Below are 57,671 nucleotides of genomic sequence, written 5' to 3' on the forward strand. Positions count from 1 at the left end.
CGTCGGTTTTAACGAACAGCAGGAGCTTACCCGTGCCGGCGCGCAAAAATAACAGTCTTGCTGCGCTTGTCGAAGCATCTCGCCCGCCCCGTCCCAACCACCTGACGTGGCGGGCGTGATGCTTCGACAAGCTCAGCATAACGGCCTATTTGGGTAGGCTTTAATCAGTTAGTTCCACCTTCACTTTACCTTCGGCCGCCCACCTCGCCCACGGCCGTCAGGTACTGGTCGAGCACCAGCTTTTCGTCGAACTTGGTTTCGGCCAGGCGGCGGCTGGCCCGGCCCATGCGCTGCAAGTCGGCGTCGGGCAGGCGCAGCACCCGGAGCATTTGGGCCGCCAGGTCCGCGCCGCTGCGCACCTGGCAGAGGTAGCCGTTGTGGCCATCCTGCACGGTTTCGCGGCAGCCGGGCACGTCGGTGGTTACCAGGGGCTTGCCCACGGCCGCCGCTTCGAGCAGGGTTTTGGGGGTGCCTTCGCGGTAGCTGGGCAGCACCACGCAGTCGGCGCGGTGCAGGTGGGCGGCCACGTCGTCGGAGCGGCCCAGGTACTCAATGTCGCCGCCGGCCAGCCACTCTTCAAACGTGGCGCGGGGCACGCCCACGCCGCCGGCCTCGTCGAGCCCACCGAGCAGCTGCACGCGCGTGCCGGGCTCGGCGGCCCGGATGATGCGGGCGGCCTCGAAGTATTCCACCACGCCCTTTTCGTAGAGCACCCGCGCCACCATCAGGAATACAAACGGGGTTTGGCGGGTGAACTGCGCGGCGGGCCGGAACCGGTCGGTGTCGACGCCGGAGCCGGGCAGCAGGCCGGTGATTTCCGGGCGCACCAGCCCGTGCCGCAGAAACAGCTGCCGGTCGTCGTCGTTCTGAAAAAACACCTTGCGCGGAAACCGGAAGGCGAAGCGGTAGAGCCCGAGTGCCACCCGGCTCACGAGGTTGCGGACGATGAACACCGTGCCCAGGCCGCTCACGTTGTTGATGCTCGGGATGCCCGCCAGCCGGGCCGCGAGGCTGCCGTAAATATTGGGCTTGATGGTGTAGTGCAGCACCACGTCGGGCCGCTCGCGCCGGTAAATCTGGTAGAAGCGCCGCGTTAGGGCCGCGTCCTGCACCGGGTTGGTGCCCTTGTTGGCCATCAGAATGGGCACGAAGCGGCAGCCCAGCTCGGTTTCGAGGCGCGCCGAGTAGTCGTCGGGCGGGGCAATGGCCAGCACCTCGTGGCCGGCGGCTTGTAAGGCGCGCACGAGGCTGGCGCGGAAATTCCAAATGTTCCAGCTGGTGTTGATGACGAGGGCGACGCGCAAAATGGGGAAGGGGCGAGATGGGAAGCGGGGAAGTGAGAAAGTGGGGCAAAGGTCGGGCCGGCGGCCGGCAATGCGCGGCCATACGGATTCTTTCGGCGCGCGGCCGGTACTTTGTGGCCCGCTTGCGTGTTATGTCCGTCATGAACCTCCGACTTACGGCCCTTTTGCTGCTCTTGCCGCTGCTGCCGCGGCCCGTCCGGGCCAAGCCGCCGGTGCTGGCGGGCCAGCTCCTGTTCCAGAAAAACTGCGCGCGCTGCCACGGCGCCAACGGCAAGCTCGGCCTCAACGGCGCCCACGACCTTACCAAAAGTAACCTCAACGCCTTCGGGCGCACCTACCTCGTCACCAAAGGGCTGGGCAAAATGCCGGCCTTTGGCAAAACCCTCACCCCGGCCCAGGTGCAGCAGGTGGTAGCCTATTCGCTTACCTTGCGATAGTTGCCAGTTGCTCGTTGTCAGTTGTCAGGCCCTGACTTTCATCACTGATTTTGACCACCGACAACGAGCAACTGACAACGAATAACTGACAACTAACATCTTCATGGCCAAAAACCCCTCCGGCGGCCGCAAGCCGGCCGCCAGCACCCGGCACTTCACCACCGACAACGCCAAGGCCGGCTACGTGGCCACCAAAACCGGCGGCGCCTACGCCACGGCCCGCGAGCAGGAAACCGCCGTGCTGGTGGCCGTGCCCCCGCGCCGGCAGTCCGAGCACCAGACCACCGAGTACCTCGACGAGCTGGCATTTCTGATTGAGACGGCCGGGGCCACGGCCACCCAGCGCTTTGTGCAGCGCCTCGAAAAGCCCGACATCCGCACCTACGTGGGCGAGGGCAAGCTGGCCGAAATCAAGGCCTACGTGAAGCACCACGACAGCAGCATGGTCGTGTTCGACGACGACCTGTCGGCCTCGCAGCTGCGCAACCTGGAAGCCGAACTGCTGGTGAAAATCGTGGACCGCTCGCTGCTCATTCTGGACATTTTTGCGCTGCGGGCCAAGTCGGCCACCTCGCGCACCCAGGTCGAGCTGGCCCAGTACCAGTACCTGCTGCCCCGCCTCACCGGCCTGTGGACCCACCTGGACAAGCAGCGGGGCGGCGTGGGCATGAAGGGCCCGGGCGAAACTGAAATCGAAACCGACCGCCGCATCGTGCGCGACCGGATTGCCTTTCTCAAGGACAAGCTCGAAGACCTCGACAAGCAGAGCGTGACCCGGCGCAAGGCCCGCGGCGGCGTGGTGCGCGTGTCGCTGGTGGGCTACACCAACGTGGGCAAGAGCACGCTGATGAACGTGCTGGGCAAGGCCGACGTGTTTGCCGAAAACAAGCTCTTCGCCACCGTGGACGCCACCACCCGCAAAATCGTGCTCGACCAGACGCCGTTTCTGCTATCCGACACGGTGGGGTTCATCCGCAAGCTGCCCACCCGCCTCATCGAAAGCTTCAAGAGCACGCTCGACGAAATCCGCGAAGCCGACTTGCTGCTGCACGTGGTGGACCTTTCGCACCCCAATTTTGAGGAGCAGATTCAGGTGGTGAACGACACGCTGGCCGACATTGGCGCGGCCGACAAGCCGGTATTGTTGGTGTTCAACAAGATAGACCAGTACAAGCAGGACGACGCGGAGGTGGACCCCTTCGGCGAGGTGCTGGACGCCGAGGCCGACGGCACCGCCCCGCGCCCGCCGCTGGCGCAGCTGCAGGCCACCTACATGGCCAAGCTGCACGACCCGGTGGTGTTCGTGTCGGCGCAGGAGCGCACGAATTTGGAGGAGCTGCGCGCGCTGCTGGGCCGGCGCGTGGCGGCCCTGCACCAGCAGATGTACCCCCACCAGCAGGCCGACGCCTGGGCGGGGGAGTAGCCACGGCCGCGGTTTTCGCGTAAGGGCAGTTGCCTTCACCATTTGGGGCATTTCATTATGAGGTTGTCTTTGTTTCTCCGCTGCGGCCTGTCTGCGGCCCTGTGTTGCGGCGCGGTCCAGGCAGCGCGGGCCCAGGACCCCACCCCGTCGGTGTTTCCGCCGGCGGCGGCCACCCCCGCCGACAGCGCCGCGGGCCCGACCAGCGGGCGGCAGTTTGCCAACCCGTCGGTGCTGGGCATGGGCCCCAGCAAGGGCCTCATCGTGCGCTACGAGCGGCTGCCCAAGTTCAATATAGCCTCTTCGGCTCAGGTGGTGGGCATCCAGAACTACGCCGGCGAGGTGGACAAAAATGCCCGCCTGTCCATCAAGGGCTACATCCCGGCCTGGAACCGGCCCCACCTCAAGGTCATCGTGGGGCTGAGCTACGAGCGCGAGGAGTTCAAGTTCAACGGCGCCTCGCGCGACTACGAGCTGTACGGCAACATCGAGGACAAGGGCTTGAAGAGCACCGCCGCCCAGGTGGCCATCATCCGGCCCGTGGATGCGGTGCACTGGTACCTGGCCCGCCTGAAAGGGGAATTGAACGGCGACTACAACACCTCCACCGAGCTGACCCGGTCCGACTACGCCCGCTTTTCCGCCGAAGCCATCTACGGCTGGAAGCGCAGCCCGAATTTTTCGTGGGGCGTGGGCTTTCAGTACGGCTACACGTTTGGGCGGCTGAGCTTGTACCCGGCCGTGATTTACAACCGCACCTTCAACTCCCGCTGGGGCGTGGAGGCCCTGGCCCCGGCCCGCGTCACGCTGCGCTACAACGTCTCGCCCAGCTCCATTCTGTACGCCGGCTACACCGTCGACGGCTACAACTACATCGTGAAGCTGCGCAACACCCTGGCCCGCAAAAAACCCGACGGCAGCCCCGACGGCAGCACCATTCCGCTGCGCACCCTGGAACTGCGCGAAACCGAAGTGAAATTCCGCCTGCGCTGGGAGCGGGAGCTGTTCAGCTTTTTGTGGCTGGGCGCCGAGGCTGGCTACCGCTACAACTACGCCTTCGACGCCTTCGACCGCACCAACGCTGACCGCGAGAAAATCATCGACTCCAAGTTCAACGGCGCGCCCTACGCCAGCCTGGAGCTGTTCATCACGCCCCCACGCAAGCTGCTGGAAAAAGCCGGCGTGCGGCGGTGAGGGACGCTGCGATTAATGAAGAATGAGGAATGAAGGATGAAGAGTTTTGGCTTCAACCACCAATTCTTCATTCCTCACTCCTCATTCTTCATTAAGCGCAAAGCGCGTTACAGCCCGAAGCTATACACTGCTTTCAAGTACACGAAGGCGCCGTTGAAGCCCATCTGCACGGGGGCGTAGGGGTACACGTCGCGGTTGGTCGGGAAGGGCGAAGGCTGTTTATACTTATCTTCAAAAAACTGTTCAAATTCGGCCCGCGTAGCAAACCCACCCGGGGCCTCGCCGTTGCTGGCCGCCTCGTCGAGGGTGTTGGGCTTCACATTGAACAAGTTTTGAGCCCCGAGCGTCAGGCTGATGGCCTTGGCCGCCTGGAAGCTCACAAGCAAGTCGGTGGTCACGCGCGGCCGGAAATCAAGCAAATAAGCGCCGAAGTCGTAGTCCTGCGGGTCGGGGGCCACGTCGAAGTAGCGCACCTCGCCAAAGTAGGTGTTGCGCAACCCCAGGCCCACCTTGCCCCGGCTGTAGTTCAGGTTGAGCAGGATTTTGCTGGCCGGGTTGCCAGTTTCAATAAGCGAGAGCTGCCGCGGCTCAACGTAGTTGGGTACGCTCTGAAATTGTGCGGGAATATTCTGATTGCGGGTCCGGGTCTGGGTGATGTTTGCCGCCGCGCTTATACCAATCTGGCCACTCCCGAGGGCGTGGCGATAATTAGCCACCAAGTCCAACCCTTGGGTACGCGTGTCCAAAACGTTGGTAAAAAACTGGGCCGCGGTTGCAAACTCGTCAGCCAAGCGCTGGGCAAGCTCGGGGCTGATACCGGAGCCGGGCCCCGGCCGCAACAGGCCCGAAAGCGTGATGCGGTCATCGATGTCAATTAGATAAGCATCTGCCGTAAACGAGAAAGCAGGGCTGGGCGTCAGGACCAGGCCAGCGCTGTAGCTGCGCGATTTCTCCGGTGTCAGGATGGGCAGTCCAACCGCGCGCGTCAGTTCGTTCGGGTTCTCGAAAATGCCGGTCAGTTCAACGCCATTCGCGCCCGGCCGCTGCGTAATCTGACGATACAGCACCTGCTGCAGCGACGGCGCCCGAAAGCCGGTGTTGAAAGCCCCGCGCACGGCCAGGGGTTTGGCCAATTGCAGGCGGGTGGTGGCTTTGTAAATGAAGGCCGAGCCAAAGGAGGAGTAATTCTCGTAGCGCAAGGCCCCGCTCACCGCCCAACGCTTGGTGATGTCGGCTTCCACGTCGAGGAACGCGCCGACGTTGGTACGGCTGACCACACCCAACAGAGCTGACTGCTCGCTAAACCCGCCAAAGCCTTGAGCGCCCTGTTGCGCGCCATCCTCGCCGTCGTCATACAAGGCTTCGGCCCGTTCTTCTCCGGCCACAATCTGGTAGCGGTCGTACCGGTATTCGCCCCCGAATGCCACGTTGGTACCGGCCAGAATCTTGCTGAAAAACCGATTGACCGTGGCGTTGGTCACGTTTTGCAGGAAATCCAGGCCGCCAGCATCATCAAACACCGTGGCTTTTCCTGTCGAAAGCAAGGATGCGCCTTGCGAAGCATTCAGGGTATTCTCCAGGTCGTAGGCAATCCGGTTAAATCCGGTAGTATTGCTCAGGTCCAGCGTCCACTGGTCGGGGCCGCTGCGGCCGAGCACCACGCCCGCCGTGCCGGCGCCGTCGTACACGCGGGTGTTCACCTGGGGCTGGTAGCCAAAGGGGAAAATTTCCTTCACAATGTCGAGGGGCTGACGGGCCGGGAGCACCCACAGCGTGGAAGCCTGCCCGCGCCGGAAGCTGTAGCCCCCAAAACCGTAAAAAGCCAGTTGGTCCGACACTTCCGCGCGGGCATTGAGCAAGCCGCGTACGTTGCGCACGCGGGCATCACCGTTGCGCTGCTCGTAGTCGGCGTAGGATTTGCCTGCTGCTGCCAAGGAATCTTGCTCGGCGGCTGGGTTATTATTCACAAAAACCGGACTCACTCGCGCGTCACGCGCATACCCGCGGGTGGTGCGGTCGCGGTAGTCCACGTCAGCGGTCAGGTTTATAAATCCTTTCTGACCAAGCTGGAAACCCTTATTGATACCGACCAAACTAGCTAAGCCGTCGCCTTCAGAAGTAATGCCCGAGTTCAGCAGCACGCTGCCGGCGCGGTTGTCGCTTTTCAGGCTGATGTTCATCACGCCGGCAATGGCGTCAGAGCCATACTGGGCGGCGGCGCCGTCGCGCAGCACTTCCACCCGCTCCACGCCCAGGCTGGGCAGGGTATTCAGGTCGGTGCCCACGCTGCCCACGCCGCGGTTACCGAGCAGGTTCACCAGGGCCGTGGTGTGGCGGCGCTTGCCGTTCACGAGCACCAGCATCTGGTCGGTGCCCAGGCCGCGCAGGTTGGACGGGTCCACGTGGTCGGAGCCACCGGCCGCCGTCTGGCGGGTTGAGTTGAAGGCGGGCACGGTGTAGTGCAGCAGTTGAGTGAGGTCGGTTTGGGGGGCAGTCCTCACCAGTTCGCTTATTTCCACCACATCAACCGGCACGGCCGACTCCAGGGCCGTACGGTCGCTGCGGCGCGTGCCCACGGCCACCGTCTCAGGGTTGAGGGTGACCACCAATGCCGCCGACTCACCCGCCTTCAAAAATACGTTGGTAATGTTTTGGGGCCGAAAGCCCGGCTGCTGCACCTGCACCACGTAGGGACCACCGGCCAGCAGGCCCGTCATGGTAAAATTGCCGGAGCTGTTGGCAACAGCCGTGCGCCGGGTACCCGTAGCCAGCGAGATTACGGCCACCGAAGCGTTGGGCTGCACCGCTCCCTGGGCGGACGACACTTGGCCGGTGAGCGCCGCCGGCGTGGTGAGGGTTACCGTAGTCGTGTCGGTGCGGGTTTGCGCATAAGCAGCGGGCAATACAGCCCCTGTACTCAGCATGATGCCGAATAGCAAACGGGCATTTTTAAGATTATTCATGTAAATTTTAAAGTCAAAAAGATTTGGAATTAGGGTTTGAAAAGAAATAGAGCAAACTGAACGTAGCATCGAGCCGACGGCCGTCTACGGAGTATAGCATTGAGGCAAATAACTGTTAAACGTTAATTTTATGCTGCATAGGATTTGACTCCAGCCAGGTATCAGCTCCGTTGCGTGGCCATGCACCGCCCCAACCGGACGAAAACCCCAAGGGCTTATCGATTTTCCCAAATGCGGATTTTTTTCCAGACACGGGATATTGTTTTGCAAAGTTGCAGTATTAATCGACTAAATTTGTTCTATAATCTCATCATTTTTCTTTTTCTTAATCAATGAAAAACTCCTACTTACTATTATGGGCTTTGTGCTTTGCACTGCTTTGCTCCTGCGACAAAAAGGAGACCCCGCCCACCCCGCCCCCTCCTCCTCCCGCTCCTCCTGCTCCCCCTAAAACCTTGTTCGAACTACAGGCCACCCTCGATGGGGCGCAGCAAGCTAATGCCAGCGGCCCGGCGCCGGTCACCACTTCGGCCTCCGGCACGTTCGTGGGTACGTACGACAGCAAGACCAGCGACCTGACCTACACCATCACCTTCACGGGCCTCACCCCCACCAACGCCCACATCCACACCGGCGCTCCCGGCATAGCCGGTCCGGTAACCATCCGGTTCCTCCAGTTCGCCGTCAGCCCCATCACGGGCACGTACAAATGCTCACCCGCCGTCGCCGACGACCTGCTGAACAACCGGATGTACGTGAACATCCACACCACTGCTTACTCGGGCGGCGAAATTCGCGGCGATATCAAGCAGAAGTAACGCTATGAAGAGACCTGGGCTGCGGTCATCAACGGCTGCCCTCCGTTTCCGGTCATCACGAAAAAGCTCGCTACTCCGGTGGCGGGATTTTTTTTGTTGCGTGCTGCCGCCGCTTCAGCCCTTTCAGCCAGGCGTAGGTGGCTTCTTGGGCACGCACGGGCTTCTCTCCTGCCGCGGGCGGCACGAAGTTGTTCTCGAAGTCGCGGGCCTTCACGTTGTCGTGCCGCTGCAGGTCCAGCAGGTGGCGCACCTCGGCCCGCAGGGCTTCGTCGAAGATGGGGAAGGCCACCTCCACGCGCCGGTCGAGGTTGCGGGTCATCCAGTCGGCGGAGGAGACGTACACTTTTTCGGTGCCGCCGTGGGCGAAGACGTACACCCGGCTGTGCTCCAGGTAGCGGTCGACGAGGCCGCGCTGGCGGATATTTTCGCTGAGACCCGGCTGGCCCGGCACCAGGCAGCCAATGCCGCGCACGATGAGCTCGACCCGCACGCCGGCCCGGCTGGCCTCGTAGAGCTTGGCAATCAGGTCTTCATCCTGCAGCGCGTTCAGCTTGAGCAGGATGTAGGCTTCGTGGCCTTGGCTGGCTTGCTCGATTTCGTAGTCAATGAGAACGTTGAGGCCGGCGCGCAGGCCGAAGGGGGCCACGAGTAACTCCTTTAGCTCGGGCACGGTCCGCTGGTCGCGCAGGTAGCCGAACACGGCGGCAGCCTCGCGGGTCAGCCGCTCGTCGGCCGTGAACAGGCCGTGGTCGGTGTAGAGCTGGCTGGTGCTTTCGTTGAAGTTGCCGGTGCTGAAGTAGGCGTATTGCCGCGTGGACTCGTCGGCCTCGCGGCGCGCGATGAGCAGCAGCTTGCTGTGCACCTTCAGCTCGGGCGGCGTGAAGATGACGTGCGCGCCGGCCCGCTGCAGCTTATCGGCCCAGAAGAGGTTCGACTCCTCGTCGAACCGGGCCTTCAGCTCCACCACCACCGTCACCTGCTTGCCGTGCTTGGCGGCTTTGAGCAAGGCCTTCACCACGGCGCTTTTGCTGGCCACGCGGTAGAGCGTGATGCTGACGGCCGACACGCGCGGGTCGGCGGCGGCCTCGCGCAGCAGGCGCGTTACGTAGTCGAACGACTGGTAAGGCGGGTGCAGCAGGTGGTCGCGCCGGGCAATGGCGGCCAGCAGGCTGCCCGTGCGCGGCAGCGTGGGGTGGGCCAGCGCCGGCCGGGGCGGGTACTGAAACTGCGGCTCATCGAAGTGCGGGAAGCCGAAGAAGTCGCGGAAGTTGTGGTAGCGTCCGCCCTCCACCAGCTCCTCGTCGGTAATGCCGGTTTTCTGCTTAATGGCGCGCAGGACTTCTTGTGGCATGTCGGGGTCGAAGAGCAGACGGGCCGGGAAGCCGGTTTCGCGCTTGCCCAGGCTGCTGCGGATTTTGGCCATCAGGTCGCCCGATACTTCTTCCTCGATGTCGAGCTCGGCGTCGCGCGAGAGCTTCACGGCGTTCACCACCACTTGCTGGTAGGCCGGAAACAGGCCCGCCGCGCCCACGCGAATCACGTCGTCGAGAAACAGCACGAACCGCTCCTCGCCTTCGTCGGGCAGGCGCACAAACCGGCCGCCGTGGCGCTTGGTGGGCAGCTCCATTATCAGCACCCGCTCGGGCTCGGCCTTGCCCTTGGCGGCGCGGGGCTGGCTCAGGTAGAAGGTGAGGTACACGGCCTGGTCCTTCAGAAAGAGGTGGTGCAGGGTATCGTCCAGCCCCACCGGCGAGAGCAGGTCGCGCACGTGCTCCTCGAAGTAGCGGGCCACCCACTCGCGCTGGCCGGCACTGAGCTCGGCTTCGTTCAGCAGGTGAATGTGGTGGCGGTTGAGCTCGGGCAGCAGTTGGCCGCGGAAGGTTTCGCCGAACTCCTGCTGCTGGCGCGCCGCCTCGGCCAGCACCGCGCGCAGCTGCCGCTTGGGGCTCTCGCCCAGCTTGGCGCGGGTTTTCTTCTTGAGCTTGACCAGGCGCCGCAGCGTGGCCACCCGCACCTTGAAAAACTCGTCGAGGTTGCTGCTGAAAATGGCCAGAAACTTGAGGCGCTCCAGCAGCGGCACGCTGGGGGTCTGGGCCTCCTGCAGCACGCGGGCGTTGAAGCGGAGCCAGCTCAGGTCGCGGGACAGGGTTTCCAAAGGAATTAAAAATGATGAATTAAAAAATAAAAATTGCCCCTGCACGCCCTTTTTCCATTTTGCTCAGGTCCGCATACCGGCCGAAATCAGCACCGTTGGCGCGTCCTTCTACGCTCATTTGGGAAGTGGGTCACCCCTATTTTTAATTCTTCATTTTTAATTTTTAATTGACATTCCGCGGGTAGTCGTAGAAGTAGAACTCGGCGTTGGCCTGGGCCACGTCGGCCCAACGGTCACTGCTGAAGCGCAGGCACACCACGGCGGCGGTGGGCATCTCCTTGAGCAGGGAGGGCGACAGGGCGTTGGCCGTGTCGGTGATGGTGGGGTTGTGCCCCACCAGCAGGGCCGAGCTTGCCGCGTCGGGCAGGTTGCGGATAATGGCCAGCAAGTCGTCCACCTCGGCCCCGTAGATGCCGGGCTCCACCACAATTTTCTCGTGCGGGTACTGCATTTCGCGGGCCACCAGCACGGCCGTGCTCATGGCGCGCACGGCCGGCGAGCTCACCACCACGTCGGGGCGGATGCGGCGCTTGGCCAGGGCCTGGCCCATGAGGGGGGCGTCGTCGCGGCCCCGGTCGTTGAGCGGGCGCTCCTGGTCACTCAGCTCGTCGAAGCTCCAGCTGGACTTGGCGTGGCGAAGAAGATAGAGGGTTTTCATGGGGGCGAAGCTAAGGCGACGACTGAAAGTAGCGGGCGGCGGGCAGCGGAAGAACCGCGCCGGAAATGCCCGGCTTGCCGGCGGCGCTAAGCTAACGGAAACCCGGGCCCGAACCTGGCACTCGCGGTTTCGTTTCAGCCCCGGCGTTCACGCAGGCAAGAACAACACGCGCGGCCAGCCAGCCCTAACGGCTCAGCCTGTGCGTCATAAAAAAAGGCCCACCAAAACCGGCGGGCCTTTCTTAACCAAAAATTAACGGCGCTACTCCTTCACAAACCGCTGGTGCGTGGTCGTGCGGCCGTCGTTCACGGTGAGCAGGTAAACGCCGGCGCGCAGCGCGGCCACGTTCAGCTGGCCGTCGGTCAGGGCCAGGCCCTTGATTTCGGCGCCGCGCAGGTCGTGCACGCGCACGGTGAAGGGCTGCTCGGGGTCGGCGCTCAGCGGCCGGGCAATGCTCAGCACGGTAGCGGCCGGGTTCGGGAACAGGGTGTACTGGTCGGCCAGGCCGCTTTTGCTGACGCGGGCCGCGGTGCCGTCGAGGCGGGCGCCGCCGCTCACCGAGATGGTGTAGTCCTCGGTTTCGCCGTAGCTGTAGCTGCCGCAGCTGGTGGTGCCGGGGTTGTCGCTCATCACCACGCGCAGGCGGGTGCTGCCGCTGCGGGCCGCGGCCGGCACCGTGAACGAGGCGCTGCGGGTGGTGGTCACCACGGCCGTGTTGGTCGATGACACCAGATTTTCCCCGCCGTCGAGAAAGTCCCCGTCCTGGTTCCAGTCGGCGTAGATGCGGAAGTACTCGGCGTAGCCCGAGCCGGTGAAGCCCGTACGGTAGGAGATGGTCTGCGACGAGCCGGCCCCCACGCTGGTGCTCAGCGCCGTGCCGTTGTAGTAGCCGCCGTCGGCCCCCGAGCTGCGGTTGATGCTGCCGAGCTGCACCAGGTTGATGTACTCGTAGGCCACGCTGCTGCCCTGGCTGGCGCAGTAAGTGGTGGTGGGCGGTGGGGGCGTGCCCCCGCCACCGCCGGGGGGCGTGCCGCCCGGCGAAGACTTGAGTGAAACGCGGGCGCCGCCGGCCGCAAACAAGGCGTTCATGCGGCTGCTCTGGCCCGTGCTGAACATGAACATGCACGCGTCGTTGGTGTAGTCCATGTAGTTCATGAACATGTCGCCGTTGGTGGTGTTGCCGCAGGTGCGCTTCGGGAAGGTGGGGCAGCCGCCGTTGCTGGTTTGCTGGGTGGGGGTGTCGCTTACCAGGTCGTTGCCGCAGTTGGCATCGCCCCAGATGTGGCGCAGGTTCAGCCAGTGGCCCACTTCGTGCGTCGCCGTCCGGCCCAGGTTGAAGGGCGCCGCGGCCGAGCCCCCGCGGCCGAAGCCGCTGGTCAGAATCACCACGCCGTCGGTGGCCGCCGGGCCGCCCGGGAACTGGGCGTAGCCCAGTGTATTGTTGCTCAGGTTCACCACCCAAATGTTGAGGTACTGGCTGGTGTTCCAGGCGTTGGTGCCGCCGGTGCTGGTGCTTTTCATCCGGTCGTCGGTGCCCCACGAGGTCTGCGTCACCTGCTTGCGGGTGATGCCGGTGGTGGCATTGCCGTTGGGGTCGCGCTTGGCCAGCACGAAGGCCACGCCCACGTCGGCCACCAGGCCGGAGAAGGCCGCGGGGGTTTTGCTAGCGTCGGCGTTCAGCTTCTGAAAATCTTCGTTCAGCACCGCAATTTGCGAGGCAATCTGGGCATCCGACACGTTTTGGGCGGCGGTGTTGTAGAGCACGTGCACCACTACCGGGATGGTCACCGTGACGGCCGTGGCCCGCTGGGCCGCGTTGGCTTGCCGGGCGGCGTATTGCAGCGCCTGGTTTTCAATGGCCGCCATACGCTGCACCAGCGAAGGGTCAGCGGCTAGTTGGGCCTGGAGTACCTCCGTGCTGGCGCAGGAGCGCTCGGGCACTGCCTGGGCGCCGGCCGCAAAAGAAGTAAGAGCCAGACCAGCAAGGCCCAGCACGGTAGCGTAAACGTTTGTTTTCATGGAACCGGGTTCAAGGTGTTGAGTTAGTTTAGAAAGGCAAGCTATTGATAAAATCGCAATAATGCTCGCAGTATTCCGGTAATGCGCGTTTAATTTTTCAATAATGACAGCAATTATTGCATAAGTCAGACAATATTTATGATAAACACCCACTGCCTGGCAGTTGCGGAGCGTTGGTTCAGTCGCAGCCGGCAATTCCCGCTTTCGAACAGGGCCCAAACACCAACGCCCTGCCGGTGGGGTAGGGCGTTGGTGGCACGCAACGGGTAGCTCGGCGCTAGAACAGGAAGTCGAACCCAACGAACACCAGCTTCTCCTCCCCCACCGAGTAGGTGGCGTTGATGACGGCCTGCTTCAGGATGTCGAAGTAGATGCCGCCGCCGAAGCCGCTGTGAAAGGCGCTGATGCCGGAGCGCACGTCGTTGTTGGAATACACGCGGCCGAAGTCGGCGAGGCCGAGCACGCCCGCCTTGCCCGGAAACAGATAGGCATTGAAGGAAAACAGCTGCAAGCGGGCCTCGGCGTTGGCGTAGAGGCTGCGGCGGCCGGCGAAGCGGGTGCGCCGGTAGCCGCGCAGGTTGGTGGTGCCGCCCAGGGTGTTGGCCTGGTAGAAGCGGTAGTCGCCCAGGTTGTGGGCCACGCCGATGCGGCCGGCGTAGGTAATCTGGAACGGTAGGTTGGGCGTGAGGTAGGCCCGGACTTCCGACGTGAGGCGGCCGAACCGCAGCTGCTCGCCGTTGAGCTGAAAGTTGTACTGGGCCTCGTTGTACCAGCGGATGCCGATGCGCGGGTTCTTGGGCGAAGAGCTGGCGTCGAGGTTGAGGTAGAACAGGCCGCCGAGGTACTGGTTGGCCTGAAAGTCGCTGGCCCGGATGCCAAAGCGGCGGTTCTCATACGCGCCGTCCGCCACCCCGATGCTGTCGGCAATGATGGACCCAATGGGGCTGCGCTCCGTCTGAAACTGGTCGTACTGCGGCCCGAAGCCCATTTTTAAGAAACTAAACAAACTGCGCTCCAGGGTCGGGGCCACGGTGAGGCGCGAGAAGCGCACGCGGTAGGCGCTGTTCACGGTGCGCACCGTCGCCTGGCCGGAATCGTCGTCCTCTTCGGCCAGGTTGGCCGTGTTGTTGCCCAGGCCGAAGAAGTTGTAGAGTAGCTGCGGGCCGTAGTACTGGGCGGCCAGGCGCAGGTCATACTTGCCAAACAGGCGCGTGAACTGGCCGGCGTAGCGGAGGTTGAAGGCGTCGCGGGCCGGGGCAAAGTTGGCGGCCAGGCTCTGCTCCGACGAGAACGGCTCGCGGCGGAAGCCGTAGCGGCGGTGCGTGACGCCGCCGCCCAGCAGGAGGCCGTCGTCGACGTTGAAGCCAAAAAACAGGGTCGGGCCGGTGTAGTTGAGGCGGTAGTCCTTCAGGTCGAAGCGTTTGGGGTGGTCGTAGCGGCTCACGTCCACGCCGGACTCCAGGCGCAGGCGGGCCTCTTTGCCCGCGTTGATGACGTTGCCGGTGTCGGCGTCGTACACCTGGGTCTGGTGCCGGAAGCCGGCCACGCGGCTCACGTCGGTGATGGTGTCGCGGCCGGTGCCGGCCACCAGGCGCAGCTTGATGCCCTTCTTGGCGTCGCCCTTCACCTCGTACGCGTCGGTGCCGCTGATGCCGTACAGGCGCAGCTCGTCGGTGACGCCGCGCTCCACCACCCGGTCGTAGAGGGTTTTGCTGAGCTGGCCTTCCTTCGTGATTTTGCGCACCGTGACGTGGGTGTTGCCGTTGGGCAGGCGCTCGACAATAAACTTCTCGTTCTTCTGGGTGCCGCGCACTTCCACGATTTTAGCCACCACGTTGGCGTACTTGGCCGCGAGGTCGGGCAGCAGGTCGCGCCGGCTGCGCAGCTTGGCGATGATTTCCGGGCCGTGCAAATCGTAAATTTCCTTGGGCCACTTGTCCCGAAAAGCCTTTTCAATGACCGCATCGGTCAGTTGCTCTTTCATGTACGTGGCCTGGGCCACCCACTGCTCGCGCGTCACGCCGCTCAGGAAGGTGCGGTCGTTGCTCAGGGCGGTTTGGTTCAGGCCTTTGTAGTCGGCGTAGTCGGGGCCGAAGTTCTGGAAGTTGCGGATGGCAAACTTGCGGCTGAGCAGGTAGGGCAGCACGCCGTCGCCCTTGAAAAAGGCAATGTCGCGGTCCTCGGGCACGGCCACGTAGGTGCGGTCGCCGTCCTTGCTTTTGAACTCGGCCCAGCGCCACTGGTCCTCGTGCCGGTCCCAGTCGCCTATCCACATGTCGAACAGGCGCGAGCGGGCGAAGGCCACCTGGTCCACCTTGTTATCGTTGTCTTCGAGCAGACGCTCCAGCATCTTGTCGGTGCCCACCAGGTTTTTGGCGTTACGCAGGCTGGCCACGTTGCTTTGGTCGTCCTTGGCGTCTTCCTCCAGGGCCGCGGGCAGGTTCGAGAACGTGCCGTAGTACTGGCCCAGCAGCGGGTCCTGCGGAATGTACACGGGCACCGGGTTGGTGTGCAGAATGCCGGCCGCCGCGGCCAGCGGCGGCAGCACGAACGAGGCGTACGGGTGCTGGGCCGACACCTGGTCCTGCAGCACGTCCTTGGCGAAGCCCGTGCGCAGGGCCTCGGGCAGCACGGCGGCGGGGTCTTTGTCGATGCCGCGCAGCGAGAAGTTGTGGCCGGCGTCGTTGCGCACCTTCAGCGAAGCGGTTTGCTTGCCGCCGCCGGTTTTGTAGGGCACCAGGCCGCCCTTGTCGTTGGCCAGGTCCAGGAGCGGAAACTTCACCGGCGTGGCCCACTCCCGGCGGTAGTGCGCACCGAGCAGCCAGTTGTGGAAACCGCCGTGCTTGGCGTAGCTGGGGTTCACGGCCACCACCACGCTGCTGTCGCGGAAGTTGCGGCGGTTCGTGGGCAGATTGGGCGCGGCCACGTAGTCCTTCTCCTTTTGCCGCTTTTTGTCGGCCGGCGTCACGGGCGCGGCGGGCGTGCTGGCCACGCCGTCGGTGGTCTTGGCGTAGAGCGGCGTGCGGAACACCCGCCGGGCGCGGTCGCCGCTGCCTTCGGGCACGAAGTACTCGGTCCACACCTGCCCGTCGTCGTAGTAGTTCACCCGCGCAAAGCCCTTTTCCTTGTCCGAAAACAAAGCGTCGCCGCCGTCGCCGGGCTTCACGTGCTGGGTTTTGCAGCCCGAGCCGCTCACAATGAAGTGCGTGGTGCCCTCCTTGAAGTACTGCAGGTTGTGCTCGTGCCCGCAGGCGTAAATCAGGTTGGGGTACTTGTTGAAGATGTCCATCAGCCCCTTCTTGTAGGCCTGATAGGCAGGATAGGCCAAGTCCTGGCTGACGCCGCCGTACTTACGGGCAAACGGGTAGATGGACCCCAACACGGGCAGCGGCACAAACGCGTACTTGTACACGATGCTGAGCGGAAAGATGTGGTCGCCGAGCGTGAAATAGCCGCCGTGCACCCCGTCGCTGAACAGCGGGTGGTGGCCCACCACCATGATGTTCTTGTCCTTGTTGCGGGCAATGATGTCGTCGAGCTGGGCCATGAAGTCCGTTTCGTCCTCCACGCCGCAGCCGCCGTCGGAGCCGTAGGGCCGCTCGCTCTTGTTGGTCAGGAACCACTGCGAGTTCACCGTAATCAGCAGCAGGTCGTCCTGCAGGCGAATCTCGTAAGGCCCGGGGCAGCCGTTGCCGGGCGTGATGAAGTCGCCGGTGTAGGAGAAAGCCGTCGAGTCGCTGGCCAGGTAGCTTTCGGCGTAGCGCTGCTCGCGCAGCACCTGCTCCAGGCCGCCTTTCAGGCCCTGCTTCCAGTCGTGGTTGCCCGGAATCATGTACTTCTCGCCTTGGTAGCCCTTTAGCACGTCCATCTGGTCGCGCAGGCGGCGCTCCGACTCCTTGCGGTCGTAGGCGCCCTCCTCGGGCATACCGTACTCGTAAATATTGTCGCCGAGGTAAATGGTGGTGCTCTTGCTGCCGGCGGCCAGAATTTGCTTGCGCAGAAAGTTCAGCGAGGGCTCGCCGCCGTCGGCCGCGGCAATGGGCTTGCCCACGTCGCCAATCAGAAACACCGAGTAGCGGATGCGGGTGCTGTCGGGCGGGCGCTTGGTTTCCCAGCCAATGCCGCCGCGGCGGTAGTTAGGGCGCAGCGGGCGCGCGGTCTGGGAAGATTTGCCCTGGGCCAGCGCGCCCAGGGGAAACGCTAAAACCGCGCAGAGCACCAGAAGTCCGGTTCGCAAGCGAAAAGATAAAGGCATAAAAAAGAGATAGAAACGGCCTGAAAACCCCGCTTCGGGGCGCTGCAATAAATTTACGCCCGCTGCCGGGCCGGCCGGTAGGGCCCGTTACGCAAAGCACGGCAATGGAGTTAAACCATGTTTTTTAACTTCCGTTCGCCGCTTCGCGTTCAAAGCGGGCGCGCGCGCCAAATGAGCCGGCCGTAACTTCACTTGCCATGGAAGAAATTACCCCCGAATCCGTTGCCACGGCCGCCACATCCGCGCCGGCCGAAATAACGGATTCGCCTAATAAATCGCAGAAGGCCACCGCTGACTCCGTCGCGGCCGAGCCGGTTGCGGCCGAAGCCGACAAGGCCCCCAAAGCCAAAGCCTCGCCCCTGGTGAAGGAAGCCCAGGCCTTCGTCACGGAGCTGTATGCGAAGGAGCTGCCCGCCCAGCTCACCTACCACTCGCTGCGCCACACCGAGGCGGTGGTGAAGGAGTGCCGGGCCCTGGCCCCCGCCGCCGCTCTCGGCCCCGACGACACTGAGGCGCTGCTGCTGGCCGCTTGGTTCCACGACACCGGCTATCTCGACGTGTACGACGGCCACGAATTCCGCAGCATGGAGCGCGCCGCCGCCTGGCTCACCGAGCGCGGCGCCGAGGCCGGCCGCATCGAGCTCGTGCGGAGCATCATCAAGGCCACGCACCGCAACGAAGAACCCGAAACCGAGCTGCAAAAGCTGCTCACCGACGCCGACATGAGCAACCTGGCCCGGGAAGATTTCCGCTCCAGCGCCGAGCTGCTGCGCACCGAATGGGAGCTCGCGCTGGGCAAAACCTACTCCAACCCCGAGTGGGCCGAGCTGCAACTCAATTTCATGGTGGGCCACGCCTTTCAGTCGGGCGCCGGCCAGGAGCGCTACGGCAAGGACTTCAAAAAGAACATTGCCGAGCAGCGCGACCGGCTCAAGAAAATTGAGAAGAAGAACAAGAAGAAGGACAAGGCGCAGAACGACACCTTCGCCGACCCCAAGCGCGGCGTCGAAACCATGTTCCGCACCATGTACAACAACCACATCAAGCTCTCGGACATGGCCGACAAAAAGGCCAGCATGATGATTTCGCTCAACGCGGTGCTCCTCTCGGTCATCATCACCTACCTCGGGGCCAAAACTTCGTCGCTGGGCCCGGCCTTCACCCGCAACCCCATCCTGATGATTCCCATCGGCATCCTGCTGCTCACCTCGCTGGGCTCGGTGATTACGGCCATTCTCTCGGCCCAGCCCGACGTGACCAGCTTCAAGTGGCTGAAGAAAAGCCCGGAAATTGCCACCAACCGCCGGGTAAACCTGCTCTTCTTCGGCAACTTCACCAAGCTCAGCCTCGACAATTTTCAGAACGGCATCCGCGAGCTGATGCGCCAGAAGGAAGGCCTCTACACCAACATGGTCACCGACGTGTACTACCTCGGCGAGGTGCTCTCGCGCAAGTACAACCTGCTGCGCACCAGCTACACCGTGTTCATGGTCGGGCTCATCCTCACGGTGCTCTCCTTCGGCATCGTGCTGCTGTATAAGTCGTAGCCGCGGGCGCCGCATTGGCAGCTGTACGCTATCTTTGTTCAGCGCTTGTTTCACCACTCGGACCTGTAGCTTAACTGCATAAAGCAAGCCTCTCCTAAGGGCTAGAGTACAGGTTGGATTCCTGTCAGGTCCACCACCTTTGCTGACTTAGCTACAGCAGCATTTTCAAACCCCGTCCCAAACTGCCTTCCTAGTAAGGGCCGTTCAGGACGGGGTTTCTTGTTAACAACCCGTTGTCGTATTCCCAGTGGCAATTGGGGCACAGCACGAGAATATTTGCTGGACCCGACACTTGTTGGACCGTTGCGTAATCGGGAAAATATTTGATGGGTTGCCTATGACAGTATTCCACATGCTTGTCGTAGCCGCAAGCCTGACAAATACGGGGCCGGTGGGCATTCAGCAGCCGCGTGATGCTGTTGAGGTAGCCGCGGTAGTAACTGGGGTGTTTGATGGCATCTTTGGCTTTGAGTTGAGCAACGGTTAACTGCCGGTAATCAGCCTTGCGTTTGCCGTGCGCCGCGCAGAACTGCCGGTTGGCAGGAATCAACGTGTCGCAATCCTGGCACCTGCGCGTGAGGCGCCGCTTGGGTGCCTGCTGGTTGGTATGAATTGCCGCGTGCGAGCGGCAGCAGTACTTCAAATTGGCCGTTTCGGCGCCGCAGTGCAGGCAGGTATTCATGCCTCAAGTTACCAGAATAGTCTTTTCGCTCCCTCAACCAACGCGCCCAAAACGGCTACGTGCCACAAATCACCCGCAACGGGCAGCCACTTCCGCAGCCGTTGCTGGCGCAGCCGGACGTGGCGAAACGTGGCGTGCTGGTATTTACAATGGGCGCGGCCGAAGAAACAACAGGTGTCTTCATAAGGAAACCTTCTATATCTTCGTGATGTATCCTCTCGGCAGCTTTGGCTTTTGATTTCCTTCCGCTTCTACCATGTCAAAGCCCATTGTTGCGGTACTCACTCCCGAAGCGCGGGAGTTCCTGAAAGCCCTGGAGAAGGACACCCGGCAGGAGTTTGGGGCCAGCATCCGCAAGCTCCAAAGCGGCCAGCCCGTTCAGAATTTCAAGAAGCTGGTCAACACGGATGGCATCTACGAATTCAGCGTCATTGTTCCTAACCATGCCTACCGCCTCTTCGCTTTTTGGGACACACGCGGCGCAGTTGAAACCCTCATTGTATGCACCCACGGTCTGGACAAGAAAACTCAGAAAACCCCACCGCAGGAAATCAAGAAAGCCGAAAAAATAAAGCACAGGCACTTCGGCAACTAATTAATCTAAGCTATTACCACCATGGCAACCGAACCTATTTCCTATCAGGATTCTCCCCTCCAACTCATCGCCTTCAACGACTTGGAAGACGAACTGTTCGGCGCACCCGGCACCCCTGCGCGCACCGAATACGAAGACCGGGTGACGCTCGAACTCCTGCCCCAGTCCATCCGCGCATACCGCCTGCGCAACCACCTCACCCAGGACGAACTCGGCCAGCGCCTCGGCGTGCAAAAATCCCAAATCAGCAAGCTGGAGCGCAATTCCTCCAATGTCACTCTCGACACCTTGCGCCGCGTTTTCAAAGCTTTGAACGTGGACGTGAAGATTCTCTTGCAGCCAACGGTGCCCCAGGCGTAAACCCAAGCGCCAAAAACGTCTACGTGCAGCAAGCCACCGGCAACGGGCAGAAGCTCACGCCGCCGTTGCTGGCGCAGCAGGACGTGGCCAAGAGCGGGGTGCTGGTGTTTGTGATGGGAGCGCGGCCGGCGCGGAAGTAAGCTGATTTATCTGCTGCCTTGCGCTGCTTGTTGGTGTTCGATGTATGTTCACTTACCTTACAACTCCAATCCTTAAGCTGATGAAAAGAGGCTTCTATTTTATCTTCTTTCTGCTCACCTGCTTGTCATCTATTGCGCAGCCGTCAACGCAAAAGGTCTTTTTCTCCGACATCGACAATTTCTGGGTGGCCTACGACAGCATCCGCACCACTTCGGATAGCCTCCGGCAACTGCAGTACATCCAGAAGCTATACATCGGGAAAGGCACGCCGGGCCTGAAGAGCATGATGGCAGCCCGCCGCTATACCGCTCAGGAATACGTTGCCGCCATCCGGCGCTACCCCAGGTTCTGGAACTCCCTGCGGCCCTTCACGCAGCGGGCCCCCGCGGTGGCCGCCGGCATCGAGCCCTACCTGAAGAAGCTGAAACAGCTCTACCCCGCCCTGCGCCCGGCCAGCATCTACTTCACCGTGGGGCTGTTCCGCTCCGGCGGCACTATCAAAGACGGGGCCGTGCTCATCGGCAGCGAAACAGAGCTGGGCGGGCCGGGGGTGGATATTTCGGAATTTCCAGCCAGCACCCGCGCCTCCCTGGCCCGCAGCTATCAGGACGACCTCGTTAAAAAATTGGTGCTCACTAACGTGCACGAATACGTGCACACCCAGCAGCAGGAGCCCGGCGACATGCTCCTGAGCGTGGCCCTCTACGAAGGCACCTGCGACCTGGTGGCCGAGGTGGTAACCGGCCGGGTACCACCTCGGCCCTACATGACCTACGGCCCTGCCCACGAGGCCGAGCTAAAGGAAAAATTTAAGGCCGAGATGTTCTCGCCCGCCATTCAAAACTGGTTCTACAACCAGCAGTCCGACGACCCCAACCACGTTCCCGACCTGGGCTACTTTATGGGCTACGCCATTGGCAAAGCGTATTATCAACAGGCCAAAAACAAGCCAGCGGCTATCCGGCATCTCATTGAACTCGACTACGGCAACGCCGCCGCCGTGGAAGCCTTCCTACGCGCAACCCACTACTATCCCGCCACCCTCGACAAGGCCACGCTGCTGCGTGCCTACGCCGCCCACAACCCCGTGGTCGTTAGCATGACCCCCGCACTCTCGGCCGAGGGGCTGCTCGATGCTTCTGTGAAGGAGCTGCGCTTCACCTTCTCCGCCGCCATGGGCACCAACGTGTCTACCGACTACGGCCCCGGTGGCAAAGCGCAATGGCCTTTCGTACCCTCTCCCCGAGGGAGCTTTTCCGCCGACCGAAAATCGTACACGTACAAAGTTGACCTGCAGCCGGGCCATGCCTATAATTTTATAATCACAGGTGGCGGGTTCGAGTCCCTTGATGGCCATCCATTGGTAAGCTACGAGGTAAAGTTTAGGACGAAGGAATAACTTTCGCCGTTTTCAGGCCCCCTCGTTGCAATAAAAAAACCGCCCGCTCCCCACCGGAAGCGGGCGGCTGCATTTTCAATCCTGCCGAAACTTACGCCGCGGCCGGTTTCTCCTGGCTGCTTCCGCCGCCGGAGCTGAGTAGCTTGCGGACCGGCGTGTAGCCGTCGCGCAGTGAGCCGTAGCTGACGCAGCCGTTTCAGGCGCAGCCGAATGTGGCGAAAGGTGGCGTGCTGGCGTTTGTGATGAGAGCAGCTTTTATAATTTCGAGCAATTAGGCATCTTCTGTTCCTTCCCATGAATTCTACTTTGCGTGCCTTGTCTGAACATGAAACAAAGCTGTATAACGCAGCTGTAAGTGCCACCGGCACAATGGAGCAATGCGAGCAGCAACTTCGTGGAAAGGGGATTTTTGATGAGTACAAACGAATACACGGACAATACCTTACTCTTTTCGACGAAACCTTCGAGCCTATTGTCAAGCTCGAAGCATTAAAGCGGTTGATTTTTTTAAATTGGTACCATGTGGTTGAGCCCTCATGCTTGACTGGCATTGGTGAATTTGAGGAAGTAACCTTATATTCTTCATTTGAAAGACTTAACACATACATCATCCAGTGCAAGCTGGACCATGAGTTGCAGTGGATGCTGTCTTATTACTCCTGTTGGGATTGGATACTACTCGCTTACGCAGAACCTTACCTAGTTGAGCTAACTGCTTTTATCAAATCAGTAGACACTTCTATTTCCCATTCTGAGCAAAACCAACCCGCGGCAATGGATAACAGGGGCCAAATGGGAATTTATTGGCAATCACATAGTATTGGCAGATAACACCAAAAACCCGCCCGCTCCCCACCGGAAGCGGGCGGCTGCATTCCAACCCTACCGAAACTTACGCCGCCGGCGTCGCGGGAGCTTCCCCGCCGCCCCCGCCCGAGCTCACAATCTTGCGCATCTGCGCGTAGCCGTCATACAGCGGCCGGTCAATCAGCTTGAAGGCTTTCATGTCCTCGTCGAGGGCGCGCACTGCCACCATCAGCTCGTCCACCAGGTCCTCCAGGGCGGCGCCGGAGAGCACCCGCTCGTCTATCGTTTTGCGGGTGGCCGGCTGCGCGGTGCGGAAGGTGTCCAACGCGGCGGCCAGCGGCTGTAGGGTCTGGGCCGTGAGGCCCTGCTTGGCCAGCTCGGGGACCACGTCGGCGCGGGCTGCGCTGCCCAGCACCGAGCCCACCACCGCCACGAAGGCCAGCGGCCGCAACCGCCGCAGCTGCTTGCCCGAGAGCGTCACCGAGGCTTGCAGGTCGGCGTCGGCCAGGCGGGTGGCCACCCGGCTCAGGGGGGCCGGCAGCAGCTCCAGCAGCTCGCGTTGCGCGGTTTGGGCCTCCCCGGTCAGCATTTTGGTGCGCTTGGCGGTGCCGCCCCGGGCGCCCGACACTTGGCCGTAGAGCGTGGCCACGGCGGCGGCCTGCGCGGCGGCTACTTCGCTGACCGCCAGGGCGGCCTCGTTTTCGGCCACGTAGGCCACCACCCGGCTGCACATGGCTAGCTGGTCCTCTTTAAACTGGTTCATGTGATTGGGGTAAGGGTAACCACGCGGCCGCAACCGCCCGGCCCGCAAGCTCCTGCCTGGGGCCCACAAGGTACACGCAATTATGTCCTTGTTGCCAACCCCGGCAAACCTGCTTCACCCTTTCAAAACGGCATTGGGCAAGCCCAAACACCCTTTGACCAACTCTAAACACCCCTTGACCAACCCTAAACACCCTTGGCCCCTGCCACAACGTCATTTACGCCTCTCAAAACACCATTCACTACTGCCACAACGTCATTTACGCCTCCCAAAACAGCATTCCGCCTTCGCAAAACGGCATTGCGCCGCCGCAAAACACCCCTTGACATTGCCAAAACACCCTTCGACCGAGGCAAAACACCCTTCGCCTCTCCCCAAACACCCCTTGGCATTGGCCAAACACCCTGTGCCTGCGCCAAAACACCCTTCGCCTTCCTCGAAATACCCGCCACCGGCCCCCACCTGCGCCTGAAAAGTCCGGCACTCCGCCCGCTCGGCTCCGGCTCTAGCCGCCCGTCCAGGAGCCTGCGCGGCAGCCACCACCAAAATTCGGGCTTTTCCGAACATAGGGTAAAATCCGACGTTGGAGAATTATTCTAAACTACTAACGCCTACCCCTTATGATTCTGAAAATTGACCGGCTGCCGATTGAGCTGCCCACGCCCAACAACCCCTCGCCCAACGACGCTGCCGCCGTGCAGGAGCTGCTGGGGGGCAAATTCGGGGAGATGTCCACCCTGATGAACTACACCTACCAGTCGTTCAACTTCCGCGGCCGCAACAAGCTGCGCCCCTTCTACGACCTCATCAGCAGCATCGCCGGCGAGGAGTACGGCCACATCGAGGTGGTGTCCTACACCATCAACCTGCTGCTCACCGGCACCACCCAGCGCGGCCTCGACCCCAGCGGTACTCCCATGGCCGCCGCCGTGGGCGCCCGCAACACCCGCCACTTCATCGCCAGCGGCCAGGGCGCCCTGCCCATGGACTCGCACGGCGACTTCTGGACCGGCGCCAACGTCTTCAACTCCGGCAACCTCAAGCTCGACCTGCTCCACAACTTCTTCCTGGAGCTGGGCGCCCGCGGCAACAAGATGCGCGTCTACTCCATGGTGGAAGACCCCACCGCCCGCGAAATGCTCGGCTACCTGCTGGTGCGCGGCGGCGTGCACGCCCTCGCCTACGCCAAGGCCCTGGAAGCCTACACCGGCGTGGAAGTGACCAAGCTGCTGCCCATCCCGGACATGAAGAACGACGCCTACCCCGAGGCCCAGAAGTTCATGAAAAACGGCCTGCACCGCAAGCTCTACACCTTTAGCCAGGACGACTACCGCCAGGCCGGCATCATCTGGAACGGCGTGCACCCCGACGACAACCAGCCCCTGGAGCTCATCCACGGCGCCATGGAGGGCTCCCCCGCCCCCGACCTCGAGCCCGAACCCCAGCTCAACGCCCCCGGCGGCGAGGACTTCGACCCCCAGATGTTCTCCGACATCGCCAAGAAAATGGGCATCAAGTACGTGTACTAACCCCCGTACCGCTGCCCCCTGCCAACGGCCCGCCTCGTTTTCGAACGAGGCGGGCCGTTGTTTTTTTAAGCAGAATAATTAGCGGAACAGTCGCGTTTCCGGCCAGTCCGCGTTTCTTAGTAGAATTAAATTTTGCAATTCTTTCATTCGCCTCCTGGTAAGGTTGGCCTGAATTATGCTCCCCGTCTTTGGCGTCGCGCATACAGCGTTTAGAATGCCTAAAGCAACTTAACCAAGCTGTAATCAAGCGTCAATCTTAAATTCATCTACCCGGCACGCCCGCTGGTTGGTCGGTTATTTTCGGGGCTTCACCCCAATAAATACATTTTACGCTTTGATATTTATTTCAACCCCGTACCTTTCTAACGTGCAAAGCCGCACCCAGCCACAAAGGCTTTGTCTTCTATTCTCTTCGCACTTCCCACCGTGTCAATCGAACTAGAACTGGCGGCCCGTTTGGCCGCTGCCACCCCCGGCGGTGCGCCCGCTCCTGCCGTCCCCCGCCGCGCCTACGACCACGTGGTGCTGCCCGGCGACTTCCCCGACCCCACCGTCACCAAAATCGGCGACACCTACTGGGCCAGCGCCACCTCCGCCGAGTGGGGCGCGGTGTTCCCGCTCTTCACCTCGAAGGACCTGCTCGACTGGGAGCTAGTCGGCCACGTCTTCCCCGACAAGCTGCCCGACTGGGCCGGCTCCAATTTCTGGGCCCCCGAGTTCTACCAGGAAAACGGCCGCACCTACGTCTATTACACCGCCCGCCAGAAGGGCGGCGTGCTGAGCGTGGCCGTGGCCAGCGCCGACCACCCCGCCGGCCCCTACCTCGACCACGGCCCGCTGGTGGGCCAGGCCGCCGGCTCCATCGACGGCTTCGCGATGCCCGACGAGCACGGCGACTTGTACCTCATCTGGAAAGAAGACGGCAACTCCTGCCACCAGGACACCCCCATCTGGGCCCAGCGCCTCAACGACGCCCGCACCGCCCTCGTCGGCGAGCCCACCGAGCTGTTCGGCAACGACGCGCAGTGGGAAGGCCCGCTGGTGGAAGGCTCGGCCCTGGTGCGGCACGCGGGCTGGTTCTACATGTTCTACGCCGGTAATTCCTGCTGCGGCAAAAGCTGCAACTACGCCACCGGCGTGGCCCGCTCCCGCCACCTGCTGGGCCCCTGGGAAAAGCACGCGCACAACCCCATCCTCGACCGCAACGCCACCTGGAAATGCCCCGGCCACGGCACCGTGACCGAGCTCGACGGCCGCTGGTTCCTGCTCCACCACGCCTACCTGGCCGACAGCCACGAGTTCGTCGGCCGCCAAAGCCTGCTCAGCGAGTTCACCTGGAACGCCGAGGGCTGGCCCGAGTTCGCGCACCGCAGCCCCCAAGCCGCCCGCCCCACCGACATGGCCCGCTTCAACGTGGCCGACGAGTTCGCCGGCGACCGCCTGGGCCTGGAGTGGCAGTGGCCCATCGGCGCGCAGCCGGCCACCGCCGTGCGCGCCGGGCAGTTGCACCTGGCCGCCGGCGCCTCCCGCCTGGGCCACCTGGTGGCCCGCCGCACCTACGTGGCCACCTACAAAGCCGCCACCACCCTCGACTTCGCCGCCCTGCCCGCCAACACCTTCGCCGGCCTGGCCGCCGTGGGCGACCCCTACAATGCCCTGGCCCTGATGGCCGGCAACGGCCAGCTCCAAATCTGGCACGTGAAGAGCGGCAAGCAGCAGTGCCTGGCGCACGTGTTCGTGGAGCCCTGCCCCGCCCTCACGCTCCGCCTCGAAGTGTGGGGCGGCCAGCGCTACCGCTTCGCCTACAGCACCGACGGCGCCACCTGGCAGCCCCTGCCCACCGAGGGCTTCACCCTCAACGGCACCTACCTCCCGCCCTGGGACCGCGGCGTGCGCGTGGCCCTGGTGGCCCAGGGCGCTGAAGGCACCACCGCCACGTTCAACAACTTCATCATCCGCAACCAGCGATAGCTCAAATCCCAGCAAGCCAAAAAGCCAGGTCCTCCGTGCGGAGGGCCTGGCTTTTTAGCATCATCAACCGACGTACAAGTTATTTAAGCAACACGCTCAGTAAACGCATAGAAGAACGTCATGCTGAGCTTGTCGAAGCATCTCGCCCGCTTCGTTCTCACGTTGGAATTACCACCACACGCGAGATGCTTCGACAAGCTCAGCATGACGTTCTTTTACTTATGCACGAATACTCAAACAGCAACGCCCGGCACGGGGTGCCAGGCGTTGCTGCTGTTCGTTTTCTTTCGGCGCTGATTCTAGCGGCGGCTCCGGGTCTTGCTTTTCGACTTGGGCTTAGCTGCCGTGCTTTTTTTCGTGGTCTTACGGGCGGCAGCCTTGCTTTTCTTGGCGCTGCTGGCGCGGGCGCTGCTCTTCTTGCTTTTGGCTTTGGTGGCCGTGCTCTTCTTGGTGCTTTTGCTAGCCCTGGCGTGCGCCGCCTTGCTTTTCGTCTTCGATTTGCTGCTGTGGGCTTTGGCCTTCGACTTGCTGCTGCGGGAAGTTGCTTTGCTGTGGGCTTTCGATTTGGCGCTTTTGCTCTTGCTGCTGCGGCTGCTGCGCGACGAGTGACTGCGGCGGGCGGCGGCGCGGCGGGCAGCGGCGCGGGCTTCCAACCGGGCTTCGGCGCGCGATTCTTCGCGGCGGGCGGCGGCGCGGCGGGCGGCGAGGGCCTCCGAGTTGCGGGCCTCGTAGCTGCGGGTGGTGTGGGCCGGCACGGCAGCCTCGTCGGCTTCGGTGTAGTGGGCCGAAGCGTCCGATTCCGGCGCGGCGGTGTTCTCGTCAGCACCCGCTTTGGGGGCTTCCGCCGCCACCTTCTTGCGGCGCACCGGCATGAGGAAATCCCGCTCGGCGCGCTCGCGCAAACTCAGGTTTTCCTCGCCGGGCAGCTTCGAAACGAGGGTTTGTTTCTCACTCTGGGCTTGGGCCCCGCTCCAGGTGAGCAGCAGCGAAAGGAGGACAAAGAAGTGCTTCATAGACTGGTAAGGTAAATTCGACAGGAGACAAAACTACACCCTACCCCGGTTAAATGCAAGATAAAGGTTCATCCAAACGCTCAGATGACCGTTTAGGCGGTTCAGGGACCTATTTTACTCGTTAACCCCCTACCGGCCCACCCGCAGCCGAACGCCCGCCGAGTGGGCCCCAAACTCGGGCGCGTACAGGCACTGCACCTGGCTGAGCCCGCCCGAAAAGTCGCCCGCCTGCGCCGCCCGCAGCTGGTACTCAAACACGTGGGTGCCGCGCGGCACGGCGCTCAGAAAGAAGTTCGTGGCCGCGTCGCGCGGCGACTCGTAGTAGCCCAGGCCGTTCTGGTAACGGTAACCGCTGGTCTGACCGATGGGCTCCAGGCCGGCGGCGCGCTGGTCCTTGAGGTGCACGTATTCGAGGGCGCGGTCGGTGCGCAGCACGAGGCGCACCACCAGGGCATCGCCCACCCGCAGGGGCGTGGCAGCGCTGATTTTTTCTAGCACCGGCCCGCCGGCCGTGCGCGCCTCGCGGTAGAGCTGACGCTCCAGGCTGAGCGGCGTGGCGGCGGCCGTCACCCGGTCCAGGTCCTCAAAATACTGCCAGTAGAGCGCCCCCCAGGCCACGCCCGCGTCGGGCTTGGTGAGGGTGACCTTACCCTGCGCGGGCTGCACCTCAGCGGCAGCCCAGCTGGTTTTGAAGTAGCCGGTACCGGCCTGCGCCGCCTCGGGCTTCACGGCCTGGCCGCCCACGCTGACTTGCAACGGCTGCGTAGGCGCCAACCAGTCGGCGCCGCGCAGCAGCAGGGCGTAGCAGGCGTCGGCGGTGGCGCGGGTGCTGGGCCAGTGGTGGGTTTGCTTCTGCTTGAGCAGCCAGAGCTTCATCTCGTCCACCGCCCGCTGGTCCTGCTCGATTTCGTCGAAGGCTTCGATGAGCGTGGCCTGGGTTTCGGTGGGGGCCTCGCGCCAGTAGTAGCCGCCGCGCACTTCCTTCCAGTACATGCCCAACTCGGGCGAGTGCAGGGCGTTTTCGGTCAGGCCGCGCAGGATATCGCGGGCGGCCGGCGCGGCCGGGTTCTCGCGGAACAAGCTCAGCGCCATTTGGGCCTGGAGGCAGCGCGAGCGGCCGGGCCAGAATTTAGCCGTCTGCTGGCCGTAGTAGGCCGCGGCCGCCCGGGCATCGGCAGCAGCGGCCGACGCGGGCCAGAAACTGCGGGCGTACAGGGCCTGAATCTGCAGGTCGCCGAGGTGGTCGTCGGCCAGCTTCACGTCTTTTTGACGGCGCAACTCGGCGTAGTCGCGGGCCAGGCTGGCATCCAGCGCACGCAGGGCGTTTTGTAAGACGTCGCGGCCCACGGCGTCTTTCTCCGCATCGAACGCGCCCAGCTTCTTGAGCTTGCCCAAGCCGGCCACGATGAGTTGGGTGATGTAGCGGTCCTCCGGCATCTTGTCGAACCACGGGAAAGCGCCGCCGGGCAGCTGCATCTTTTGCAATTTGAGCAGGGCGCGGCTGGTTTCGCCCCGCAGCCGGGCTTCATCAAACAGCTCGGTGAGGCGGGCCAGGCGCTCAGCTTCGCCCTGGGCGTCGCGCACCCAGGGCGTCTCCTGAAGCAGCAGACTCTTCAGCTCCTGGTTCTGGGCCAGCTTGCTGCCGAGGGCGTTTTTCTGGGCTGCGGTGCCGCTCTGCGCCTGGCGCGTCCACTCGGCCAGGATGGTTTTGAAGCGCGGGTTGGACTGTAGGATGTGCGCGGCCAGCAGGTTGGCGTAGAGGCGGCTGAACACCTGTTCGGAGCACTCGTACGGGTACTCCATCAGGTAGGGCAGGCTCTGCACGGCGTACCAGGCGGGGTTGGCCGTCAGCTCCAGCGTCAGCGAGTAGTTGCGGCGGGTGGGGCTGCTGGTGCTGGTCAGCTTGCTCAGCTCGAAGCTGCGAGTGCCCGGACCAACGATGGGCAGCGGCAGGCTCTCGGTGAGCAAAATGCGGTTGGGCAGCACCGGCAGGGTGTTTTCCTCGCCGTCGGAAAAGGTTGCTGGTTGCTGGTTGCTGGTCGCTGATTTGCTGATTTGCTTGCCCTTTTTATCTGTTACCTGTCCACTGCTAGCTGCCAACTGACTTTGCGCCACCACCCGGTACGTCACCGCGGCCGGCGCAAAATCAGCCGGCAAGCTGATTTCCCAGCCCAGCGCCGCGCTCTGGTGGGCGGCGGCCGACACAGCTTGCTGGGCCGGCCCTTTCAGCAGCTGGCTGGTGAGGTCCTGGCCCGTGGCGGCGTCGAGCAGGAACAGCTGCGCCATGCCGCGCACCGGCTGCGCGGTCAGGTTCGAAAACTTGGCGGGGAAGGTGAACGTGTCGCCCTGCCGGAAGAAGCGCGGGGCGTTGGGCGTAATCTGGATTTCCTTCTGGGTGACCAGCTGTCGGGCCAACTGGCCGCTGCGCAGGTTTTTGTCGTGGGCCAGGACCAGCAGCTGCCAGCGCGTCACGGCTTCGGGCATTTGGAATTCGAGTACCACCTCGCCGTTCTTATCCGTACGCAGGGCCGGCTGCCAGAAAGCTGTTTCGCGGAAGTCGCTGCGGGCTTGCACCGCGGATAAATCCACGGCCCGACTCTGAGCAACCGTTGTCACGGAAGCACTCAAATTGCTGCGAGATTGGTTAGCCGTGCCGTAGCCTACCACCACTACTTCATTTAGCTGCTTGCCTTCCGCTCCCATATCGGCCATCATGGGCGCGGGCATCGCCGAGGAAGCGCCTCTTATTCTTACTCCGCTCACCCGGCCAGCCAGCGCGCGCTGCCGCTCTACGCCGAAAGCCGCCCAGGTATTGAGCTCGGGGTAGACCAGGGGCTCCCCCACTCCGACGCCGGGGAGTTGAATGGCTGTCCCCATCCACTGAGCGGGCCGGAAAAATCCTTGCCAAGCAAACCGCGGCTGGTAGTAGCCCGCCGCAAAATTCAGCCCCATGAAGCGGTGCGGCCGAAAAACATCCAGGCTCTGGTCGTAGAGCGTGGCGAGCAATTCGGCCGCGGCCGGCTGGCCGTTGGCCTGCCGAATGGCCAGGCGCCACGTTTCGCGCTGGCCCGGCTGGAGCCGGTCGCGGAAGGTGCCGATGGTTAGTTGCAGCGGCGCCGGTTGCTCCGCCACCTGCACCACGGCCTGGTGGGTGTAGAAATGATTATCGCGCATCTGAATGGTGTGCACCTGGAGCGGACCCGCCGTAGTGGCGGGGCCACTGGCAATGCTGAGGCGGCGCTGCTCCCCAGCTTTGAGCGTCAGCCACTGCTGCTGCAGGAGCTGGCCGCCGCGCTCCGCCACCACCAGCACGCGGGCGTCGGCTTCGCTGCTGCCGAGCAGGAAGGTGGCGGGCTGGCCCGGGGCCACGGTATCGGCCAGCACCGCAAACCAGTCGGGCGTGGCGTACGGAATGGTGGCCGCGCCCGAATTGTAAAGCGTGAGCTCCAGCCGCGCCCGCGCCGAATCGGCCCCCGCCGCCTGGGCTTCGAGCAGATACCGGCCCGAAGGCAGCGCCGCCAACGCGGCATTCAGCCCGAGCACCGGACCATTTTTGGTATCGAAGGGCACCGTGCTGACCAGCTCCGACGGGGCCTCGTTATCGGCAACTTCCGCTGCCGGGCCGGGTACGCCGGGCGGGTTGGGGCGGTAGCGGCGGGCCAGCACGCGCATGGTGCCGGCGGCGGCCAAGGGCTCGCCGGTGGCGTTGGTGCCCAGCAGCGTGAAGGCGGGCAGGCGCTGCTGGTCGGCCTCGCTGGGGCCCACCAGGCGCAGGCTGAGCGGGTTGCGGCCGATGGGAAAGCCGCGGGTGCCGGTGCGGGTTTCGCCGGCGGCATCGGTCACGTCGGCCGCCACCTCAAACAGGTAGCCCGGCTCCCAACGGCCCGGGCGGCCCGGCGCCCGGGGTTCGAGCGGCGGCGTGAAGGTGATGGCAAAGCGGCCCTCGGCATCGGTGGTGGCCATGCCGTGGGCAATTTCCCGGGTACCGCCCCGGCTGGGCGGGTAGCCGCCCCGGAAGCCTTCCCCGAACATGGGCCACAGCTCCCGGCGCGTGACGCGGTAGCTCACAGCGGCGCCGTCGGTGGCTGGGCCGGCGTAGGCGCGGGCGCGGCCCCGCACGGTCAGCGGCTGGCCTAGCTGCGGCCGGCCGGGCACCGAGTCGAGCTGCACAAAAAAGGTGGGGCGCTTGTAGTCTTCCACCGCGAAGCGCAGCTCGCCGTCGTCGGCACGCAGCGTGAACTCGCCGTTGAGCAGGCCCGGGGGCAACACGAAGGAGCCGTGGAACGAGCCAAAGTCATTCGTCACAAAATTCAGCGCCTGCACCGTTTGGCCGTTCACGTCGTTCAACTCCACTTCCTGCTTTTCCTTGGTTAGCAGCCGGGTTTTATTGCCGGCTTTCTCCACCAGAATTCCTTTAAAATACACCGTCTGGCCCGGCCGGTAAATGGCGCGGTCGGTGAAGAGAAAGCAGGTGGTTTCGCTTTCCTCCTGCGGTTCGCGCGGGTAATAGCCGCCCATGTTGTCGACCTCCACGGTATCGGTCCCGCGCCAGGCCCGGATGGCAAACATCCGCTCTTCGTTGTTAGAGTCGACGGTCTTGGTCGGGCCGGGCAGCTCCACTTCCCCCGTGGCACTGGTGTTGCGCGTCACGCTCAAGCGAGTGACGCGCGTTCGCAGCTTGGCGTCGTAGCGGCTGTAGATGGCCTGGGCCGGCACGTCCGCCAGCGGCGCGCCGCTTTGGCGCTGGAGCACGAGAAGCTGGTGGGCGCCGGTGGCGGGGTTCACCCGATGCACCGCGCTCAGCTCGCTGGCGCCCACCAGGGCGTAAGAGGTGGCGCTGTTGGGCGTGGGCCGGGCCTTGTCGGCGCTGTTGCTGCTGACCACCAGCAAGTAGTAACCGATGGGCAAGGCCGCGCCGGCCGCCGCCAGCTTCTGTTCTTTGTAGTCGAGCGGCTGCGGGGCCACCGGAATAGCCCAGGTAGCAGCGGGCTTGGCTTTCGTAAACTTGGCGATGGTGGCCATGTCCTCGGGGCGACTGTTGAGGCGGCGCTTCAACTTGTCCCATTCCTGCCTCGTCACCCGGTAGGCTTGGGCCCGCAACGTGGTCACGTTGCGCACCGTCAGGTCGAGTCGCCAGGGTTGGTTGGGCACCACCAGCTCGGCGGTGGTGAGGGTTAGCTCCGGCCGCTCAATCTGCTCGCGCAGGGCCCGGGCCCGCCCGGCGCCGCGCGACTTGGGGAAGTGCGTCTCGGCTTCCCGGGTCAGGCGCACGGCGGCCACCGGGTCGGTTTCGCGGCGCAGCTCGGCCCGGCGGGCCACAAACTCGGTGCCAATGGGCAGGGCCTGGTAGGTGGCGGCCATTCGCGCCAGGGCCGGGTCGTACTGCTCCTCCGAATCGGTGTTTTGGGTGAGGCCGCGCACGTAGTCAATCCGCTGCAAGTCCACGTCGGCTAGGGCGGCTTGGTTGGCGGGCGCGAGCTGCTGGCGCGCGGCCGTGAGACGCTGAAGCAGGCGCAGCGCGTGCAGCGGGCCGTTGAGCGAGTCGGCCGTGGGGGCCAGCAGGCGCAGGGCGGCAAACTCGGCGGCCGTCCCGAGCAGCTGCGGGTCGGTGGGCTGAAACTGCTGCTCGGGGCGCGTGAGGTACAGCTCCTGATTTTGCAGGCCCGCGATGGCGCGCTGGGCCAGCAGGTCGTACAAGCTGGGGCGCAAAAGGCGGCCTTCGGCGTTGCCGCCGGTGGCCAGGTCGCCCAGCTCGGCCAGGGTGGTGCGGAGCTGCTTTTCGGGCTCGTCTTCCACCGACTGGTAGTAGTGCCGCACGATGGCCGCGCCCAGCCGGCCCAGGTCCCAGGTGGCCAGGCCGGTGCCGCCGTCGGCGCCCGGGGCCGGGCCGGCGGTGGCCGCCGCCCCGGCCGTGCGCTGGTAGAGGCGGTAGCGGTTCCGGGCCAAGTAGTTGGTGTAGTGCTCGGCCAGCAGCGAGTGGAGGATGGGCCGGGCGGGGAAGGCGGCCGTTTTCAGCTCGGCTTCGAGCAGGGCAATGGCCTTTTCGGTTTCGTCTTCTTCCTTGGCCTGAAGCAGGCGAATTTTGTAGAGCAGGGCCCGCACGTAGGCGGGCGTGTTCTGCTCCCGGCGGGCCTGCTGGTAGACGGCCTCCAGCAGCGGCGCGGCCGTGGCGGTCTGGTTTTTGGCCAGCAGCGCATCAATCTTTTTCCACTGCGCCGCGTAGGCGCCGGGGGGCACGGGAGCGGCCGAATCAGTGCTAGAAAACATGGTCAGCAGCAGGCAGGCAAACAGGAATAAACGCATGAGCGAGGGCAGGAACAGGTTGGGACCCTAAAGATGTCCGCGCTGCTTTTATTGCACACGGCGCCCCCTGAGATTGAGCCGAAAGTCCGGCGGCACCGCCCGAATGTGCCCCAGCTGAACGGCCGCGCATCGTCCGGCACTGCGCCGGAGCCGTCCGCCGATAAGCTGGTCGAATTCAGATTGAAAGCCGTCGAAACGGGGTAGAGGCGCACCATTTTGCGTCTCCTCATCGAACGATAACGGACGAACACCGGCGCCCGGTGCGGACGACGAGACGTAAAATGGTGCGTCTCTACCCCGTTCTGACCAACTCAAACCACTACCTGGCAGCACCATCGCGGCCTCGGCGGCCAACGGGCACCAGCCCTTACGCCGCCGAGGCGCTGGCGCCCACCCCGTGGCCGACCAGCACGGCCTCGGCCTGGGCAATGTGCCGCTGAATGTGGGCCACCAGAAACTCCAATTGGTCGGTGAGGCGCAGCTGCAGCAGCGGAAACAAGGCGTTGGGCACGCGCACGGCGTTGGCGTTGACCTGCCGGGCCAGCAGCACGAGGCGCAGCAGCTCGTCGAGCTGGCGGCTGAAGACTTCCGTCACGGTGCGGGGCAGACGGGTGCCGGTGGGCGCGTAGCGCTGGGGCGTGGTGTAGGCCTTGGCGCTCACCGGGGCCCGCATGGCCGCCACGAAGCGCCGCCCGACGTAGCCGTGCTTGACCACGGCGGCCGGCTTCGAGCCGCGGGCCTGGGCCTTGGCGATGCGGGCCGCGATGCTGGGCAAGTAGTAGCCGCCCACGATGTTGAGGTGCTCCAGGCACTGGCCGGCGCTCCAGCGGCTGGGGCTGGGGCGGCGGTTGAGCTCCTCGGCGCTCAGGGGCCGGAAGCGCTGCTGCGCCACCACCCGCAGCACCAGCAGGTCGTTGGTCAGCTGGTCAAAAAAATCCGAGGTGGCACGGACGGCAGCGGGCATAAGGAAGCGGGAGCTAACGAGCCGTAAACATACCATTTAGCAATCGATTCCGAACCCTGGCCACCCCTGCCGCCGGGCCCGCCGCGCGGCAATTGGTCCCGGTTCGGTATCTTGGCCACATGGTGAAACATGGTTTTTTACATTGTGGTGCATTGCTGGCTTTGTGGGCCGCGCCGGGCGCTGCTGCCAGGGCGCAGGCCGTGCCCAACCCCGGCGAGCGGGTCGAGACGCTGGTGACTTTCGGGGCCCAGTCGGACAAGCAGTGGGGCGACGACGACTTCAGCCAAACGTTCTTTTTCCTGATTCCCGCCACCCAGCGCGACCCGGTCTACATCCGGGTGTGGGACCCCGGCACGGGCGGCACCAACGACGACCTCAAAGGCGCCGCCAACACCACCACCTCGTTCAGCCTCTACGGCGGACCGGGTACCTTCAGCGGCCCCCAGGCCCGCGACCCGCGCCCCACCAACCCCAACCCCACCGGCCGCCTGCTCAAGAGCCAGACCTTTGGCAGCGAGCCCCAGTACGACCGCCAGTGGTTCACCTTCGGCCCCCTCAACCCGCTGGAAGGCGAGTTGGTGGACGAGTTCAAAGGCCACGTGCTCAAGCTGGTGGCGCGGGGGCTGAGCGGCAACGACGGCAACCTGTACCGCTACTTTTTCAGCACCAGCCCCACCGCCAACGTGGCCGTGGAGGGCGGCAACGCCTTCACCTACGAGTACTGCTTCCGGGTGCCGGCCACCAGCAGCAAGACCACCGTGCACCTCTACCCCTTCGTGAACGACAAGGTGGTGAGCATCAAACAGAGCAACTACGACGCCGACAACGGGGCCACCCTCGCGGTATTCAGCGTGGCGAAGAACGGCCAGGCCGGGGCCGTGAGCGGCGACGGCGAGTGGACGAGCAGCACGTTGCCCATCGCCGAAAAGGAGCACGGCCTCAGCCTCGACTTCCGCCTCACCTCCACCAAGGGCGCGCCCAACGACCTCGTGTTTTACGTGACCGACCAGTACGACACGGCCATGCCCTTCTTTGCCATCCCGCTGGGCGGCCCGCCGCGCTACCAGTACGACATCGACGTGAAGCTGCACCGGTAAAGGACTTTTATTCTTTCGGAACGTCCTGCTGCGCTTGCCGAAGCAGGACGTGCTTTTTCTAACCGATTAAATTCGCCCATGCCAAGCCATATACCCTTCTTCCCCCGGCCCGGCCTTGTCGCCCTGCTGCCCCTGGCGTTGCTCGCCGCCCCGGCCGCACACGCCCAAACCACCAACTCGGGCACCGACAAGTTTGCCCAGCTCGAAACCCTGCTGCCCACGCCCAATTCGTACCGCACGGCCAGCGGCGCGCCCGGCCGCGACTATTGGCAGCAGCGGGCCGACTACGACATCAAGGTGACGCTCGACGACGCCAAGCAGGCCATCAGTGGGCGCGAGACCATTACTTACACCAACCGCTCGCCCGATACGCTGCCCTACTTGTGGGTGCAGCTCGACCAGAACGTGCTGGCCAAAAACTCGATGACGACGGCCACCGAGGTCACCCAGCTGCAGGACCGGATGTCGTTCAACGCTTTGGAAATACTGACTTCCGATTTCGACGGCGGCTTCAAGATTGAAAGCGTGACGGGCGCGGACGACAAGGCGCTCAAGACGGTCATCAACCACACCATGATGCGCGTGGATTTGCCGGCTCCGCTGCGAACCGGCCAGGCCTTCGCCTTCAACGTGAAGTGGCGCTACAACATCAACGGGCAGCAAAACAAGCGCAACGGCTACGAGTACTTCCCCGAGGATAAGAACTACCTCTACGAAATCGCCCAGTTCTACCCGCGCATGGCCGTGTACTCCGACAACCAGGGCTGGCAGCACAAGCAGTTCCTGGGCGACGGCGAGTTTACGGTGCCCTTCGGCGACTACCGGGTGAGCATCACCGCCCCGGCCGACCACGTGGTGGGCGCCACCGGCACGCTCCAGAACGCCGCCCAGGTGCTCACCGCCACCCAGCAGAAGCGCCTGGCGCAGGCCAAAACCGCCAAGAAACCGGTGCTCATCATCACCCAGGCCGAAGCCACGCGCAACGAAAGCAGCCGCGCCACGGCCACCAAAACCTGGACCTACGCCGCGCAGAACGTGCGCGACTTCGCCTGGGCCAGCTCGCGCAAGTTCATCTGGGACGCCCTGGGCGTGGTGCAGCGCGGCAAGCCCGTCATGTGCATGTCGTATTACCCCAAGGAGGGCAACCCGCTTTGGGGGCAGTACTCGACCGAGGTGGTGGCCCACACCATCAAGACCTACTCCAAGTTCACCATCGACTACCAATATCCCGTCGCCATCTCGGTGCACGGCCCGGTGGGCGGCATGGAGTACCCGATGATAAGCTTCAACGGCCGCCGGCCGGAAAAGGACGGCACCTACTCGGCGGCGGTGAAATACGGCATGATATCCGTGATTACCCACGAGGTGGGCCACAACTTCTTCCCCATGATAATCAACTCCGACGAGCGGCAGTGGACGTGGATGGACGAGGGCCTGAACAGCTTCGTGCAGTACCTCACCGAGCAGGAGTGGGAGCGCAACTACCCCTCGCGCCGCGGCGAGCCGGCCGGCATCGTGGACTACATGCGGACGGATAACTCATTACAGGTGCCCATCATGACCAACTCAGAATCCCTCCTGCAGTTCGGCAACAACGGCTACGGCAAGCCGGCCACGGCCCTCAACATCCTGCGCGAAACGGTGATGGGCCGCGAGCTGTTCGACCACGCCTTCAAAACCTACGCCCAGCGCTGGGCCTACAAGCACCCCACCCCGGCCGACTTTTTCCGCACGATGGAAGACGCCTCGGCCGTGGACCTGGATTGGTTCTGGCGCGGCTGGTTCTACACCACCGACCGCTGCGACCTCAGCCTGGAATCGGTGAAGGCCTACACGGCCAGCACCCGGGACCCGGCCGTGGAAAACGCCCGCTCGCAGCAGCAGCGCGCCGCCGCGCCGGCTTCCATTTCGGCCCAGCGCAACGCCGCCGACATTCCCAAAACCCTGGTGGACGAGAAGCCCGAGCTGAAGGATTTCTACAACGGCTTCGACCCGCTGGCCGTCACGCCCGCCGACCAGCAGCGCTACACCGCTTCCCTGGAGGCGCTCAGCCCCGCGCAGCGCCAGCGCCTGTCTGACACCCAGAACTTCTACGAGCTGAGCCTGCGCAACCTGGGCGGGCTGGTGATGCCGGTGATTGTGCAAATGACCTTCGCCGACAACACCCAGGAAACCCAGACCATCCCGGCCGAAATCTGGCGCCGGAACAACGCCCAGGTCACCAAGGTCATCGTGACCAAGAAGCCGGTCATCCGCTTCGTGCTCGACCCTTTTCAGCAAACGGCCGACACGGATTTGAGCAACAACGCCTTCCCGCGCCAGCCGGCGGCCTCTCGCTTCGAGCTGTTTCAGCAACAGGCGCCCGCCGCCCCCAACCCCATGCAGCAGGCCCAGAGCGCCACGCCCGCGCCCAAGCCCGAGAGCCCGGCCGGCGGCACCAAGTAGCGCCGACCATTGGGGCGGGCTCGCGCAGCATCGATAATCGACACGTGCGTGCGGATGCTTCAGGCTCACGTGTGGCACTGTTCCGCGCCCGGGCAGGGTCCGCACATCCGCATCGAGCTAAAAATGCGTCTATTACGCTAGTTATTCAGGTCCTCGGCAACTAACCATAATTGAACCGTCAGGCGCTGCTCTATTCATCGGCCTCGCCTTCCCGGCCGGCGTTGCGGCGGGGGGCGCCGTGGTCGGCGTCGTTCTCATCGCCGGTGCGGTTTTCCTTGCGGGCGGCCGCGCCGTAGTTGCGGTCGGTGTCCTCGCGGCGCTGGTCGCCCGGGGCGGGCGAGCCGGCTTTGCTGCCGGGCCGGCTGTCGTCGTACGCGTCGTTGTAGGAGCCTCCGCGCGAGCCCATGCCTTGGGCCGTATCGCCGCCCTCGTTCCCAACGTAGCCGTCGCGGGCGGCGCCGGTGCGGTAGTCGGGCAAGCGGTTAGGTTCGTCGCGCCCCAGGTCGCCGTAGCCTTGGCTGCTAGCGGGTTGCGAGCCGCGCTGGTCGGCTACTTCGGGGGTGTTGGTGGAATAGCCGGGGTGCCGCTCCTCGCGGCGGCCCTGCTTGTCGAAGCCGCCCTGGGTCGGCAAGTAGTCTTCGGTTTGGTTGCGCCCGCCCGGATTCACCGAGCTGCCCTCCGGGCCGGACGTGCCACTGCTGCCAGCCGCACCCCGCAGCGAGGTTCGGCCATAGTCATTGGCGTAGGCGCTGTCGGGGCCTTCGGCTGAGCCGTTGTCGTTTTGATGGGCGCTGTTGGGGTCGGCGCGGTCGGGCTGGTTGCGGTTGTCGGCGTTGGGTCCGTTGAAACTGTCGGTCAACACCTGCCCGCCATCCGCAGCTTGGCCAATTGCGGCAGCAGACGTCGCGCCGCGCTCAAATCCGTATTCGGTGCGGCTGTCGGGCCGCTCGTCGCGCCCGTCATAAGCGCGGTAGGCATTTTCCTGGGGGCCGGGTGCTCCGGCCCCGCCGTAGTACCGGTCCTCGGGCGTGTTGCCCGGCTCGTAGTCGGCCTGTCGGTTCTGGTTGCCGAAGCCGCCGTGGGTGGTGCCGCCCAGGTCCTGGGCCCCGAACTCGCCGCGGTTGGCGTCGCTGTCCTGGTTTTCGCGGCGGTCCTGGTCGTGGTAGCTGCCCTGGGTGCTGTTGCTAAAATTGCCGCCGTAAGTAGCCTGGGGCGCTAAGTCGGCGGCAGCGGCCTCTTTGTTTTCCTGCTGCTCGTCCTCGTGCCCCAGCGCCCCCTGGCCCGCACTCATTTCGGATTCGGCCAACGACTCGCTCGACGCCGACGCGGCGGGGTCGCTGATGTCCGACTTGGGCGAGGCGGGCGCGCCGCCCGGGATGCCCGTACCCGCGCCGGGCCGGCCGGGCTTGGCCGCCGTGTTGCCGATGGGGCCGTCGACGCGGTTGCCGGCAATGTCGTTTTCCTCGGTATTCAGGTTTATATGCTCGTTTTCCATGGCGGGCGAAGGGAGTTGCAATTGGTGGAAGGATGGACTGCTTGTCTATACGCGCGCCCGCACCCGTTGTTCTCGTTGCCGCGCCACTACTTTCCGGCCGGCAGCGAATGACTGGGCGGTTCGCCGCCGCAATTTTACCTTTGCCGGGCCGCGGCACGGCTGCGCTCTGGCGCCGGGCTCTTCAACCCTCAGGTTATTCGGCTCGTTACGCCACGGCCACGTTCATTTTACCCCATCCATTCGCTCATGCTCACCGGCACCGTTAAGTTTTTCGACGACACCAAAGGCTTCGGCTTCATTGTCGCCGACGACACCCAGGAAGAAATTTTCGTCCACCAAACCGGCCTCATCCACGAAATTCAGGAAGGAGACCAGGTGCAGTTCAACGTCAAGGCCGGCAAAAAAGGCCCCAACGCCGTCGACGTCACCCGCCTGCAGTAGAAGGCCCGCAAGCCCGGCCGTAAGCCGCGAAGCCGGCCCCGCGCATTGCGGGGCCGGCTTCGCGGCTTACGGCCGGGCTATTTCTTATTCGCCCGTTTGGCCACCCGCACCCCAATGGCCATTAGGCCCGGCAGCTGGGCCTGGCGCATGTACTGCTCCAGCGTCAGGGTGTAGCTGCCGGCTTTGGCAAAGCGCTGGTTGGGCAGCGCCAAGAGCTGAATGTCGTAGATGTCGCCGGTGCCGCTGCCTTTGGGCTCGCCGGTTTTGGGGTCCAGCAGCAGCATTTGGTGCAACAGGGGCCGGCCGACCGGACCGGCCGGGCCCACCAGCGTGTGCTTTACGTACAAATTGTAGAAGCCATAATCCGCGGCGTGGCGCACATTGAAATAAACGTCGTAGCGGGCGGCCGTGTCCTGAATAGCGAAGGTGAACGCCGGCCGCTGCTGCACGTCCCAGGAGTACTTAGCAAAATCAATATTCTCCTCGAATACCCGGTTGGGGTCGCAGGCCGTAAGGCCGCCCAGCAGCCCCACAGCCACCGCCCAGCGAAAAGCAACGCGTTGATTCATAAATTCTATCATTCAAACCACACCTGCTCACTTAAGCTCCGGCGGGCGCGGGAGCAGGGCCGCCCGCGGCGGGGCCACCTTCGCCCGCGGGGCCGCGGCCGCCCCGCCGGTTGTTGCGACCGCCGCGGTTTTCGCTGCCTTCACCGCGGCGCTCGCCGCCCTCGCGGCGAGGCCGGGGCTCACCACCTCCTTCGGCCGCCGGGCGCGGGGCCGCGTTGGCGTCGGACCGCCGGGAGCCTTCGGGGCGGCGGTTGCGGCCCCCGTCGGGACGCGGCTCGCCGGCCTCGCCCGGGCTGGGGCCCTCTTTGGGCTCGGAGCGGGGGGTGTCGCCGCGGCCCCGGCCGCCGCGGCGGTTCAGGGGCCGGGCGGCCGCGCCGCGGCGGCCGCGCTGCTCGGGCACATCGCCCAGGGCCGGCGCGGGATTGTCGGGGTCGCCGGGGCCGGGGCTGGTCATTTGTTCGGGGGGCCGGGGGCCGCCAGGGGCCGCGGCCGCCGGCCGGCGGCCGTCGCGGGCGGGGCGTCCTTCCCGGCCTTCGCGTGGCTCCCGGGGCGGGCGGCCTTCGCGCGGCTCCCGCGGTTCAGCACCGGAGTCCTGGGTGGCGCGCGGCGCGCGGGGTTCGCGGGGGGCGGCGTCCCCGCCTGGGCCGGCGCCGGCCGCCGAATCGGGGCGGGCTTTCTTGCGCTTGGTGCGTTTGCTGCTCGACTTGATTTTGTCGTCCAGCCGGTCGAGCGAGCCCTCCACGATGGCCGACACTTCAGGCTCGGGCGCTTCTTCGCGGGGAGCCAGTAAGCTTTCGATTTTCTCGCCGCGCTTGTTCATCTCCAGCAGCTCCCGCACCCGCGACGTGTCGAGCATTACCCAGTTGTTGTCGCCCTTGAAAGCAAACCACATACGGCGGCGGAAGATGTCCGTTTTCTGCAAAAAAGCTTCTCCTTTAGCGGTTTGCAGTGGGCGCTGCACCTGCGGAATGTCCTTCAGGGCGTCGAGGTAGGCGTCGAGCTCGTAGTTGAGGCAGCACTTTAGGCGGCCGCACTGCCCGGCCAGCTTCTGCGGGTTCAGGCTTAGGTTCTGGTAGCGGGCGGCCGTGGTGCTCACGGTTTTAAAATCCTGCAGCCAGGTCGAGCAGCACAGCTCGCGCCCGCACACCCCGATGCCGCCGATGCGCCCCGCCTCTTGGCGCAGCGAAATCTGGCGCATCTCCACCCGCACCCGAAACTCGTCGGCCAGGCGCCGAATCAGCTCCCGGAAATCGACCCGGTCCTCGGCCGAGTAATAGAACAGGGCGCGGGTGCGGTCGGCCTGGTACTCCACGTCGCTGAGCTTCATGCGCAGGCGCAGCTCGCCCACCACGGCCCGGGCCCGGAACATGGTGCCGGTTTCGAGGTCGCGCACGGCTTCCCAGCGCTCCACGTCGTCGGCCGTGGCCACCCGCAGAATGTTGCGAATTTCCTGGGAGTCGGTGGGGATTTTCTTCTTGCGCATCTGCAGGCGCACCAGCTCGCCTTTCAGGCTCACGTGGCCCAGGTGCCAGCCGCTGCCGGCGGCGTCCACCACCACGGCGTCGCCGGTGAACAAGGGCAGGCGCAAGTCGTTGCGCATAAACTCTTTGCGGCCGCCCTTAAAGCGCACTTCTACGACGTCAAACCCGGCAAAAGAGTCCGGCACTTCCACGTCCTGCAACCAGTCGAATACGTTGAGGCGGTTGCAGCCGCCGGTGCTGCAGCCGCCGTTGGATTTGCAGCCGCCCGGCTTGGTGCCGCAGCCCCCGCCGGAAGAACATGATGAACAAGCCACTAGGTACGGTTTATATAGTTGAGGGAAAAATCAATTTTCCGCGAAGATTCGGTTCCTAGCAAAGATACACAAATCGCCCAGGGAGCCTCCCGCGGCGCACCACCGCAACCAGCCCGGGGCAACGAGTCCGGGCCGGGGGTCCCCCGGCACCCGGCGGGCAGCCGCGAAACTCACGGCGGACGTACCGCGCCGGGTTGCGCCAGATTTCATTCAATCAGTTTTACCGGGATAATTATAAAAATATAATGCGTGCGCACACGCGTATACTTTAAATTATTTTTAATGTTTCGCGTAATAGCTATTGTTGCTGATAATTATTTTGTTGAAATTGCATTCACACTTCAATAATTTCCTCACCTAACAAACTACTAAAAACGTATGAAACTCAAAAATGTACTTTCCACCGCCGCCTTCTGCGCCGTCTCGGTGCTGGCCATTTCCTCCTGCTCGAAAGAGAAAGAAACGGTGGCCCCAATTGCCGAAGAGGGCATTTCCAACGCCGTCCTGACCCAAATCAAGGACATGGGCCTGACCACCCAAGACATCAAGCGGGTTGAAGACGGCTACCTCGTAGAAGGCGACATTCTGGTGACGCCGGAAATGCTGGCCAACAAGCCCGAGTACCAGATGCTGCGCGTCGGCGCCGAGGAGCAGTACCGCACCAACAACCTGGTGAGCGTGGGCTCGGGCCGCACCGTGTCCATCCGAGTTTCGACCTCGCTGCCGTCGGCTTACGTAACGGCTGCCGACGAGCTCATTCGCCGCTACAATGCCCAGGGCTTGCGCATCCGCTTCACCCGCGTCACGTCGGGCGGGGAGATTGTGCTGCGCGCCGCTCCCCAGGGCTCCGGCTACCTGGCCTCGGCCGGCTTCCCTTCGGGGGGCAACCCGTTCAACTCGGTGCGGGTGAATTCGGACGCCATTGGCACGGCCAATGCCAGCACGTACATCGCCACCATTCTGGCCCACGAGGTGGGCCACTGCATCGGCTTCCGCCACACCGACTACGCCGGCCGGCAGTACAGCTGCGGCGGGGCCCCGGTGAACGAAGGCGCCAGCTCGGTGGGCGCCGTTTACATCCCCGGCACGGCCACCGGCAACGACCCCAACTCGTGGATGCTGGCCTGCATCGGCGGCGGCCAAAACCGCCCCTTCAACGCCAACGACGTCACGGCCCTGCGCTTCGTGTACTAAGCTGTCAGTTGTTAGCTCCTTGGTAAATTCCTGACGAACAACAAACAACTGACAACCCGTTTACTTCTGGACGACTACTTAAGCGGCTGGTCATTCCTCCGCAACGCAAAAGCCCCGGCTCACCTGAGTCGGGGCTTTTTTAGGGCCTGTGGCTTTCAACTGACGGGTGAAAACAGCTGTTTCCGGCTCACTGAATAACCACTCTGATGGTCTGCTCGGCCCGATTGTCCATCCGCACCCGCAGCAAGTAAAGACCGGGCCTCAAGCCTTTGGTGTCAAGCTGGTTAATAATCCCGTCCACGGTGGCTTCGCGCTGAAATTTTCCCAACACGTCGTAGAGCCGGATGGCTACCGGCGTGCCGGTATTGGCGACGAGATGAAGCACTTCGCCGGGTGGCACGGGGTTGGGGTAAGCCTGGGCCACGCCAGCGCGGAGCAGGTAGGCTTCTTCGGGCGCGCTGTAGAATTGCTGGCCGGTCAGGTTATCCAGCCGCACCCGATAGAGGTAGCGGCCGGCCGGCAGCAGCTGCGCATCCGTGAACGTAAACGTGGGCTGCGCGACGGGCGAGATGGTCTGGACGGCCTCGTAGCCGGCGGGCCCTTCGCGTTCCAGCGTGGCCGATTGCAGCCGGAACACGCTTCCCAGTTCCACATCAAAACGGATGATTTCGTCGACCAGCTGGCGCGGCAAGAAGGAGCGGAAGTAGCACCCCGTGCCTTGGGTGGCGAAATCGATGGTGAGGCCCGGCGCCACGGCCCGGCCGCCCAGCACGGGCGCCACGGCGTAATGGCGCGCCTGCATCTGGCCGCGGGTGAGCACCAGCGTGGTGTCGGCAGTTTGCGCGAACGGCGCGAGGCGCGAAGCCCCGAGCTGGTATACCTGGTAGGCGGTGGCACCGGGCACGCGGGCCCACTGCAGCAGCGTCTCATCGGGGCAGGCGTAGCCCACCTGCACGGCCGGTGGCTGCACGATGGCGAAGGTGTCAGAGGTAAAAACGCGGCTACTGGTTACCAGTCGTAGCTGGGCCAGGGCGGTGGTGTCGGGCACCGCCCAGGACGCTCCCCCCTGCGCCAGGCTCAGGGCGGGGTTCACCACCCGCCATTGCGGCCGGCCCACGGGCCGGTATTCGAGGCGCGCAGTGGCAGCGGCCCCGCTCCACTGCCAGCGCAGCACGCCGGGCGCGCCGGGCTTCAGGTTGCTCGGGCCGACGGGGCTTAGCCATTCCAAGCCTGCCGGGCTGAATTCGTACGCCACGCTGAAGGCCTGCGGGCCCTGCGGCACCCGGAAGCCGCGCACGCGCAGCTCGTAGGTGCCGGGGCCGGGCACGGCCAGCGTGATTTGCTCTACGTTGTTGAGCCGGTCGGCGCGGCGGCGGGCGGGGCGGGCCAGGGAGTCGGCGTGCGGGAAGCTGCTGAGCACCCACGGCTGCCACCGCTGGCCGGTGCCGACGGCCACCAACTCCAAATCCAGGTCGTTGACGAGGGCCTGCGCGGCGTTGGCGGCAGCTTCGGGGTCGCTCCAGGCCAGAGTGGCCTTTAGCTGCTGCTGCCCGGCGGGCACCGTGAGGGTGAACACCTGGCCAGTACCCTGCGCCGCGGTGCCGGCAAAGAATTGGCCGTTGCGCAGGGTGGTGACAGCGCCCAGCGCATCGGCCTGGCCGAAGCCGCTCACGAAATCAACTTCGGGCCGGCCGAGGTCGTCGGCGCTGTTCAGCAGCACGGCTTTTACCAGCGCGGCAGGCGGCAAGGTGCCGCGCTGGTCGCGGTACACCTGCTGCAGCAGCGCGCTCAGGCCCGACACCAGCGCCGCCGATTCTGAGGAGCCGCCCTCGCCGTGGGCCACCAGCTCGGGCTTCACGCGGCCGTCGTGGGCCGGGCCGCGGGAGCTGAGCGCGCCCACTTGCCCGCCGGGGTCGGTGGCCCCCACGCTCAGCGTGTTCTTCGACATTTTGAACTGCCCGGTGAGGTTGGCCACGCCGGCCAGGCCCTGGTACGGGCCCGTGGGGCTGGCCTGCGGGCCCGCGTTGCCCGACGAAAAAACGTGCACCAGCGCGGGAAACTGCCGGCAGTGCCGGTCGTACTCCTGGGCTTCCACGCCGTAGTAATTCTCGACGGCCACGCCGTAGGAGTGATTTTGCACCGACACGCCGGCCTGGGTGAGCTGCTGGCCGTCGTCGGGCAGCAGGCGCCCGAAGTCGGACGTGGCCAGGCGCACTTCGGCCACCACGCCCCGGCCCAGCGGGTCGGTGTTGCCGGCCCCACCGATGAGCGTGGTCATGGCCGTGGCGTGGCCCGAGGGTGGGCCCGGGAAGCTCCCGGCCGAGGCCACGCGCCCTTTGAAGTCCAGGTCGGCGGGGTCAAACGGCTGCTCTTTCACCGAAACCGTCAGCCCCTGCCCGGCCAGCGTGGGGAAGCGGGCGTGCACCGCCGCAATGGCGTTGACCGACAAATCAGAGTTGCTTAGCCGCCGCTCTTCGTGGGCGCGGCGGTCGGCCACGTCCACGAAGTCAACCCACGGGCTGGCCGCCAGCCGGGCCAGTGCCGCCGCGTCGAGGCCCGTCACTTCCAGCGTGCGCGCCGAGGCGCTGGGCCGCGACACCCGCGCCGCCGGCAGGTGCTGCCGTGCCCACCGCTGAAAAGCAGCGTTGTCGGTCACGCTCACCCGCACCGTTCGGGCGGTGCGTTGGGCGGCGGCCGTTTGCAGGCCCGGGGCCAGCTTGGCGGCGGCAGGGCGCGGTTGGGTTTGGGCTAGGAGCAGCTGCGGAACGGCCAGCAGCAGGAGCAGCAGCCCGTGCCACAGGTGCCGCTGTTTTTGAATCACGCTATCGGTAATTAACCTGCTCCTCTGCGTCATGAATTCGAACCTACTCTGGAGAGTTGAACTGCTCTTTTCCAAAGATAGCGCGAAAGCAAAGTTTCTTTTTGCCCAATCTTGCCTAGCTTCTGAAATAGCGGAAGAGCAAAAAAAAGGAAACCTGCGGAGCGCAGGTTTCCTTGTAAGTACCACGAAATGGCTGTTTTTTACGAGCCCGGCGTGAGCACCACCTTCATGCAGTTGTCCTTCTTGTTGCGGAAGATGTCGTAGCCGAGGGGGGCCTGGCTCAGGGGCAGGCGGTGCGAGATGATGTCGTCGAGGCGCACGTCGCCGTTGGCCACGTGCTGCATCAGCTTGTCGATGTGCTTGTGGGCCGGGGCCTGGCCGCCGCGCAGGGTGATGCCCTTGTCGAAGAACTGGCCCACGGGGAAGTTGTCGAACGGCGTGGCGTACACGCCCAGCACCGTCACGTAGCCGCCCCGGCGCACGGCGCTCATGCAGGCAAGCAGAATTTTGGGAGAGCCTTTTTCCAGATTAATCACGGCCTTGGCGCGGTCGAGCAGGTCGCGGTCGGGCTCGAAGCCCACGGCCTCCACGCACACGTCGGCGCCGTAGCCCCGGCTCATGCTCCTGATTTCGTCCACCACCTGCTGATGGCTTTCCCAGAGAATGCCCTCGGCGTTGGCCGTTTGCCGGGCCTTGTCGAGGCGGTACTGCTGGGTGTCGACGATGATGACGCGGCTGGCCCCGCGCAGCCAGGCGCTTTTGGCGGCCATGATGCCCACCGGGCCGGCCCCGAAAATGGCAATGACCTCGCCGCCCTTCACGTCGGCCCAGTCGATGCCGGAGTAGCCAGTCGGAAAGATGTCGGTGAGGAAGAGCACCTGCTCGTCGGTGAGGCTGCCGGGCACCTTGCGGGGGCCGTAGTCGGCGTAGGGCACGCGCACGAACTCGGCCTGGCCGCCGTCGTAGCCGCCGTAGAGGTCCGTATAGCCAAACAGGGCGCCGCCTTTCTCGGTGGCCAGGCCGCCCTCGGGGCCGTAGTGCTCGGGGTTGGAGTTTTCGCAGTGGCCGGGCAGGTCGTGGTTGCAGAACAGGCAGTGGCCGCAGGCGATGGGGAAGGGCACCACCACGCGGTCGCCGCGCTTGAGGTTGGTCACGCCCTTGCCCACTTCCTCCACGATGCCCATGAACTCGTGGCCGATGGTCATGGGCGCGGGCTGGGGCAGGCTGCCGTTGTAGATGTGCAGGTCGGACCCGCAAATGGCCGTGCTGGTAACGCGGATGATGGCGTCGCGCTGGTCCTTGATTTCGGGGTCGTCGACCGTGTCCACGCGGACGTCTCTGATGCCGTGAATGCGAAGGGCTTTCATGAAAGGAGGGTTAGGATTGGAAAGTAAAACTCCCCAACCTAACGGCCCGCTTTTCCCGCGGGTTACCACGGTTCAGCCCGCTCAGGCGCTAGCCTCGGCGGTGGCTCCCACCATTATAGCTGATATACTGCTACTCCCTGCGCCGTGAAAATGTACGCGTAAGATTCTCCCACCAGCACCTGCCGCACCTCGCCGGGCACCACCCCAGCCGGCAGGGCCACCCGGCGCTCCGCCAGGCTGTAGAGGTGGAAAAAGTGGAACGCGCCGGCGTCGAAATAGTACAGCTCATCGCCCCGAAAACCCACCGTGCTCAGCCCGGCAAAGGGCAGCTTCTTGCGGTAGTTGCCCAGGTTGTCGAACACGTACACGCCCGTGGTGCGGTCCACCAGGTACACGTTGTTCTGGTAGTGGCGCAGGAAGCGAAAGTCCGGCCGGGAGCGGCCGATAATCAAATCCAGCGGGGTGTTCTTGACCAGGCGCAGATTGGCGGGGTCGAACTCGCGCAGCACCAGGTCGCTTTCGTCGAGCAGCCAGATGCGGTTGTCTGGGGCCAAAGTGGCCGCGCGCACCGTGCCGTCGAGGTAGTCGGCCAGCCGCACCTCGGTGATGACCGCCAGGAAGCGGTCGAGCAGGATGAGCTGCTGGCGGTCGTCGTTGAACACGAGGGTACTGCTGACGTTCCAGGCCTCTACCTGGGCCACGTGCCCGGGCTGGGTGGGCGCGTAGGTGTTCAGCAGCAGGCCCTCGGCGCTGTACTGGCGGAGGTTGTTGTCGGCATCAGCCACGTACAGCGCCCCGCGCCGGTCGAGCGAGGCGGCGCCGGGATTGGGCAGCTTGACAAGGCGCACGAACGTCCAGGCGCTGCCGGCCCGCGCGGCGGTGTCGGCCCGGGCGGGCTGCACGGGCGCCACCACCTGCTGGGAAGCCGGCGCCGGGGAAGCCGCCGCAGGCACCGTGCCCTGGGCGTGGGCGCTGGCAGTCAGCAAAACGAAGGCGCCGCCCACCCAAAAACGCCGCATGGAGAAAGCAAAAAGAACGTTCTGCTGAGCGCAGCCGAAGCATCTCGCCTGGGTTACTAGCTCAACGAAGCGGGCGAGATGCTTCGGCAAGCTCAGCAGGACGTTCTGATTGTGGCGGGGCGGCCCGGCCATGAGGCGGCTACTTCTCAAAATGCCGCAGGGCCAGCTCGGTGCCATCATACACGCCGTAGGAACAATAATTGACCCATTCGCCCAAGTTGACGTAGCGGCTGCCGGGGCCCACGGCCACATCGAGCGGCAAGTGGCGGTGGCCGAAGACGTAGTAGTCGTGGTGCAAGCGCGTTTCCAGCTCCCGGCAGTACTGGAGCAGCCACTCTTCTTCGCCGAAATATTGGGCGTCGGCGGCGCCGTTTTGCAAGCGGCTGCGGCGGCTCCACCGGTTGGCCAGGCCGATGCCGACGTTCGGGTGCAGCCGGGCAAACAGCCACTGCGCCGCCGGGGAGTTGAACACCTGCTTCAGGGCCTTGTAGCTGTAGTCTTTGGGCCCCAGCCCGTCGCCGTGGCCGATGTGAAAGTGCTGGCTGCCGATGCGCTGCGATATTTCCTGGCGCAGGATTGGGATGCCCATTTCCTGGGTGAAATAGCCGAACATCCACATGTCGTGGTTGCCGGTGAAGATGGTGACGGGCAGGCCCGCATCGGTCAACTCGGCCAGCTTGCCCTGCAGGCGAATAAAGCCGCGCGGAATGGCGTGCTTGTATTCGAACCAGAAATCGAACAGGTCCCCCAGCAGGTAAATGGCCGCCGCGTCCGGGGCCGCCGCATCGAGCCAGCGCACAATCCGCCGCTCCCGCTCCAACGACGAAGCCGCATCCGGCGCCCCCAGGTGAAAGTCGGAAGCGAAATACACCCGGCGGCCGGGCGGCAGCGCCAGGTCAGGCAGGGTAAGCGTTGGCATGGTAACTAATGAGGAATGAGGAATGAGGAATGAGGAATGAGGAATGACCTGAACGGCGCTCGATGCCAGTTCTTCATTCTTCATTCCTCATTCTTAATTAAGCGCAGCGTCATTAAGCGCCGCGTCGTCGTCTTCCAGCAAAAATAGCGCGAGCCGACGTGGCCCGTGGGCGCCCAGCACGAGGGTTTTTTCGATGTCGGCGGTGCGGCTGGGGCCGGACGTGAGCGACACCATGGACGGCATCTGCCCGCCGTACCGCGCCTGCACCACTCGCAGCGCCTCCCCAATCTCACTCACCACCTGGCTCGGGCGCGCCACCACCAGATGCTGGTCGGGGTAAATGCTCAGGCGCCGCCCGCTGGCCGTGGCCGCCGACACCAGCACGCTGCCCGTGCGCGCCACCAGCGCCTCGCAGGAGGTCAGGCTCAGGTCGGCGTGCGCGATAAAATCAGCTTCGTCGGCCCGAAACGCCACGCCCGCGGTTCGCAGCAGCGCCTGCATCGCGGGCTCCCACACGTAGGGCGCGCCCACTTGCTGGCGCTGCTGAAAGCCGGCTACCTGCACCGCCAGCTGCGCCAACGACTCGCAATAGTAAAATTCGCCCCCCACGCGCTGGAAGCTTTCCGCAAAGGCCACCACCGCGTCGGGGTTAGCCAGCGGCGGGTGCACGGGGACCTCAAAATCGGGGCGCGGCGGCAGCGGCGCGGGCTGCGCCAGGCCGTGGCGGATGCGGGCAAGAATGACGTCACGGGATGATTCAGCCATGATTAGCAAGTAATACCGGGGTGAGAAGCCAAAGGTAGCCGACGGGGCAATAGCGGCGAAATCATAAAAAAAGCCAGCCGCAATGGGCTGGCTTTTTCACTTTGTACGCGGAACAACTAAGCCGGCGTAGAGGCGCTGCTGGCGCCTACGTCGCTGCCGGGGCGGGCGGCGCGGTCGTCGTCCAGGCCGGGTAGGTGCAGGTCGGGCAGGTCGTGGCTGAGGTTGCCGCTGGCAGCTTGTTCGCCCTTCACCTCGCTGGCGGTTTCGCTGCGGTCGGTGCCGGCCATGTGGGCCTGGTAGTTGGTCTGGTTGTCGAAGGGGCGCTTGCCCACGAGGCGGGTCAGGTCCTCCTGTTGCAGCACTTCTTTTTCGAGCAGCTCTTTGGCCACTACTTCCAACTCGTGGCGCCGCTCGGTGAGCAGCTCCTTGGTCCGGTTGTAGGCGTTTTCAATGATGGTGCGCACTTCCTCGTCTATCATTTGCGAGGTGGCCTCCGAGTAGGGCTTCGAGAAACCGTACTCATTCTGGCCCTTGGAGTCGTAGAACGACACGTTGCCAAGCTTGGCGTTCATGCCGTACATCGTCACGATGGAGTAGGCCATCTTGGTGATGCGCTCCAGGTCGCTCAGCGCGCCGGTCGAAATCTTGCCAAAAACCAGTTCCTCGGCGGCCCGGCCACCCAGGGCCATGCACATCTCGTCGGTCAACTGCTCGGTGTTGTACAGGAACTGCTCCTTGGGCAGGTACTGCGCGTAGCCCAGCGCCGCCACGCCGCGGGGCACGATGCTCACCTTCACCAACGGGTCGACGTGCTCCAGGAACCAGCCCGCGATAGCGTGGCCGGCTTCGTGGTAGGCCACAATGCGCTTCTCGCCGGGCGAAATGATTTTGTTCTTCTTCTCCAGGCCCCCAATCACGCGGTCGATGGCGTCGGTGAAGTCCTGGTCGGTGATAAACTTCTTGTCGCGGCGGGCCGCGATGAGGGCGGCCTCGTTGCAGACGTTGGCAATTTCGGCGCCGGCGAAGCCCGGGGTCTGGGCCGACAGGCGGCGGGCGTCCACGTCGGGGCCCAGCGTCAGCGGCTTGAGGTGCACCTGAAAAATCTCGGTGCGGCCGTTGATGTCCGGCTTGTCGATGCTGATTTGACGGTCGAAGCGGCCGGGGCGCAGCAGGGCCGAGTCCAGCGTATCGGGCCGGTTGGTGGCGGCAAGGATGATGACGCCGGAATCGGTGCCAAAACCGTCCATCTCCACCAGCAGCGAGTTCAGGGTGTTTTCGCGCTCGTCGTTGCCGCCGGGCATCGAGCCCCGCGAGCGGCTGCGGCCCACGGCATCAATCTCGTCAATGAACACGATGCAGGGCGCCTTGGCCTTGGCTTGCTTGAACAGGTCCCGCACCCGGGCCGCGCCCACGCCCACGAACATCTCGACGAAGTCGGAGCCCGAAAGCGAGAAAAACGGCACATCCGCTTCGCCGGCTACGGCTTTGGCCAGCAAAGTTTTGCCGGTGCCGGGGGGGCCAACCAGCAACGCGCCTTTCGGAATCTTACCACCGAGAATGGTGAATTTGCTCGGGTTCTTGAGGAACTCCACAATCTCCTGCACCTCCTCCTTGGCTTCTTCCAGGCCGGCCACGTCCTTAAAGGTGATTTTCACCTTGTCGCCGCCCTCAAACAGCGCGGCTTTGCTCTTGCCGATGCTGAAAATCTGGCCCCCGGGGCCGCCGGCGCTACCCATGCGGCGCATCAGAAACCAGAAGCCGACTATCATCAGGATGATGAAGCCGTAGGTGCCGAGGTAGTCGCCGGGGCTCTGCCGGTCCTCAATGTTGAGGGGCAGCTTTTGGGCGGCGGGCAAGGCCTTCTGCACCCGGTCCAGGTCTTCCTGGAACAGCTTAGCGTCGACCACCGGGAAGTAAAACTGCGACCCGGTGCCGGTGGCACCGAACGGCGTGCGGCGCACCAGCTCGCGCTGGTACTCGGACTTCCTCAGGGCTTCGGGCTTGAGCGTGACCTCCACCACCTTCTGATTGCTCACGATGGTGATGTCGCGCACGTCGCCGGCGGCCAGGATTTGCTCGAAGCGCTGCTGGTTGATTTTGGCGGGCGAGTTCAGGTTGTTCACCCACATCACCCCAAACAAGAAGACGAGCAGGCCGGCCAACACCCACAGCTGCACCCCGGGCCGGGGGCTGGGGGTGGGCACCAGGGGCTTCTTCTTTTTATTGTTATTGGGAGTTTTATCCGACATGAAAATAGCTAGTTAAAATCTGGTATAACCACGGACAGAACACCGCCTTGAAAGCAAATGTTCGGCGAAATACAAGACGACCGCAGGATGATTTTATTTTAGGTCGGGTGGCTGCCGAGGTAAAAAGAACGTCATGCAGAGCGCAGCGAAGCGGAGTCGAAGCATCTCGCTTGTGGTAGTAAACCAATCGATTGAGTCAATAGCAAACGCGTGATGCTTCGACTCCGCTTCGTCGCCGCTTAATGCGCGGAATGCTCTGCATGACGTGCTGGAGTAACCATTCAAGCCAACCTACGCCGGCTCGGCTTCGATGTAGCTGATGTCGGCGTCGCCCCACAGCTCCTCAAGGGCGTAGAACTTGCGCCGGTCGCGCAGAAACACGTGCACCACCACGTCCACGTAGTCGAGCAGCACCCACTCGCGGTTGGTGCGGCCTTCGGTTTGCCAGGGGCTTTCGCCGGTTACTTTTTCAATTTCCTCCTCCACCGAGCGGGCCACGGCATCGATTTGGGTATCCGAATTGGCCGAGCAAATGATGAAATAATCCGCCACGGCATTCTTGAGCTGTTTCAAATTCAGCACCACGATGTCGGACGCTTTCTTGTCTTGCATGCCGCGAACGACCAAATCTGCCAATGTGTCTGAATCCTGCCGGACCAACGTGCTTTTCATATTGTCTTGTTAGGTGTGAGCTTTGCCGCCGAAAGTCAGCGAAGTTAACGATACGCGAAAGAAGGCCGTGGTTGTCACCCCCCAAACCCTGTTCACGGGCCAGCAGCTGCTGTGGCTGCCGGCCTGCGCCTCCACCAACACGGAGGCCCAGGCCCTGATTGTCCAAAACCGGGCCAGCGACGGCTGCACCGTCATTGCGGACTTTCAGACCGCCGGCCGGGGCCAGCGCGGCCACCACTGGGAAGCTGCCCCCGCCGAAAACCTGACGCTCTCGGTGGTGTGGCAGCCCACATTTCTGGCCGCAACCCAGCAGTTCCGCCTGAGCCAGGCCGTGGCCCTGGGCGTGCACGACTGGGCCCAAACCCTGCTCGGCCCCGACCCCAAACTGAAGCTAAAGTGGCCCAATGACCTGTACTACGGCGACCAGAAACTTGGCGGAATCCTGATTGAAAACACCTTGAGTGGTGCGACCATGCAGTACAGCATCGTCGGCATTGGGCTAAACATCAATCAGCAGCGCTTCGCCACGCCCGCGGCTACGTCGGTGGGTCAACTCACGGGGCGGGCCTACCCGCGCGAGGCCCTGGCCGCGCGCCTGCTCGAATGCCTGGAGCGGCGCTATTTGCAACTGCGGGCCGGGCAGGTGGGCCAGCTGCGGCGGGCGTACCTGCAGGCACTCTACCGCTACCAGGAAACCCATTTCTTCATCATTGAAGACCAGCAGGTGAGCGGCCAGATTGTCGGGGTGGAGGACGACGGCCGGCTGGCCGTGGCCATTGGCAACGAGCTGCGGCGGTTCGGCCTGCAGGAAATCCGGCACGGGTAGCAACTCCGGGGGCTACTTTCGCCGCTGGGTGGTGTGGTTTCAGCGCCGCGATTCACCGGCAGGCAACCATTTCGGCTCGACAACCGAATTGTTTTACAACGGCACCACAACTTTCGACCATTTCGCTGGTCTATGTAAAAAACCGAAGTACCTTGCACCGCGTTGGTCAAGGCTTCAGGCTTGGGTAAACGGGCACGATGCTTGTTTTCGGCTTTCAATCATTGTCTTTTCACATTCATTTTTTTCTGCCTTTGTTATGAAACTCTTTACTCGTTCATTAGCTGCTCTGCTGCTGTTAGTAGCTTCATTGGCCCCCTCGTGGGCGGTCAACATCACCATCCTAGTTGGCAATAATTATTACCACGGGCCGAACAACACGAACTCAGACTCAGATGTCCGCATCATCACGGTGGGCGACGTAGTTACCTGGACCTGGGTAGCTGGCTCCCACCCCACGATGTCGGACAGTTCCCCGGCCGCTTGGGCAACCTTCCCGATGAATTCGGCTAGCCCAACGTTTACCAGAACCTTTAATACGGTGGGCATCTTCCCCTATCATTGCACTTCACACGGTGGCCCAAACCTGGGCCAGTATGGCAGCCTCGACGTACGGGTTGCCACGCCCACCGCTACGCTGGATGCGCGCTCAGCGGGCATTACGGTGAATGTATTCCCCAACCCCAGCCGCGGCCAGGTCACGGTGCAGTTCGAGCAGAAGCAGAAGCTCAGCGGCGACTACAAGCTGCGCTTGAACAACATCATCGGCCAGGAGATTCGCACCTTCGCCCTCAAGCCCGAGCTAACGTCCGCCGGCCTGCCGCTGGATTTGACCGACCTGCGCGCCGGCGTGTATTTCTACAGCCTGCTGGTAGACGGCAAGGTGGTGACCACGAAGCGCCTTGTCTTGCAAAACTGACCCGGATTTTTTCCAGTTCGATGACCGAAAAGCAGCCATGGGCTGCTTTTCGTGTTTGTAGGCCGTGGCGCGGTCGCAACGCGGCGGCTGCCGGACCCCGGGCTCCGGGCCAGGGCGGTGGTACACTGGTTGCCGCCCCCCGAATTCCGGCGACTGCAACGTTGCCGTGCTACTTTTGACCTTTGGCTGCTCCCGTAGCTTTTGTTTCCCGACTCTCTGCCTGCCGCGTGGGCCCTGGGGCCCGCGCTCTTTCCGACTTTATGCGTTCCTTCAAAAGCCTGAATAACCTCGTTGGCTGGCTCGTTTTTGCCATTGCCGCCGTCACCTACCTGCTCACCCTGGAGCCCACGGCCTCGTTCTGGGACTGCGGCGAGTTCATTGCCTGCTCCTACAAGCTGCTGGTACCCCACCCGCCGGGCGCGCCCACCTTCCTGCTGCTGGGCCGCCTGATGTCGCTGCTTTCCTTCGGCGACGTGACTAAGGTGGCGGTGCTGATAAATGCGCTTTCGGGGCTGAGCAGCGCGTTCACGGTGCTGTTTCTGTTCTGGATTATCACCCGCATGGCCCGCAAGCTGGTGCTGCGCGGCGAAGCCCGCGACCACGCCCTGACCGCCGAAAGCATCGAGCCCACCGGCTACCAAACCCTGTTGATTCTGAGCGCGGGCGCGGTGGGCGCGCTGGCGTTTGCGTTTTCCGACTCCTTCTGGTTCAACGCCGTGGAGGGCGAGGTGTACGCCATGTCGGCGCTGTGCACGGCGGCCGTAGTCTGGATAATGCTGAAGTGGGAAGGCCACGCCGACGAGCCCGACTCGGACAAGTGGCTCATTTTGATTGCCTACGCCATTGGCCTGAGCATCGGGGTGCACTTGCTCAACCTGCTCACGCTGCCGGCGCTGGGCTTCATCTACTACTACCGCCGCACGGCCAACCCCACGGCCAAGGGCGGCCTGCTGGTGATGGTGGTGAGCATGGTCATCGTGGGCTCCATTCTGGTGGGCATCATCCCCGGGCTGCCCACGCTGGCGGGCGGGTTCGAGGTGTTCTTCACCAACACCATCGGGCTGCCGTTCAACTCGGGCCTGATTATCTTCCTGCTGCTGTTTGGGGGCCTGATTTACTTCGGCTTCCGGCTCTCGTTCCAGCGCCGGAGCCAGTTGCTGAACACGGCCATGCTGTGCTTCGTGTTCATCCTGATTGGGTATTCGAGCTACCTCATCGTGCCCATCCGCAGCTCCTTCCACCCCACCATCAACGAAAACAACCCCGAGGACGTGCTCAGCTTCGTGAGCTACCTCAAGCGCGAGCAGTACGGCTCGCGGCCGCTGCTCTACGGCCCGCAGTTCAGCTCCAAGCCCGACCGCTACGAGGAAGGCGCCCCGCGCTACGCCCGCGACCCGAAGACCAACACTTACAAGGAAATTCTGCCCCGCCAGCAGGAGCCCGGCTACCCCGACGAGGACCTGATGCTGCTGCCGCGCATCTACAACTACGAGCCCGACCAGGTGGCCAACTACCAGAAGTGGGTGGATATTCAGGAGGGCGTGAAGCCCACCATGGGCCAGAACCTGGGCTTTTTGTTCCGCTACCAGATGGGGCACATGTTCTGGCGCTACTTCATGTGGAACTTCGTGGGCCGCGAGTCCGACGTGCAGCAGGCCGGCGTGGTGACGCCGCTCAGCCCCGGCGCCGCGAGCCTGCCGCCGCGCATCGGCGAGAGCCCGGCCCACAACAACTTCCTGGCGCTGCCGCTCATTCTGGGGCTCGTCGGGCTGTTTTTCCAGAGC

At 63.9% G+C, this 57,671-nt stretch carries 39 protein-coding genes and 1 tRNA gene (1 of these 40 running past the window's edge); 19 read left to right on the top strand and 21 right to left on the bottom strand.

Annotated features, from left to right (window positions below):
• Positions 1-185 precede the first annotated feature (185 nt).
• Positions 186-1,304, bottom strand: a complete 1,119-nt coding sequence (locus RMO51_RS10810; protein ID WP_310394542.1) for a glycosyltransferase family 4 protein — start codon at positions 1,302-1,304, stop codon at positions 186-188.
• Between the two features lie 140 nt (positions 1,305-1,444).
• Here RMO51_RS10810 and RMO51_RS10815 point away from each other — a divergent pair, with 140 nt between their 5' ends.
• The 3 genes from RMO51_RS10815 (at position 1,445) to RMO51_RS10825 (ending at position 4,355) form a co-directional block, all read left to right on the top strand.
• A complete protein-coding gene (locus RMO51_RS10815; RefSeq protein WP_310394543.1) occupies positions 1,445-1,741 on the top strand; it encodes a cytochrome c in 297 nt (98 codons plus the stop codon).
• A gap of 103 nt (positions 1,742-1,844) precedes the next feature.
• Positions 1,845-3,164 (top strand): GTPase HflX, encoded by a 1,320-nt coding sequence (gene hflX / locus RMO51_RS10820; RefSeq protein WP_310394544.1) that lies wholly within the window; start codon positions 1,845-1,847, stop codon positions 3,162-3,164.
• Positions 3,165-3,233: 69 nt separating this feature from the next.
• On the top strand, positions 3,234-4,355 hold the full coding sequence (locus RMO51_RS10825) for a DUF6268 family outer membrane beta-barrel protein (protein ID WP_310394545.1): 1,122 nt from the start codon (positions 3,234-3,236) through the stop codon (positions 4,353-4,355).
• Between the two features lie 107 nt (positions 4,356-4,462).
• On the opposite strand, the gene RMO51_RS10830 is transcribed toward RMO51_RS10825, so the two are convergent.
• On the bottom strand, positions 4,463-7,318 hold the full coding sequence (locus tag RMO51_RS10830) for a TonB-dependent receptor (RefSeq protein WP_310394546.1): 2,856 nt from the start codon (positions 7,316-7,318) through the stop codon (positions 4,463-4,465).
• A gap of 455 nt (positions 7,319-7,773) precedes the next feature.
• On the opposite strand from RMO51_RS10830, the gene RMO51_RS10835 reads away from it, so the two are divergent.
• Complete coding sequence (locus RMO51_RS10835; protein ID WP_310394547.1) at positions 7,774-8,136, top strand: CHRD domain-containing protein; 363 nt, start codon at positions 7,774-7,776, stop codon at positions 8,134-8,136.
• A 70-nt stretch (positions 8,137-8,206) separates the two neighbouring features.
• Here RMO51_RS10835 and ppk1 read toward each other — a convergent pair whose 3' ends face one another.
• From ppk1 to RMO51_RS10855, 4 genes are all read right to left on the bottom strand, one after another.
• The gene (ppk1, locus tag RMO51_RS10840; protein WP_310394548.1) at positions 8,207-10,291 is read right to left on the bottom strand and encodes a polyphosphate kinase 1; all 2,085 of its coding nucleotides are present in this window, start codon (positions 10,289-10,291) and stop codon (positions 8,207-8,209) included.
• Positions 10,292-10,454: 163 nt separating this feature from the next.
• Entirely contained in the window at positions 10,455-10,949 is a 495-nt protein-coding gene (locus tag RMO51_RS10845) for a histidine phosphatase family protein (RefSeq protein ID WP_310394550.1), read from the bottom strand.
• Between the two features lie 261 nt (positions 10,950-11,210).
• Positions 11,211-12,968: a GEVED domain-containing protein gene (locus RMO51_RS10850; RefSeq protein WP_310394551.1), complete on the bottom strand. Its 1,758-nt coding sequence runs from the start codon at positions 12,966-12,968 to the stop codon at positions 11,211-11,213.
• 277 nt (positions 12,969-13,245) lie between these two features.
• A complete protein-coding gene (locus RMO51_RS10855) occupies positions 13,246-17,223 on the bottom strand; it encodes a metallophosphoesterase (protein WP_310394553.1) in 3,978 nt (1,325 codons plus the stop codon).
• 197 nt (positions 17,224-17,420) lie between these two features.
• Here RMO51_RS10855 and RMO51_RS10860 point away from each other — a divergent pair, with 197 nt between their 5' ends.
• Positions 17,421-18,770, top strand: a complete 1,350-nt coding sequence (locus RMO51_RS10860; RefSeq protein WP_310394554.1) for a Pycsar system effector family protein — start codon at positions 17,421-17,423, stop codon at positions 18,768-18,770.
• Positions 18,771-18,829: 59 nt separating this feature from the next.
• Positions 18,830-18,906, top strand: a tRNA-Arg gene (locus tag RMO51_RS10865).
• A 54-nt stretch (positions 18,907-18,960) separates the two neighbouring features.
• On the opposite strand, the gene RMO51_RS10870 is transcribed toward RMO51_RS10865, so the two are convergent.
• Positions 18,961-19,452, bottom strand: a complete 492-nt coding sequence (locus tag RMO51_RS10870) for an HNH endonuclease (protein WP_310394556.1) — start codon at positions 19,450-19,452, stop codon at positions 18,961-18,963.
• A 256-nt stretch (positions 19,453-19,708) separates the two neighbouring features.
• Between RMO51_RS10870 and RMO51_RS10875 the strand changes: the two genes are divergently transcribed.
• The 4 genes from RMO51_RS10875 to RMO51_RS10890 all read left to right on the top strand — a co-directional run bounded on the left by RMO51_RS10875 (position 19,709) and on the right by RMO51_RS10890 (position 22,778).
• Positions 19,709-20,047 carry a type II toxin-antitoxin system RelE/ParE family toxin gene (locus RMO51_RS10875; protein WP_310394558.1) on the top strand — a complete coding sequence of 113 codons (339 nt, stop codon included), beginning with the start codon at positions 19,709-19,711 and terminating at the stop codon, positions 20,045-20,047.
• A gap of 21 nt (positions 20,048-20,068) precedes the next feature.
• Positions 20,069-20,407: a helix-turn-helix transcriptional regulator gene (locus RMO51_RS10880; protein ID WP_310394559.1), complete on the top strand. Its 339-nt coding sequence runs from the start codon at positions 20,069-20,071 to the stop codon at positions 20,405-20,407.
• Positions 20,408-20,627: 220 nt separating this feature from the next.
• Positions 20,628-21,947 (top strand): Ig-like domain-containing protein, encoded by a 1,320-nt coding sequence (locus RMO51_RS10885; protein WP_310394561.1) that lies wholly within the window; start codon positions 20,628-20,630, stop codon positions 21,945-21,947.
• Between the two features lie 294 nt (positions 21,948-22,241).
• Positions 22,242-22,778 (top strand): hypothetical protein, encoded by a 537-nt coding sequence (locus tag RMO51_RS10890; RefSeq protein WP_310394563.1) that lies wholly within the window; start codon positions 22,242-22,244, stop codon positions 22,776-22,778.
• Between the two features lie 61 nt (positions 22,779-22,839).
• Here the strand turns inward: RMO51_RS10890 and RMO51_RS10895 are convergent, their stop codons facing one another.
• A complete protein-coding gene (locus RMO51_RS10895; RefSeq protein ID WP_310394564.1) occupies positions 22,840-23,517 on the bottom strand; it encodes a hypothetical protein in 678 nt (225 codons plus the stop codon).
• 620 nt (positions 23,518-24,137) lie between these two features.
• Between RMO51_RS10895 and RMO51_RS10900 the strand changes: the two genes are divergently transcribed.
• Together RMO51_RS10900 and RMO51_RS10905 are read left to right on the top strand one after the other, a co-directional pair.
• A complete protein-coding gene (locus RMO51_RS10900; protein ID WP_310394566.1) occupies positions 24,138-25,046 on the top strand; it encodes a manganese catalase family protein in 909 nt (302 codons plus the stop codon).
• Positions 25,047-25,472: 426 nt separating this feature from the next.
• A complete protein-coding gene (locus tag RMO51_RS10905; protein WP_310394568.1) occupies positions 25,473-27,017 on the top strand; it encodes a family 43 glycosylhydrolase in 1,545 nt (514 codons plus the stop codon).
• 299 nt (positions 27,018-27,316) lie between these two features.
• Here the strand turns inward: RMO51_RS10905 and RMO51_RS10910 are convergent, their stop codons facing one another.
• The 3 genes from RMO51_RS10910 to RMO51_RS10920 all read right to left on the bottom strand — a co-directional run bounded on the left by RMO51_RS10910 (position 27,317) and on the right by RMO51_RS10920 (position 35,297).
• Positions 27,317-28,030, bottom strand: a complete 714-nt coding sequence (locus tag RMO51_RS10910) for a hypothetical protein (protein WP_310394569.1) — start codon at positions 28,028-28,030, stop codon at positions 27,317-27,319.
• Between the two features lie 129 nt (positions 28,031-28,159).
• Complete coding sequence (locus RMO51_RS10915; RefSeq protein ID WP_310394570.1) at positions 28,160-34,333, bottom strand: MG2 domain-containing protein; 6,174 nt, start codon at positions 34,331-34,333, stop codon at positions 28,160-28,162.
• A 367-nt stretch (positions 34,334-34,700) separates the two neighbouring features.
• Complete coding sequence (locus RMO51_RS10920) at positions 34,701-35,297, bottom strand: DinB family protein (RefSeq protein ID WP_310394571.1); 597 nt, start codon at positions 35,295-35,297, stop codon at positions 34,701-34,703.
• A gap of 152 nt (positions 35,298-35,449) precedes the next feature.
• Between RMO51_RS10920 and RMO51_RS10925 the strand changes: the two genes are divergently transcribed.
• Together RMO51_RS10925 and RMO51_RS10930 are read left to right on the top strand one after the other, a co-directional pair.
• Positions 35,450-36,394 (top strand): hypothetical protein, encoded by a 945-nt coding sequence (locus tag RMO51_RS10925; RefSeq protein ID WP_310394573.1) that lies wholly within the window; start codon positions 35,450-35,452, stop codon positions 36,392-36,394.
• Between the two features lie 78 nt (positions 36,395-36,472).
• Positions 36,473-38,839, top strand: a complete 2,367-nt coding sequence (locus RMO51_RS10930; protein ID WP_310394574.1) for a M1 family metallopeptidase — start codon at positions 36,473-36,475, stop codon at positions 38,837-38,839.
• Between the two features lie 190 nt (positions 38,840-39,029).
• On the opposite strand, the gene RMO51_RS10935 is transcribed toward RMO51_RS10930, so the two are convergent.
• Entirely contained in the window at positions 39,030-40,334 is a 1,305-nt protein-coding gene (locus tag RMO51_RS10935) for a hypothetical protein (protein ID WP_310394576.1), read from the bottom strand.
• Positions 40,335-40,580: 246 nt separating this feature from the next.
• Between RMO51_RS10935 and RMO51_RS10940 the strand changes: the two genes are divergently transcribed.
• Entirely contained in the window at positions 40,581-40,775 is a 195-nt protein-coding gene (locus RMO51_RS10940) for a cold shock domain-containing protein (RefSeq protein WP_310394577.1), read from the top strand.
• 77 nt (positions 40,776-40,852) lie between these two features.
• Here the strand turns inward: RMO51_RS10940 and RMO51_RS10945 are convergent, their stop codons facing one another.
• A complete protein-coding gene (locus RMO51_RS10945) occupies positions 40,853-41,344 on the bottom strand; it encodes a gliding motility lipoprotein GldH (protein WP_310394578.1) in 492 nt (163 codons plus the stop codon).
• A gap of 31 nt (positions 41,345-41,375) precedes the next feature.
• Positions 41,376-43,139: a regulatory iron-sulfur-containing complex subunit RicT gene (gene ricT, locus RMO51_RS10950; protein ID WP_310394580.1), complete on the bottom strand. Its 1,764-nt coding sequence runs from the start codon at positions 43,137-43,139 to the stop codon at positions 41,376-41,378.
• Between the two features lie 378 nt (positions 43,140-43,517).
• On the opposite strand from ricT, the gene RMO51_RS10955 reads away from it, so the two are divergent.
• Positions 43,518-44,333: a M57 family metalloprotease gene (locus RMO51_RS10955; RefSeq protein WP_310394581.1), complete on the top strand. Its 816-nt coding sequence runs from the start codon at positions 43,518-43,520 to the stop codon at positions 44,331-44,333.
• A gap of 187 nt (positions 44,334-44,520) precedes the next feature.
• Here the strand turns inward: RMO51_RS10955 and RMO51_RS10960 are convergent, their stop codons facing one another.
• The 7 genes from RMO51_RS10960 to rsfS form a co-directional block, all read right to left on the bottom strand.
• Positions 44,521-47,154 carry a S8 family serine peptidase gene (locus RMO51_RS10960; RefSeq protein ID WP_310394583.1) on the bottom strand — a complete coding sequence of 878 codons (2,634 nt, stop codon included), beginning with the start codon at positions 47,152-47,154 and terminating at the stop codon, positions 44,521-44,523.
• Positions 47,155-47,354: 200 nt separating this feature from the next.
• Positions 47,355-48,521 (bottom strand): zinc-dependent alcohol dehydrogenase, encoded by a 1,167-nt coding sequence (locus RMO51_RS10965; RefSeq protein WP_310394584.1) that lies wholly within the window; start codon positions 48,519-48,521, stop codon positions 47,355-47,357.
• A 113-nt stretch (positions 48,522-48,634) separates the two neighbouring features.
• The gene (locus RMO51_RS10970) at positions 48,635-49,540 is read right to left on the bottom strand and encodes a hypothetical protein (protein WP_310394585.1); all 906 of its coding nucleotides are present in this window, start codon (positions 49,538-49,540) and stop codon (positions 48,635-48,637) included.
• Positions 49,541-49,679: 139 nt separating this feature from the next.
• Positions 49,680-50,459 carry a UDP-2,3-diacylglucosamine diphosphatase gene (locus RMO51_RS10975; RefSeq protein ID WP_310394812.1) on the bottom strand — a complete coding sequence of 260 codons (780 nt, stop codon included), beginning with the start codon at positions 50,457-50,459 and terminating at the stop codon, positions 49,680-49,682.
• Positions 50,460-50,552: 93 nt separating this feature from the next.
• Positions 50,553-51,224: an LUD domain-containing protein gene (locus tag RMO51_RS10980; RefSeq protein ID WP_310394587.1), complete on the bottom strand. Its 672-nt coding sequence runs from the start codon at positions 51,222-51,224 to the stop codon at positions 50,553-50,555.
• 116 nt (positions 51,225-51,340) lie between these two features.
• The gene (gene ftsH, locus RMO51_RS10985) at positions 51,341-53,473 is read right to left on the bottom strand and encodes an ATP-dependent zinc metalloprotease FtsH (protein ID WP_310394589.1); all 2,133 of its coding nucleotides are present in this window, start codon (positions 53,471-53,473) and stop codon (positions 51,341-51,343) included.
• Positions 53,474-53,764: 291 nt separating this feature from the next.
• Positions 53,765-54,145, bottom strand: a complete 381-nt coding sequence (gene rsfS / locus RMO51_RS10990; protein ID WP_310394591.1) for a ribosome silencing factor — start codon at positions 54,143-54,145, stop codon at positions 53,765-53,767.
• A gap of 67 nt (positions 54,146-54,212) precedes the next feature.
• Between rsfS and RMO51_RS10995 the strand changes: the two genes are divergently transcribed.
• The 3 genes from RMO51_RS10995 to RMO51_RS11005 form a co-directional block, all read left to right on the top strand.
• Complete coding sequence (locus tag RMO51_RS10995; protein WP_310394593.1) at positions 54,213-54,971, top strand: biotin--[acetyl-CoA-carboxylase] ligase; 759 nt, start codon at positions 54,213-54,215, stop codon at positions 54,969-54,971.
• A gap of 256 nt (positions 54,972-55,227) precedes the next feature.
• Positions 55,228-55,887, top strand: a complete 660-nt coding sequence (locus RMO51_RS11000) for a T9SS type A sorting domain-containing protein (RefSeq protein WP_310394595.1) — start codon at positions 55,228-55,230, stop codon at positions 55,885-55,887.
• A 260-nt stretch (positions 55,888-56,147) separates the two neighbouring features.
• Positions 56,148-57,671, top strand: the 5' portion of a protein-coding gene (locus tag RMO51_RS11005; protein WP_310394597.1) for a DUF2723 domain-containing protein. It continues 1,488 nt past the right edge of the window; only the first 1,524 of its 3,012 coding nucleotides appear in the window; the start codon lies at positions 56,148-56,150; its stop codon lies beyond the right edge, outside the window.

Origin of the sequence: Hymenobacter sp., from assembly GCF_031398885.1 — a bacterium.
Lineage (GTDB): Bacteria > Bacteroidota > Bacteroidia > Cytophagales > Hymenobacteraceae > Hymenobacter.

Excerpts from the sequence above, each read along its gene's own strand:
- RMO51_RS10870 (WP_310394556.1), bottom strand. The coding sequence starts at position 19,452 with ATGAATACCTGCCTGCACTGCGGCGCCGAAACGGCCAATTTGAAGTAC.
- rsfS (WP_310394591.1), bottom strand. The coding sequence starts at position 54,145 with ATGAAAAGCACGTTGGTCCGGCAGGATTCAGACACATTGGCAGATTTG.
- RMO51_RS10860 (WP_310394554.1), top strand. The coding sequence starts at position 17,421 with ATGGAAGAAATTACCCCCGAATCCGTTGCCACGGCCGCCACATCCGCG.
- RMO51_RS10890 (WP_310394563.1), top strand. The coding sequence starts at position 22,242 with ATGAATTCTACTTTGCGTGCCTTGTCTGAACATGAAACAAAGCTGTAT.
- RMO51_RS11000 (WP_310394595.1), top strand. The coding sequence starts at position 55,228 with ATGAAACTCTTTACTCGTTCATTAGCTGCTCTGCTGCTGTTAGTAGCT.
- RMO51_RS10945 (WP_310394578.1), bottom strand. The coding sequence starts at position 41,344 with ATGAATCAACGCGTTGCTTTTCGCTGGGCGGTGGCTGTGGGGCTGCTG.
- RMO51_RS10855 (WP_310394553.1), bottom strand. The coding sequence starts at position 17,223 with ATGCCTTTATCTTTTCGCTTGCGAACCGGACTTCTGGTGCTCTGCGCG.
- RMO51_RS10895 (WP_310394564.1), bottom strand. The coding sequence starts at position 23,517 with ATGAACCAGTTTAAAGAGGACCAGCTAGCCATGTGCAGCCGGGTGGTG.
- RMO51_RS10970 (WP_310394585.1), bottom strand. The coding sequence starts at position 49,540 with ATGCGGCGTTTTTGGGTGGGCGGCGCCTTCGTTTTGCTGACTGCCAGC.
- RMO51_RS10915 (WP_310394570.1), bottom strand. The coding sequence starts at position 34,333 with ATGCGTTTATTCCTGTTTGCCTGCCTGCTGCTGACCATGTTTTCTAGC.
- RMO51_RS10815 (WP_310394543.1), top strand. The coding sequence starts at position 1,445 with ATGAACCTCCGACTTACGGCCCTTTTGCTGCTCTTGCCGCTGCTGCCG.
- RMO51_RS10980 (WP_310394587.1), bottom strand. The coding sequence starts at position 51,224 with ATGGCTGAATCATCCCGTGACGTCATTCTTGCCCGCATCCGCCACGGC.
- RMO51_RS10880 (WP_310394559.1), top strand. The coding sequence starts at position 20,069 with ATGGCAACCGAACCTATTTCCTATCAGGATTCTCCCCTCCAACTCATC.
- RMO51_RS10850 (WP_310394551.1), bottom strand. The coding sequence starts at position 12,968 with ATGAAAACAAACGTTTACGCTACCGTGCTGGGCCTTGCTGGTCTGGCT.
- RMO51_RS10900 (WP_310394566.1), top strand. The coding sequence starts at position 24,138 with ATGATTCTGAAAATTGACCGGCTGCCGATTGAGCTGCCCACGCCCAAC.
- RMO51_RS10920 (WP_310394571.1), bottom strand. The coding sequence starts at position 35,297 with ATGCCCGCTGCCGTCCGTGCCACCTCGGATTTTTTTGACCAGCTGACC.
- RMO51_RS10965 (WP_310394584.1), bottom strand. The coding sequence starts at position 48,521 with ATGAAAGCCCTTCGCATTCACGGCATCAGAGACGTCCGCGTGGACACG.
- RMO51_RS10930 (WP_310394574.1), top strand. The coding sequence starts at position 36,473 with ATGCCAAGCCATATACCCTTCTTCCCCCGGCCCGGCCTTGTCGCCCTG.
- ftsH (WP_310394589.1), bottom strand. The coding sequence starts at position 53,473 with ATGTCGGATAAAACTCCCAATAACAATAAAAAGAAGAAGCCCCTGGTG.
- RMO51_RS10935 (WP_310394576.1), bottom strand. The coding sequence starts at position 40,334 with ATGGAAAACGAGCATATAAACCTGAATACCGAGGAAAACGACATTGCC.
- RMO51_RS10975 (WP_310394812.1), bottom strand. The coding sequence starts at position 50,459 with ATGCCAACGCTTACCCTGCCTGACCTGGCGCTGCCGCCCGGCCGCCGG.
- RMO51_RS10885 (WP_310394561.1), top strand. The coding sequence starts at position 20,628 with ATGAAAAGAGGCTTCTATTTTATCTTCTTTCTGCTCACCTGCTTGTCA.
- RMO51_RS10830 (WP_310394546.1), bottom strand. The coding sequence starts at position 7,318 with ATGAATAATCTTAAAAATGCCCGTTTGCTATTCGGCATCATGCTGAGT.
- RMO51_RS10955 (WP_310394581.1), top strand. The coding sequence starts at position 43,518 with ATGAAACTCAAAAATGTACTTTCCACCGCCGCCTTCTGCGCCGTCTCG.
- hflX (WP_310394544.1), top strand. The coding sequence starts at position 1,845 with ATGGCCAAAAACCCCTCCGGCGGCCGCAAGCCGGCCGCCAGCACCCGG.
- RMO51_RS10940 (WP_310394577.1), top strand. The coding sequence starts at position 40,581 with ATGCTCACCGGCACCGTTAAGTTTTTCGACGACACCAAAGGCTTCGGC.
- RMO51_RS10910 (WP_310394569.1), bottom strand. The coding sequence starts at position 28,030 with ATGAAGCACTTCTTTGTCCTCCTTTCGCTGCTGCTCACCTGGAGCGGG.
- RMO51_RS10845 (WP_310394550.1), bottom strand. The coding sequence starts at position 10,949 with ATGAAAACCCTCTATCTTCTTCGCCACGCCAAGTCCAGCTGGAGCTTC.
- RMO51_RS10875 (WP_310394558.1), top strand. The coding sequence starts at position 19,709 with ATGTCAAAGCCCATTGTTGCGGTACTCACTCCCGAAGCGCGGGAGTTC.